Origin of the sequence: Trichocoleus sp. FACHB-90 (assembly GCF_014695505.1) — a bacterium.
Lineage (GTDB): Bacteria > Cyanobacteriota > Cyanobacteriia > Cyanobacteriales > FACHB-T130 > Funiculus > Funiculus sociatus.
In genome coordinates, this window is record NZ_JACJOK010000052.1 from 1 (window position 1) to 57,671 (window position 57,671).

Here is a 57,671-nt window from a genome sequence, read left to right on the forward strand (position 1 = left end):
GTTTCTGATTACTTTAGCCCGTCGTTTAGGCTGTCGCACTGTTCCCGATTGTATCCGCGATCTTGCCAATCAGGTTCACCAGGTTTTTCTCTGGCTAACATGAAACCACCCTGCAACCCCCCGAATTCCGGGGGGCTTTTTTATTAGATTTGGCAAGCCCACTTTATTTTTAGAGAGTGTCTGGATCAATATTTAACTCTCTGAGTTTAGCGGCTAATCGCTGGGCTTTTTCCTCTGCTTGCTGTCGTGCATCTTCTGCTTGCTGTCGTGCATCTTCTGCTTGTTGTCGTGCATCTTCTGCTTGTTGTCGTGCATCTTCTGCTTGCTGTCGTGCTGCTGCTTCCTCATTATGGGTAAGGAGTTTTTTATCTGTTGCTGGCTCGTAAAAGTGTAGTTCTCCAGATTCCAGCCGCAACTCCAGCTTCAAAACTTCACTGGTTAACGACACTGTTCCATCCGGTAAAGTTGTTGTTGCTACTGGCAAATAATTACCTTCAACTAAGCGTAAACCCTGGATTTGGGGATTGAGATAATCCCCTGTAGGATCGTATTGATAATACTCACTTACTCCCAAAAAAGCGTAAATTCCTTTTTTTGCACCTTGATCTTTGGCGCGGGTAGTTTTTGAAGTTATCTCCAACACGAAATCAGGCGTTTTATTGTTTTCTTCCCAAGTTTTGAAAGTACGGCGTTCCTTGTTTTCTACTCCAAAGACGACAAATGTGTCCGGTGCAACAACTGACTCCGGATTACCTTTTTCATAGTAAATAAATAAATTGCCAGCGACGTATACATCAGGACGATTTTGAAAATAAATTCGCAGCGCACTCCGAGCATAAATTAAGTAATTACACTGCACATCACCTTCCGCCATCGGCTTACCGTCCTCATCTGGATACTCAATCTGGATTGGGATATATTCTTCCAGCGAGACTGTTGTTGTCATCTCTATCCCTCAACTAAGGCTATCTCCAATTTATATCAACTTGTCTGAGCGTGCAGTATTTCTCCATAGAACGTTGCAAACCAATAAAAAGCATGATCTTTTTTAAATCTTATTTTTTAGTTATAGAGGTAGGTTATGAAAAATATTCTTGAAACGAAAAGATTAATTTTACGTCAGTTTAATGAAAATGATGCTGGCAATTTATTTGAATTAAATAGCAATCCTGAAGTTATACGCTTCATTAATGGATGAAATTGCACTTGGTAATCGGTTGCTTAAATCTACTTGGGGTAAAGGCTACGCAACTGAAGTATCTCAAGAATTGGTGTTAAATGGTTTTGCCCAATGGTGGTCAACAGAGTGGCTGCTTGAGCATTAGCAGATAATAAAACATCCATAAAAGTCATGGAAAAGGTTGGTTTAAAGTTTGAAAAAGACTTTATTTTTAAAGAAAGTCAACTTCCAAATATAAAAACATCGGAGCAAAAAGTGGTTATGTATGCTCTGAATAAAGAAGAATATCAAGTAGGTTTAAGTGAGGTAATAAAATAAACCGAAAACCAACCTACTTATCTGATTGCCTTTCTTACCACGGGCTACCAACTATTGTAAAAGCTGCCCAATAGTAGGGATGCGATAAATTTTGATTCCCAAGTCCTGCCAGTTCTGGCGGTAGAGATATATTTCCTCTCGGAGAGTGCAACTGACCATTTTCTATGCGTACCTGCCCTTTCAACATTGCTATCTGGGCTTGCCGCAACGCTTCTGCTTTAATAGGCGCAGTAGTCAGATGCCGATAAAACTCTGTCATCAGTCCCAAAGTTCCTTCATCTGATACATACCACAGACTAGCTAAAGCTGATTTTACGCCGCTGTTAACCGCTAACCCCGCAAAGCCTAACTCTGCATCTTTATCACCTAAAGCTGTTCTACAGGCACTTAACACCAACAGTTCTACTGGTGGGTTGTTCCAGCTTAAGTGCTTCATTTGATTCAACCGCAGTTTTTCGTTCCAAAACTGAACGTAGGAGTTGCTGGGAACTCCCGGTAGGAAGTCAGCATGAGTCGCTAGGTGAATAATTTTAAAAGGCTGCAAAGCGCGTTGCGACTGCAAATTATTCAGAGTAAATTTTTGGTTGAGAAAGGATTTACCCCGCCGCAGCTTTTGTGTAATAGCAGATAACTCCACTGGCACAGCAGGTAATGGTTCTTGTTCCTTAAATATTGACGCACCCATTGCCAAAACTGGGGAATTTTTGATATCAGCGTATCTGGTATCTGTCAGTTTGAAAGCAGGGATGCGTCCAATGCTATATTTTTCTATGAGAAACTTTTGCCCATCATGAAATGCTGCCAATGGCATAGTGCGTAAGCCAACACCCATGCAAAAAATTAAGCTGTCTATGTTATTAGTTTCTAAGTCTGCTTCCAGTGGCGCAATAATCCACTGATGAAGCCGCCGGGCTGCTGGAAAATAGTCTTTACTACCTTGGATTGAGTGATTGACAATATTCTTTCGGAAGTCTTTAACTGTTTTCAGTAAAACTTCGCGCTTAGCTGCTAGAATTCGCTTGTGAATTGGTTTACCTTTTGGAGTAATCAACACGAGTTCTAGTTGTTGTTCGCGGGGAAATACGTAAATCAGGGCAGTGTTTTCCCCGGTTTGCTTGCTGATTCGGTCTAAAGTATTGGCGACATCCTTAGCTGTTATTGACTTGTCGGGGAAAGCTACCCGAAAATAATCCTCATATTGCTTTTCCCAAGTTGTCTCGATTTGCGGCACCGCCTCAGTTAAGTTGCTTTCGTCAAGGGCGATTTCTACTTTTGAGGGTTTAGCAGCTTGGGCTATGGAGATGGGGTTAGGAGTGGAAGCGATCGCAACTTCCAGTATGGGTTCTCTGCTGACGCTTCCTATGATGTATAATCCTGCCAAGCTAACGCCAATGCTACTTACTACTGATTTCATAAACACCTCACTGATGTTGAGTTACATAGAAGTTGCTCTACTAGGCGATGCCGTTCATTGATGGTGTTAGCTTGAATATCAGCTTGTTTTGGGGATATTGCCAACCCTCTTGAGAGGTATCTTCTGTCTAGAAAGGGGAGAAAGGTTTTAAAGCAAAGTACGCAGAGGTTCTTGTTTTGAGTGGATCGGGTAGTGCGGAACTTAAAAAATCTGTAACCTGTCAAAAGTTTTATATTCAAGAACTAGCCTTTAGTTTTCTCTTCTGGAATGAAAGGCTGCATTATTGTTTTACAAAAAAGTAACCCCTTATCTTTTTGGAAAGAATGGCTATAAAGACTGCATGGGTATTTCCAGGTCAGGGTTCCCAAAGGATAGGGATGGGGCTGGATTTAGTAAAGATACCTGCTGCTAAAGCCAAGTTTAAGCTGGCAGAGGAAATTTTAGGCTGGTCGGTTTTGGAAGTCTGCCAAAGCAACGAAACAATGCTATCGCGGACTTTCTACACCCAACCTTGCATTTATGTTGTGTCGAGTATTCTTGCTGACTTGATGAAGGAGCAGGGACACCAACCCGATTTTGTGGCAGGCTACAGTATGGGCGAGTACATCGCGCTGTATGCTGCGGGAGTGTATGATTTTGAATCGGGGTTACGCCTGATTAAGCGCCGCGCCGAGTTGATGGATAAGGCTCCGAGTGGGATGATGGCTGTGTTGATCGGATGCGATCGCATTCTTCTGGAACAACAAATCCAGCAAACTCCTAATGTAGAACTAGCTAGTGATAATTTAGACCAATTGGTAATCTCTGGATCTCCAGCAGCTGTAGCCTTGGTGTTATCCCAGGTAGAGGCGAAGCGTGTAGTTCCCCTGAAGCTTTCTGGTGCTTTTCATTCTGCGTTCATGGCGACAGCTGCCTTCGCGTTCCAGCAAGCGTTAGATTCTATTGAGTTTCAGACAGCCGAAATTCCTGTTTTATCGAATGTAGAACCCTTGCCAGCAGTTGATGCCACAGTTTTGAAAGAACGTCTGGGTCGGCAAATGACTGGTGCGGTTCGCTGGCGAGAAATCACCCTGCAATTAGCAGCAGAAGGTGTAAAACGGGTGGTGGAAATTGGTTCAACCCAAGTATTGACAAATTTGATTAAGCGTGCAGAATTACATGATAATGTTTCTGCTCGCCTCGGCTTTGCATTGGCCAATGTTACTAGCGAAAGCGAATTATATAGTTTCGGCTGTCAGCGCGTTCATAAGCCGCTGGTGTGTTTCTAGAGAGGATTTGGGTCAATATTTAATTCTCTAAGTTTAGCGGCTACTCGTTGCGATCGCTCTTTTACTCTCACCCGACCAAAAAATAGCCAACTGGCAAGAACTAGAAGCCCAATAAAAAAAAGACAGGCATTATGCCTGTCCTACACGCAATTATTCAGCACAGAAACTAGAAATTCATTTCTGCGGCTTGCACTTTTTCTACTTGCTTCTTCTTCAGCACTAGCATGACTTGAGACAGCATGATGGCGAAGATGAATGCCATCAACCACTTGACGCGGGTGGGGCTTTGCAAGACGATTTCGGTGTCTACTTGACCAAATCCACCGACGTTAGGATTGTTAGTTAAAGCTTCGCCTGCTTTGACTTCTTGCCCTTCGGAAACGGCTAGATCGGGGCCTGCGGGAATTGTCTCAACAACGGCATTGCCTTCTGCTGGCTGAATCGTGACTTGGGAGCCGCCTTCTTCTGCTTGGGCAATAGAGGTGATTCTACCAGCTACAGAAGCGTTATAGACGGCGTTGTTGCTCTTTTCACCAGTCGGGTAAACTTGTCCCCGTCCCCGGTTTCCGCCGACATGAATGGAGTATTTACCGAAGTAAACTCCTTTTTCGGTTTCTGGGTTGGGAGAAAGAACTGGGAAGACAATTTCCTGGTATTGATCGCCGGAGATAGGGCCAACGATAACGATGTTTTCTTTGTCTTCGTTGTAGGATTGGAAGTAAAGTTCCCCGACTTTTTCCTTCATTTCTTCGGGAATTCTGTCTTCTGGGGCAATCTTAAAGCCTTCGGGCAACATCAATACGGCACCCACGTTCAGGGGGCCTTTGCTGCCATCACCTTGCACTTGCTGTATGTTGGTGTCGTAGGGGATTTTGACTACGGCTTCAAATACGGTGTCTGGCAGAACTGATTGAGGAACTTCAACTTTGGTGGATTTCGCACCAAGGTGACAGTTGGCGCAGACGATCCGCCCGGTGGGTTCGCGGGGGGTTTCCGGATAGGTTTGCTGCGCCCAGAAGGGGTAGGCGCTAGCTGACTGGGGAAGGACGCGATCGCTTGCGAAGAATAATGATAGGGTGGCGATCGCCACCAGGATGCTTTTAGCAATTACCCGCTTGCCTAATTTACACATCGCCGCAAAAGAAGCTTTTCTCATCTATTAAGGAGGGGTAGGAAGTGTCAATTTCAAACAATTTTGGATGCGTGGATGGGTGGATTTTAGATTGAGTCTGAAATCTAAAATCTAAAATCCCTATGTCCACCACGGGTTTTCGCCAGTACGGAAGTCCGTTTCCGTCCAGGGTGTTAAAGTAACTTTGTCTTCAACGACTGCGGCGTGAACCAGTCCCAAGGACAGAGGTGCTGGGCCCCGGACTACTTTGCCAGTGTTGTCATACTGGGAACCATGACAGGGACAAATAAACCTGTTTTCGCCGGAGTTCCAGGGAACTACGCAGCCTAAGTGGGTGCAGACAGCGTTTAAACCGTAATTCTCGATTTGTTTGTCTTCTGTCACCACAATGTAGGTGGGGTCGCCTCTGAAGCCCTGAACTAAGCTGCGATCGCCCGGATTGTGATTCGCCAAAAAGTCGCTCACAATGATGTCGTTGCCGATGGCATCCTTAGCAGTTAGACCACCGCCTCCTGTACCGCTCGACGGCGGGATAAAATACTTGACAACCGGATATAGTGCGCCCAGTGCTGTTCCTGTAATGGCACCAAAAGTTAACAAGTTCATAAATTGGCGACGTCCCATATCGGGAACGTCTGCTGATCCAGAAATTTGAGCCATGATTTCGTCTTCAGTGTATAGCTATGTAAACAATTTGGGGAAATATCCCCGAATTTGTTAAACCCTGACTAATAAATGTATATCAAACAACCACTACTCAGGGCCGCCACAAACCCTTTTGTGGAAAGGTTTACAGCCTTGCTTAGGGTATTATTACATTCTTTTGCACCGTATCATAATTTTAAGAACCGCTTCCTTTATGACGATATGTGAATAAAATTTATAACAATAAAAAATTATGACAGGACAAGACCTTCAGCAACTGCTGCTTTCCAAGTGGGGACGCTCATACGATATCCAGATTAGGCGGGTTCAGAACAAGATTTTTGTTCAGGTGATGTGGAAATATTTAGAGCAGGTGTCTTTTCCGCTTTCAGAGGCGGAGTACATAGCGCACCTGGAGACTGTCGCTGGTTATCTCCATGCTTGGGGTGGAGCATCAACGGTGCAGGAGTATATTGAACAGACACGCGATCGCCCTCGTCTAGGCAAAGCGGTAAGCATTCCCCTAGATTTGGGCGATCGCGCTTCCGAATGGATACTCTGAGAAACTGGGAACGAGAAAATATCTTAGCGCCCTAACAGCTTTACCAAACCGATACCGCCGAAGTAAAGACCCAGCACCGCACCAGCGAGAAGACTTTGGGTAAGCGGGTCGGTGGAAGGTGTCAGCACCGCACCCAATACAGTTGCTCCCAGAATCACCAGCCGCCAGCCAGAAAACATTTGCGCTGAAGTGACAATTCCCAAAAAGCCCAACAATAGCTGGATTATGGGAATTTGAAACGCCAAGCCAGTGCTAAACATCAACAGCAGCACAAACTCAAAATACTTGTCAATTGACCATAGTTGTTCTACGACATCTGCACCGTAGCTGATGAAAAAATTCAACGCCGCTGGAATAAGTGCTACATAAGCGAAAAACAGACCAGTCGCAAACAGAAAGCTTGACCCCAAGACAACTGGCCCTATTAAGCGACTTTCGCGGCGAGTTAGCCCTGGTAGAACAAACTGGATAATCTGGTAGAGGATAAAAGGACTGGCGACTAGCAAGCCACTGTAACCAGCGACTTTGATAGAGACAAAAAAGTATTCTCCTGGTGCAAGTTGGAGAAACTTAACTCCCTGCGCCGGGATTTCCAATAAGCGGACGATTTGCTTGACAAACAGGAAACAACCTGCAACACCAACAACAACAGCAATCAGCGCATAGAAAATCCGCCGCCGCAACTCTTCCAGATGGTCAAACAGGGACATTTCGACGTCAGCAGGGAGTTCATCGAGATATTCATCTTCGGGTGAAGTTGCCAATTCTAAGTCTGGCGGGAGTGCGGTATCGACTTCGGAAGGAAGCGTCATCGGTCAAGGGGTTGGTTTCAGTATTTGTTGACTATTTTATCTATGTCTTGCTGTCTGGGTGATTAAAAAATGGGGAAAACCGTGATTGAGAAGATGCTAACCCAGTCCCGATTTTTTATTTTTTTAGCGCGGTTGGCTGACCATCGGCGTATTTTGCTACTTGGTTGGAAACTTCTGGATTGTACAGGCGCAGGTAGTTCCAGTAGTTGCCAAACACGTTTTTGACGTAGCCTTGGGTTTCTTCAAAGGGGATATTTTCCACAAATTCGTCTGGATCGCTGAAACTTCTTTCGCCCAGCCACTTCGATATATTAGTGGAACCAGCATTGTAACTAGCGATCGCGTAGAGGGAATTATTCTTGTAGCGATCGTGCATTTCATCCAAAGCCCAGGTGCCTAATTTGATATTGTCTTTGGGGTTGTCAAGTTTATATTGCTTAACTCCCATTTTTTCGGCAACCGATTTACCTGTTACTGGTATTATCTGCATCAAGCCCATCGCACCAGCAGAAGAACGAATTTTTGGCTCAAACCTTGACTCTTGGCGGATCACAGAGAGGACGAGCAGAGGATTGAGTTGATGCTTGGAAGACCAAGTTTCAATAGTTTCGATATAAGGCAAGGGATAGAGAGCTTGCCAGTAAGCCTTCTGTTGCCGTAAAGTTTCGTACTGGGCTTGTTCTTCAGGTGTTTCGCGGTCTTCCAGACTAGATATTTTAGAGATTCCTTGAAGGCGATCGCCTTTGGCGAGTCTAATTAAACCATCGGTAAATTGTTCTGCCACACTTGGCTTGACCCGGTTTTTGTATTCCGCTTGCCAGAGTGTCCAAGCATCTTTGTCTTGACCCAGCTGGTAGAGTTCTTGTAAAGTCGCAGAACCTACAGGTAGAACTGGTCGCTTGGTAGGCCAATTTACTTTAGGATCTAGCTTGCGTACTGTGGAAAAATCTCCCGCATCCCAGCCCAGATGCACAGCAGACCGCCACGCATAGTAAGACTGGGGGTACTTAGTTACCACCTGCTCAAAAGCCTGTTTCGCCTCCTGCTGTTTTCCTAGCTTTTTAGCCCATTTACCTGACCAAAAGGTGGCTTGACGACCTAACTCGCTATCAGAATTTTCGGCGGCAATTTGTTTTGCCCATTTCCAGGCGCTTTGGTAATCTTTAGCTCTTGCCCTACTTTGAGCCATTTTCCAGCGATATTGGGCGGCTGCATCGGAATCGCCATATTTGGTTAGTAAGGTTTGACGAGCTTCGGCGGCTCCCTCGGAACTTTTGAGACTATCCAAAACGGAAGCTTCTAATACCAGTGCTTCGCCAGCTCGATCGGGGAACTGATTAATAACTTGGTCGAGATAAGGTACCGCTTCTATCGTGGGGCCCATTTTGGCAATTTGGATCAGAGCTGTTGCGGTTTCTTCGGCTTTGGGGAAGTCCTGCACCATTTGTTTATAGGCGCGGACTGCTTGTGGTTTCTTCTCGGCTAGCTGGAGTCCCCTAGCGGCGAGGTAGGCGTTCTTGGGTGTGCGAGGCGCATTAGCATAAGCGGCGCTGGCTTGACCGTATTTCCGGTTTCCCCAGTAGGCTAGAGCGATCGCTTCCCAGTCTTCCGGCTTGATCGCGTCCGGATAACCAACTAACCTGTCTAGCACGGAGGTAATTGAGGGTGTGTCAAAGGCGTATCTTGCCAGCAACAGCATCAATTCCGGCTGATTGGGATTTTCTTTGAGCAAAGACCGTGCTATTTCCAGGGTGCGAGGATGGCTCTCGAATTTCTCAATTGCTTGCTGCCAATATTCTTGATCCGTCTTTCCTAGTACATATAAAGCTTCAGCTGCCACGGGTTCTTTAGAAGAGCGTGCCAACTCTTCCCAAGTTTGTTTGGCTTTACCTTTGTCGCCAGTAAGTTCGTAAGCTTGCGCTCGTTTGAGGAGAATATGTCCGGATAAAACCGGATATTGACGCTCTAGGGCTTTTAAGTGGGAGAGTGCCTTTTCACCTTGCTTTGCAGCAATCGCATCGCTAGCCAACAGATAACGGGCGCGACTGCGGTCGAGAGATAATTTTCCGTTAGCGATCGCTTCTAGTTGCGATGTCCGCTCTTTTGCTGGTAGCGATACTAAGCTGGCAACAGCTGAGTTGTCATTTTCCCGCATTAACAAGCTGTTCTGCACCTGGAAAGGAACCCAAGTAACCAACCCCTCCAGCCAGCCGCTATACTTCTTGGGTAACATGGTTGTGCCAATCACCAAGGCACTTAATCCCGCAACGGCAGCCAGGACGACTTGATTTTTCCTTTTTGATTGGTTGGCTCGCGAAAAAACCAGACGCGAGTTTTTCCGGGCAAAAATAGGACGTGACCTTCTCATATAACCTCCGTGCGACGGACATCCATCTCTCTTTTTTGGGATTCGGTGGTTGTTAGTGCTATCCCTTTGTCAAGCTTTGAACCAGGCCTCTTACCTCCAAGGTGAGCTTTTTTGCGATTATGCGATCGCTGACTAACACTCACAAATATCCTTGATTAACAAAACGCTGAAATTTAACGCGACTGCTCCGCCGCGTTTGATTTTTCTGGGGAGATACCCTAGCAATTGGATTGTAAAAAAAGGCGGTAGAATTGACCGGAAATGTGACACAGCTGCCTGAAAACCTCAGTAGTACCTTGCAGGAACTGATTCCAGAAACTAAATTTAAAGCCCAACAAGTCCGCAATGCCATAATGCGGCTGGGTGTCGATAGCCCTATTCGCAAAATCATCCTGTGGATTGGAAAAACCTCAGACTCTGAATAAGAATAGCTTGTACTTGTTTAGCAGCTTTTTATGCACAATCAGCCAAAAAACACAAGTGCAGAACGCTATAAATTAGCTGGCAAATGTGAATTAATGACCTCTGTGCTACGGCTGCTGGCACATAGCCGAAGGCATGGAACACTCTTTAAACCAGGATAATCGATTTAAGTGAGAAACCGATTACAAAACATTGCATTAAACTGACATAGGCAAAATTTTGGTAACAAGCCTCTGTCAAAAGTGGTGTCATCCTAAATTTCTTGTTAAAAAAAATTAAGAATAACAGCTTTTGCCAGAATCGATAAATTACCACAGATTAAAGTCTATGGTTACGTGATGTGTGACTTTTAAGAAAGTGTCATGCTGTAGGCAAACAATACTGTACGGTTAAGCGCTGATCCCTCTAGCTTCGCGATGGACGCACCTGTACTCTAGGAAAATGAGGGTGACACTCCTAAAAGCCCCTTTTTAAACCTTATTGGGGGAGCTTGGAGCTTCACAGGACTAACCGAAAAATAGGGACATGGTATTACCGTGTCCCTACATTCGCCCTTGAATTTTTAATCTTTAATTGTTTAGCGCAGTATCTGAACGCCTGAGTGTTTTTCTACTAACTTAGAAACTTCTGGATTATACAACCTCAGATAATTCCAATAGTTACCAAAAACTTGTCTGACATAACCCTTTGTTTCATCAAAAGGTATTTCTTCCACAAATTCATCTGGATCGATAGACCCTTTTTGCTTGAGCCATTTCGAGACATTACCAGGGCCTGCATTGTAACTAGCAACGGCTAACATGGAGTTGTTGTTATATTCCTTGTGGGTAAAGTCAAGAAACCAAGTTCCCAATTTTACGTTATCGTTGGGATTTTCCGTATTAAATTGCTTAATTCCAATTTTTTCGGCAACCCACTTACCTGTTCCTGGCATCACTTGCATTAAACCAACGGCACCAGCAACAGAACGGATTTTACTTTCAAACCGTGACTCCTGACGAATTAAAGCTGTTACGAGTAGAGGATTGAGCTGACGCTGTTGCGACCAGCTTTCGATAATTTCCAGATATGGGAAAGGATAGAGACTGTGCCAGTAAACGGATTGTTTCCTGAAAGCTTTGTATTCCTCTAGTTCTGCGGGCGTTTCGCGGTCTTCGAGAGTAGAAACATAAGAGATGCCCTTCAGGTAGTTGCCTAATCCTAGCTGCATGATGCCTTCGGTAAATTGTTCGGCAACGGTGGGCTGCATCCGGTTTTGGAATTCGGCTTGCCAAAGCATCCAAGCATCCCGGTGTTGACCTAGCTGGTACAATTCTTTTAACTTTTCGGAGCCAGCAGGTAGGACTGGGTGTTCGATGGGTCGCACCACTTCCGGGGACAACTGACGCACGGTGGTAAAGTCTCCCACATCCCAGCCTAATAAGACGGCAGAACGCCACGCATAGTACGATTGGGGATACTTAGCTAGTACGTGTTCAAAAGCTGCTTTCGCTTCCTGCTGTCGCCCCAACTTAGTTGCCCATTTGCCGACCCAAAAGCCAGCTCTGGGAGCCAAAATGTTATCGGGATTGTTGATTGTGATGGGTTGCGCCCATTTCCAGGCTTCCCGGAAATCTCCTAGCTGTGCCTGTTGTTGAGCTACTTTCCACCGATATTCTGCTGATATATCAGAACTGGCATATTTAGTTAGCATCAATTGCCTCGCGTCGGAGGCTGATTGAGAGCTTCCCAGTTCTTCGAGGATTTTGGACTTGGCCAGGAGTGCTTCACCTGCTTCGTCGGGAAAGTTGCTGATAACGCGATCTAGGTAGGGTAATGCTTCTAGGGGTTTGACTAATTCTGCCAAACGCCGTAAGCCGAGTCCAGTTTCTTCGGCATCGGGGAATTTAGAGATTAAGGATGAGTAGGCAATTCTGGCTTCTGGTGTTTTGCCGGAAAGTTGTAGTCCTCTGGCGGTGCGATAAGCGTTACGGGCAGTTTGGGGTGCGCGAGCATAGGCGATGCTGGCTTTTTCATAACTGCGGTTTTCCCAGTAGTTAAATGCGATCGCTTCCCAATCTTCGGGTTTTAGCAGGGTTGTGCCTTGTTTCTTGGCAGCAGCATCCAGACTAACTAGCCGATCTTGTACGGCAAAAATTCCCGGCTCCTTCCCAGCGTATTTTACTAGCATTAAGAGCAACTGCGGCTGATTGGGATTTTTGCTCAACCTAGTACGCACAATTTCCAGGGTGCGGGGATGGCTGGGGAAGGATGCGATCGCACTGTCCCAATATTTCGGATTCTTTTTACCCAACACATACAGCGCTTCGGCTGCTGCTGGTGAGTCGGGATACTGTTTGACTAAATTCTGCCTAGTCGTCTGCGCTTGAGTGTCACCAGCAACTTCGTAAGCTTGAGCGCGTTTTAGGGCAATATAGGGTGCCATAACTGGATAGTCTAACTCTAATCCTTCCAGCAGCTTGAGCGCCTTTTTCCCTTGCTTAGAGTCAATCAAATCGCTAGCCAAAAGATAACGAGCGCGGTTACGCTCGATGGATTGATTGCTGGAGGCGATCGCTTCGAGTTGTGCTTCCCGCTGCGCCGCCGGGAGCGACGCTAATGGCAAAACCGAAGGAGCAGATTGGCTCCCCTGATTCTGGCTTGACTGCTCCTGAGGCTGAATATTAACCATCAATTTCCCTAACAAACTGGTCAATTGTGGTACTGACAGAGTTGCCCCAGCTACCAAGGCAAGTAACCCTGCCCCTACAGCCAGAGAAATTTGGGTTTTCCGCTGCTTCAACATCGCTTCTTTTCCGCCACGTCTGAATCAAATTCCCTGAGACTCTAGCATTTTAATCAAAGTTTCCGAGTTAGCTGATACTCTGGGGAAAAATTAGCTGACTTGGGGCAACCTTGTAAGGCAACGTTACAAAAACCTGGCTTTTGATTTTGATCGATACTGGTATCTAATACAGGTAAACAATCAGCAGAACACAGGAATGGAATTTCGATCGACTGATACGCCACGTTTGGACTGGTCTGGGGATGCCCTCGCTGTTGGGCTATTTGAGGACGGATTAGAGATAACGGGCGATTTGGCGGCGCTGGACGAAAAACTCGCCGGGACTATCAAGGAATTGATTGAAGAGACGGAATTTAAGGGAAAAGAAGGCAGTAGCGCTGTAACTCGCGTTGGTGCAAATAGCCCTATCCGCAAAATCATGTTGGTGGGATTGGGTAAACCAGAGGCTTTAAAGCTGGAAAGTTGGCGGCGGGCTGGTGCTGTTGTTGCCCGGTTAGCGAGAAAGGAAAAGTGCAAAACTCTGGGGGTTAGTCTGCCACTGTGGAATGAGGATGCAGAGGCGAGTGCGAGTGCGATCGCGCAAGGCATTCTCCTAGCTCTACATAAGGATAATCGGTTTAAGTCTGAGCCGGAAGACAAAGATGTGCAGATAGAACGTGTTGATTTACTCTCGTTGCCCGGTCAAGAGTCGGCAATTAATCGCGCTAAAGCGATCGCTGATGGCGTGATTCTGGCGCGGGAACTGGTAGCAGCACCAGCGAATGAGTGTACGCCGATAACTATGGCCGAAACTGCACAAGCGATCGCAGCAGAACACGGTCTACAATTAGAAATTTTGGAACAACAAGAGTGCGAACAGCTTGGCATGGGGGCATTTTTAGCTGTTGCGAAAGCTTCTGATATGCCCCCCAAGTTCATCCACCTTACCTACAAACCAGAAGGAACGCCCCGCCGGAAATTGGCAATTGTCGGCAAAGGTCTTACCTTCGATTCTGGTGGTCTTAACATTAAAGGTGCTGGAAGCGGCATCGAGACTATGAAGATGGATATGGGTGGTGGTGCCGCCACGCTTGGCGCTGCTAAGGCTATCGGTCAACTGAAGCCAGATGTGGAAGTCCACTTTATCTCAGCTGTGACTGAGAATATGATTAGCGGTCACGCTATGCACCCAGGCGATGTCCTCAAAGCTTCCAACGGCAAAACGATTGAAGTTAACAATACCGATGCCGAAGGTCGATTAACTTTGGCGGATGCACTGGTATTTACGGAAAAGTTGGGCGTTGACGCTATTGTTGACTTAGCTACACTTACAGGTGCTTGCGTAATTGCACTGGGCGACGATATTGCTGGGTTGTGGAGTCCCGACGATGCAGTTGCCAACGAGTTGCTGAAGGCTTCGGAAATGGCTGGGGAAAAGCTGTGGCGGATGCCTATGGAAGAGAAATACTTTGAAGGACTCAAGTCGCAGATTGCCGATATGAAGAATACTGGCCCTCGTCCAGGTGGTTCGATTACTGCGGCTTTATTCCTGAAGGAGTTCGTCAAGGAAACTGCTTGGGCGCACTTGGACATTGCCGGCCCGGTTTGGGCGGATAAGGAAAACGGCGTTAACAATGCTGGTGCTACGGGTTACGGCGTTCGTACTTTGGTGAACTGGGTACTGAATTAGGGATTGGGGATTGGGGATTGGGGACTAAAAAGGAAAAAGTAAACAATTCATTTTTTGCATTTTTCCTTCTTTAGCTCCCTTCCCTACAAAACTAAATGGGTAGTGGTATAGAAGTAGTGATAAATCCACTTTCACCTCCTACCGTACAAGGCTTTGAGCATTGAATATCACTACCGCTAAATGCGATTGCCTTTGGGGATGATTTTTATTTTGTATGTTTTTATACTCCATAAAGTCTTGGCTTTGTTTCTAGAGAACCAAGTTAGCTTCATCTAAATTTTATAATCTCAGTAGCAAAAAGAAGACATTACAAAGATTCAGTAAAAAGTGAGGCAAAATTGCCAGTTAGTGATTTTAATTAAGTTTTGCTTTCGGTAGTTTGCGTACAAACTCTGAGATGATACTATAATTACTTAATTCCCTGATTTAACTGGCAGCTACAAAAAGGGTGTTCCGCACATTCGCAGTTGCTCGGCGTTCACAACGTAAGTAATATAAGGGAAAATACTTAGTGTGATGCTACAGTAAAGGCAAGCTAAAAAATATTCTTTAGAAACACCACTGTAGAGAAAAATCTTACACAGCGTCGGTTTGGAAATTAGGTTTACCAGAACATCAAACCGTACACAAACCATCCCTAATCTCAAGAACAAATCATGGTTAACTTTACAGTAGCCATCCCAACGTACAACGGTGGAGATCGTTTACCTGAAGTTCTGCATCTACTGCAAGAACAGCTCAATACAGAACAATTTTCCTGGGAAATCATCGTTATCGATAACAACAGCACCGACCATACAGCGAAGGTTGTTCAAGAGTATCAATCCAACTGGCAAGCAAGCATTCCCTTAAAGTATTATTTAGAAACCGAGCAAGGGGCAGCCTTTGCGCGACAACGGGCTGTGGAAGAAGCTCAAGGAGAATTCATTGGCTTTCTTGATGATGATAACTTGCCGGACTTCAACTGGGTTGCCGCAGCTTATGCGTTTGGTCAAGCACACCCAGAGGCGGGAGCCTACGGTAGCCAAGTCCAAGGCTTCTTTGAAGTAGAGCCGCCAGAGAATTTTCAGAAAATCGCTTGTTTTTTCGCATTAGTGGAGCGAGGATCTTCATCAAATCGCTACGAACCTGACAAAAAGCTTTTACCGCCTGGTGCTGGCTTAGTTGTCCGCAGAAAAGCTTGGCTTGCTAACGTTCCCAAGCACCTAGTTCTCAATCACAAAGGTCGAGAAGCTAAGTTAGCCAGCGAAGATTTAGAAGCCGTACTGCATATCCAGCTAGCAGGTTGGGAAATCTGGTACAACCCCGAAATGCACGTACAGCATAAAATTCCTAGGTGGCGTTTAGAAAAAGATTATCTACTTTCTTTAATTCGCTGCATAGGTTTGAGTCGGTATCACATTCGGCTGCTCGGTTTGAAGAATTGGCAGCGACCTTTGGCGGTTCCCGTTTACCTGCTAAATGACCTCCGTAGGTTGATAATTCATTTGATTAAACACAAAGGCAAAGACACAATTAACAGCGATATAATTGTGGCTTGCGAACGCGAGTTCCTGTTATCTAGCTTGATTAGTCCTTTTTTCCTTTTGAAAAATAGATATTTAAAAATTGGACAAGCTAAAATATTGGAGTTTAAAGAAACTATGAATTTCTTGCCCTCACTGTCAGATGATATGGTCCCCCCTCATCATTCACATCATTAAAATAAACAATGACTTTTACCATACGGCGATCTTCTATATCTATATGCCATTGCCTAGTACCTACCTGCTCTCCGTCTAGCATATCTCTACGAACAGATACACCATGATAAGCAACCGGAACGCCAATATAATTTTCGACAATGTTAAGGAATCTTTCTTCAAGCTCCCAGAGAAAAATATCTGGGTGGTTCATAATTTGATTTGGACTAGCAAGCGCGTATTTTCTATCTTTTTTATAGGAAGATGTTGGTAGTTCTGGCACTAGATTTTCTGCTGCCTTCAGAAGTCTTGATGTATTGGAACTGAAGAGAGCATCTAAAAAGGTGACACAAGTTCCTTGCTACCTGAGAGTATCGACAATTGCCATATACTGGGCTGAAAGTGGCGGTAGATTGCCACTAATGTTTTACAAGTTCTACTCGGTAAACCAGTTCGGCAGGGGCTCGATTAAATTTATCTAAACTTTTGGCAAGCATAAGCTTTATTCTTCTCAACTGCTATTTATTCGGTTATAACATTAGAAGGTTGTACAAGGTATTTAACAGGGTACACGCAACATAAGCAAAAAATTATGGTTGACTTCACAGTAGCCATCCCTACATACAACGGGGAAAGCCGTTTAACCAAGGTAATAGAGCAACTGCGCGAACAAATCAACACCGCACACTTCTCCTGGGAAATTATCGTTGTTGATAATAACAGTAATGACAATACAAAAGAAGTTGTTCAAGATTATCAAGCTAACTGGCATCATCAACCCTATCCGCTGAGGTATTGTTTTGAGGCGCAACAAGGGCTATCCTTCGCCAGACAACGGGCAGTTGAGGAAGCTAAAGGCACCTTCGTTGGTTTTTTAGATGATGACACGTTACCCGCCTCTGACTGGGTAGCAGCAGCTTATTTATTTGGGCAAGAACATCCAAAAGCAGGTGCTTATGGCGGGCAAATTCACGGTAATTTTGAAGTCAGTCCACCTAAAAACTTTGAGAGAATTCAATCTTTTTTAGCAATTAAGGAACGGGGAGCTAAACCTAATCTATATGAGCCAGAAACTTTAAGCTTGCCACCAGGAGCAGGATTAGTTATTCGCAAACAGGCATGGCTTGAAAATGTTCCTACTCGCCTGATTCGTCAGGGTAGAGGAGGTAATGATTTTGAAATATCGCTGCACTTGCATAGAGGAGGTTGGGAAATTTGGTATAACCCCACGATGCACATTTATCATCTGATACCAAAATCGCGGTTAGAAAAAGATTATCTCCTTTCCTTAATTCGTACAACTGGTTTTTCTATCTGTCAACTGCGGATGATTAATACTAACAATTGGCAAAAACCAATTGTTATAGCAAGGATTATGCTGGGCAACCTACGCCGAGCTACTCTGCATTTAATCAAGTATCGATGGCAGGTAAAAAATGATCTAGTTGCTGCCTGCGAAATGGCTTTTTTCTTAAGTAGCTTACTCAGTCCTTTTTACTTTTTAAAAGCTAGATTTGAGAGGGAACGCAGAAGGTAAGCTATATATCAAGAATTAAGTAATTTTAAAAGACATTTAAGGTTGCTTAAATCAACGCTAACAAACACGTGATCGCAGAGGAGTACGTAATGGTGAATTGGCACCCAAAAACACCAGTTGCTATTTTCATCTTCAAGCGCCCCGATACCACCGAAAAGGTATTTGAAGCAATCCGTCAAGCAAAACCACCCAAGCTGTTAGTAATCTCTAATATTCCCCCAGCTAACAAACCAGACCAAGCTGAACTAAATGCAGCTGCTCGTGCAATTATTGAAGGTGTTGATTGGGACTGCGAAGTTCTAAAAAATTACTCTGATACTTTTCTTAGCGCTAAAGATCGCATTTACAGTGGCTTAAACTGGATATTCGAGAATGTAGAAGAGGCAATTATCTTAGAAGATGACTGCGTACCTCATCCCAGTTTCTTTCGGTTCTGTGAAGAAATTCTCGAATATTACCGATATGAGCCGAAAATTATGGGAATTAGCGGCAGTAATTTCCTTAAGGGAAGCGCTCGGACAGATTACAGCTACTATTATTCTCGCTACCCTAATTTGTGGGGATGGGCATCTTGGCGACGAGCATGGCAACATATGGATTTGGAAATGAAGCTCTGGCCAGAAGTCCGAGATCAGGGATGGTTGATGGATATATTATCAGATTCTCGTGCTGTAAATTGGTGGAGTAACGTATTTCAATCTGTCCACGAAAACCGTAAAGATACTTGGGATTATCAATGGGTACTTTCCTGCTGGTTGCAACAGGCATTGTATGTTGTGCCTAATGTTAATCTAGTTTCTAATATTGGCTTTGGTTTAACATCAACGCATACCAGAGATATTTATGATTGGCGGGCTAATATGTCTGTTGAAGCCATGTCATTTCCGCTCAAACATCCCAATTTTATTTTGCGGGATTCCCAATCTGATAGCCTTGTTTTAGAAAGATATTATTACGGCAGTACAACTCCAAGTTTAATGCAACGTGTGGGCCGAGAAGCAAGACGAGCTAGAAGCCTGATAAAAAAGAAAATTTTTGCCCAAAAATAGTTCAAAACTAGCTATTTCAACCATTGTGCTACTCATTAGTAAGCGCGGCGTACCTATGAAGGTACTACTAATTACTTTTGGTTATGCTATAGCAGTCCTAAATGATTTGTGAAGGCGAGATAGCCGACTTCTTTAAGAAGTCGGCTATCTGAAGGGCTGGGTCACATTTCTCCCTTAATAAGGGTAGCGAAGGGGGATTTGTATCTAGCTTCTCAAAAATAAAGCCTATAACTTGTACGCAGCAAAAATGTGCTTAAAAACGCTTCAGTACACTTAAGTAAATATCGATACTTCAAGACCAATGATGCTTAGTTCGCTCTCAAGGGTTTCTTTAGAATGAGAGATTATACTTACAAGTACAACTATATTATTCAGGAAAATATCAGGGTATTTACAAAAACTTTTTCAAGTCTTCACATTTATACGTAGGTAGTTTACGTTATTTTTACAGTCATTTATAGAGTTTCCACTAGAATTGTGACATGGAAAACTAACCTCACACCTTACTCAGACAATTGGGGGGCTAGTGTATCTATCGAAAGTCAGAGATAACCCTGAGAAATATGAGGTGATACATGAAAGCAGTGATACTAGCTGGAGGACTTGGTACTCGTTTAAGTGAAGAAACCACTATTAAACCAAAACCTATGGTTGAAATCGGTGGTAGACCCATACTGTGGCATATTATGAAGACATACGCTGCCTATGGGATTAATGACTTCATCATCTGCTGCGGTTATAAAGGTTACATAATCAAGGAGTATTTTGCCAACTACTTCTTGCATATGTCCGATGTCACTTTTGATATGCGGTTTAACCAAATGAATGTTCATAGTGGATATGCTGAACCTTGGCGAGTCACATTGGTAGATACGGGTGAAAACTCCATGACTGGTGGACGGCTGAAGCGAGTAAGAGAGCATATTGGCAATGAAACCTTCTGCTTCACTTATGGAGATGGTGTCAGCAGTGTAAATATTAAAGAATTAGTTGAGTTTCACAAAGAACAAAAGACTTTAGGAACATTGACCGCAACCCGTCCGGCTGGACGCTTTGGAGCGCTTTCTCTGGGAGAAGAACAAGATAAAATCATCAGCTTCAGAGAAAAGCAAGATGGAGAGGGAGCCTGGATAAATGGTGGTTATTTTGTTCTGGAGCCAGAAGTAATTGACTACATTGCAGGCGACTCCACAGTTTGGGAAAAAGAGCCATTAGAAAAACTAGCTGACTCTGGACAACTCGCTGCTTACAAACATCCTGGTTTTTGGCAGCCGATGGATACTTTACGCGATAAAACCTATCTTGAAGAACTTTGGAAAAGTGATAAAGCACCTTGGAAGGTGTGGTAGAAAGATAGTTAGGGGTGAGGAGTTGGAAGTTAAGAGCGCTCAAGGTATTTGTGACTCATACCTGAAACTTTATAACTTCTTAAATAGTTCTAAATCATTTTAGTTTCAGGTGCAAAATACCATGTATGACTTTGCAATCATCGGGGGGGGAATTGTTGGTCTTTCGACTGGCATGGCATTGGGCAAACGCTATCCAAACGCCCGCATTGTAGTGCTGGAAAAAGAAAGCAAATGGGCATATCACCAGACTGGCAATAACAGCGGTGTTATCCACTCTGGCATTTACTACAAGCCAGGGAGTTTCAAAGCTAAGTTTTGCCGAGATGGTTGTCGCTCAATGGTGGAATTCTGCCAAGAGCATGACATTGCTCATGAAATTTGCGGCAAGGTAATCGTTGCGACAGAAGAAAAGGAACTGCCGCGGTTAGAGAATCTTTACAAACGCGGCTTAGAAAACGGACTGAAAGTTACTAAGATTAGCGCTTCAGAAGTCAAAGAAATTGAACCTCATGTCAACTGTGTGGCGGGAATTCGAGTTTATACAACTGGAATTGCCGACTATAAGCAGGTGGCTCAGAAATACGCTGAGTTGATCGAGTTGCAGGGTGGAGAGCTTCGTCTAAATACCAAAGTTGAAAAAATTATTGGAAAAGGCGATACTCAGGTAATTGAAACCAACAATGGTATCTATGAGACGCGCTGCACGATAAACTGTGCTGGACTGCATAGCGATCGCATTGCCAAACTTTCCCAAGTCGATCCCCAAGCCAAAATCGTCCCCTTCCGAGGGGAATACTACGAACTGGTTCCAGAAAAACGCTATCTTGTCAAAACCCTAATTTATCCAGTTCCCAACCCAGACTTCCCCTTCCTGGGCGTCCACTTCACAAAAATGATTGATGGCAGTGTCCACGCAGGGCCAAACGCGGTCTTGAGCCTCAAACGCGAAGGCTACAAAAAAACCGACTTTGACCTACGAGACTTTGCTGAAGTCATGACCTACCCCGGCTTCTGGAAACTAGCAGCCAAACACGCCGACGAAGGCATCCAAGAAATAATTCGCTCCTTCAGCAAAGCCGCCTTTGTCCGCAGTTTGCAAAAGCTAATTCCTGAAGTCCAAGCGGCCGATCTTGTTCCCACCCACGCCGGAGTTCGCGCTCAAGCTTTAATGAACGATGGCAAGCTAGTAGACGACTTTTTGATAGTCAAAGGTAACAACTCCGTCCACGTTTGCAACGCTCCTTCCCCAGCTGCGACTTCTTCAATTGAAATCGGCAAAGCAATTGTCGAACAACTTCCCCAACCGCAGCATCTACAATCAGCAATCAGCGTATAGGATTAGCAGCAATGAAAATATTTGTCACTGGAACCGAAGGCTATCTTGGCTCATTATTAGCCCCTCTCTTGATGCAACGCGGACATGAAGTTATCGGCTTAGATACAGGCTTCTACAAAGTAGGCTGGCTCTATAACGCCACCGACCTAACTGCCAAAACCCTGAACAAAGATTTGCGGCAGATTACCGAAGAAGATTTACAGGGTGTAGAGGCAATTGTTCACATGGCTGAACTCTCTAACGACCCCGCCGGACAACTCTCACCTAACATCACCTACGACATTAACCACAAAGGTTCAGTTCGCCTTGCTAATTTAGCTAAATCAGCAGGCGTGCGTCGCTTCGTTTATATGTCATCTTGCAGTGTTTATGGCGTTGCTACTGAAGGCGATGTCACCGAAGAATCTCCCGTCAATCCTCAAACAGCCTATGCAGAATGTAAAACATTCGTAGAACGGGATGTCCAACCCCTAGCTGATGATGATTTTTCCCCCACCTTTATGCGGAATGCCACCGCTTTTGGTGCCTCTCCCAGAATGCGTTTTGATATTGTTTTAAATAACCTTGCAGGACTGGCTTGGACAACTAAAGAAATCAAGATGACCAGCGACGGGACACCTTGGCGACCGTTGGTTCACGCCCTTGACATCTGCAAGGCAATTGTTTGCACCCTGGAATCTCCACGAGACATTGTTCACAACCAAATCTTCAACGTAGGCGACACTGCTCAAAATTATCGAGTGAAACAAATTGCAGAAATTATCGCTGATGTCTTTGAAGGATGCAAATTAAGCTTTGGAGAAAGCGGTTCAGATAATCGCAGTTATCGCGTTTCTTTTGAGAAAATTAATACTACCCTACCCGGATTCAAATGTGAATGGAATGCCGAACTCGGAGCCAAGCAGTTATACGATTTGTTCAAGCAAATTGATATGACAGAAGACATTTTCTTATTTAGAGGCTTCACTCGGTTAAAACAGCTCGAATATCTGATTCGCACTCAGCAAATAGATCGAGATTTCTTCTGGAAAAAGTAAGCAAGGCTTTTTTCACTAAAATTATGCCAAATTTTTATTGGCATCTACCACCAAGTATTCCAAGATTTGAATTGTAAGTTCAAAACAAAATGGGGTTTAAGTTTTAGGCAAAGGAAAGAATTATAACTACTTTTGCCTAAAATATATCCTAGTTAAGCGATGCTCGGTCGTCCGTAAACACTTGATTTAGTTGGATTGTATACGATGAAATTTACAGAAACGAAGCTCAAAGGTGCATTCATTATTGACTTAGAGCAACGCCCCGATGATCGAGGGTTTTTCGCTCGTACTTTCTGCATGGAAGAATTTCAAGAACACGGGTTAAAGCCAACTGTGGCTCAATGCAACTTGTCTTTTAACCACAAGAAAGGAACGCTGCGGGGTATGCACTATCAAATCGCTCCCGCGACTGAAACCAAATTGATTCGCTGTACTCAGGGAGCAATTTATGATGTGATAGTGGATATGCGTCCTAATTCCCCTACATATCTTTTACATATTGGTGTAGAATTGACTGCCGAAAATCGTCGGGCTTTGTACGTACCAGAAATGTTTGCTCACGGCTATCAAACGCTTACAGATGCAGCTGAAGTGACGTATCAAGTGGGTGAGTTTTATACTCCAGGTTATGAGCGGGGTCTACACTATGATGATCCTGTTTTGGGAATTGAATGGCCTTTACCTGTGAGCGAAATTTCTGTCAAAGATGCAGCTTGGCCCTTACTACAATCGATTCCTCTAGGAGTTTAGCGATGAGTGGCGAGTAGCGATCGCAGGTTAAGTTTCTACTAGGCTGCATAGGGTTTTACACCTCTTTTGCTGTAACCAAAGTCAGAAATCGTATCAAAAGGTTAACCGTCGTTTCGCTCAAGCCAGATAAACCGTCTGAGGGTAACGCCCTTCTTTCTTACATTCTTGAACGCTTCCGCGACTTAAAACCTGGTAAGCCTGTCCCAACACACATTAATTATTGGCAGTGTATGCAGATAGCGAGAACTTTTTTATAACTCGGCTATTGCATGGATGTTATCAGCTTTTTCAATCATGTCTTTGTTCCTAAAAAAGGCTACGACATTTGGAAAGGCTGAGACTATTTATCAACAAAAATTGTGTGGAGATTATGCTTATCGATTAATGTTGTATGAGATTTCTATCAGAATTAAGTAAGAAAAATAGTTAACTTCTAATTAACTTGATAAATATTATTCAATTGGAGTTTATGAGTTAAAATTACCAAAGGCTGAATATTGAATGGCTGCTAAGTGTAAATAAAATTATAGACAAAGATGCAGCTTGAAACAAACGAGAAGAAATAAAAGTAGGAGTTGGAAATGATTATTGTCGATAAGGCATTGCAAGCACGCGCCGAAGCTGGAAATCCGATAAAAGTGGGCATGATTGGTGCTGGCTTTATGGGTCGAGGAATTGCTAATCAAATTATTAATTCTGTGCCGGGGATGGAGTTAGTAGCAATCTCTAACCGTAGCTTGGATAACGCTAAACGGGCATATAATGAGGCGGGAATTGAAGATTTGCAAGTTGTCAAGAGTGTATCTGAATTGGAGGATGCGATCGCTCGCGGCAAATATGCAATCACCGATGATGCCATGTTGCTGTGCAAAGCCGAAGGCATTGACGCGCTAGTGGAAGTGACAGGCGCGATCGAATTTGGCGCTCATGTGGCAATGGAAGCGATCGCTAACCGCAAGCATATCATCCTCATGGATGCCGAACTCGACGGCACAATCGGCCCCATTTTAAAAGTTTATGCAGACAAGGCTGGTGTAATCATCACCGCTAGCGATGGCGACCAACCAGGCGTGCAAATGAACCTGTATCGCTTCGTTAAAAGTATTGGCTTGACCCCCCTGCTGTGCGGCAATATCAAAGGCTTACAAGATCCCTACCGTAACCCAATTACCCAAGAATCTTTCGCCAAGCAGTGGGGACAAAAACCCCACATGGTGACAAGCTTTGCCGATGGTACCAAAATATCCTTCGAGCAAGCGATCGTTGCCAATGGTACAGGCATGAAAGTCATTAAGCGCGGTATGTTGGGATACGACTACAGGGGTCATATTGATGAACTGACCACTAAATACGACATTGACCAGCTTAAAGAATTGGGCGGTATTGTTGATTACGTCGTCGGCGCCAAACCAGGGCCGGGTGTATTTGTGTTTGGAACTCACGACGACCCCAAGCAACGCCACTACCTGAATTTGTATAAATTAGGTGAAGGCCCCCTTTACAGCTTCTACACTCCCTACCATTTGTGTCACTTTGAAGTACCTTTATCGGTGGCGCGGGTTGTCCTGTTCAATGATGAGATATTGGTTCCCTTAGGTGGCCCTTTAGTCGATGTGGTAGCTACTGCGAAAATCGACCTCAAAGCTGGGGAAACTATTGATGGCATTGGCTACTTTATGACCTATGGACAATGCGAAAATTCTGATGTCACCCAGGGGGAAAACTTGTTACCAATTGGTTTAGCTGAAGGGTGTCGCCTGAAGCGTGATATTCCCAAGGATCAAGTCCTCACCTACGATGATGTGGAATTGCCTGAAGGCAGACTTTGTGACAAGTTGCGGGCTGAGCAAAATGCTTACTTTGCCCCAGCAAAAGTTCCGGCTACAGTTGGGTAGTTTGCCGGGCTGTTTCATCCTCTGAAAGCTGTAATCTGCCAGGGGTTGAAACCCCTGTCTCATAGCTAAAGTCGTCTAAAGACGAATGGCACTGACTTAAGCCCTGAACTAAAGTTCGGGCTAAGAACTTTAGTCAGTTGAAACTGACTAAAATGCCTATGTGTTCAAGCTTTGAATCTGTTTTAACAGATTTTAGCTTTAAGCCTGAGATTAATCTCAAGGCTCTTAAGTCAGTACCATTCGTCTTTAGACGACTTGGGCTAAAAGCCCGTGGACTTAAGTCTCTAGGCGGGGTTCAGGAGAATGAAATAGCTCTGGGGTAGTTTGTTAGTTTCAATCAGCACCAGTTAGAGCTAAAAACCCGAAAGTGAATGTAAGGAATGAAAGCCACCCCGTCTGCTGTGTTAAAAGTGCCCTTGGTGCGTGGCATTTGAGGCAACAAAACCTTGGGGTAAGGAACGAAAATCCCCTCTCAAAAAATGTCGAGAGAGTAAAATGCAAAAGCGCTTGTACAATCTCAGTAGAAATCGCGTTTTTTACATATCAGGCTTAATATCATTATCTGTTCTTTTAGCTTTTCCCGTTCAGGAATATGCGAAGAAGTTCTTCCGGAAGGAAGTTATTTTATCGAATTCCCAAATTAAACCTCAGACTATTCAATTAGATTTGCCCGCAGAAGATAAGCGCATTGGTGGTTTGATAGCGGCGGATGTTAATAATGACGGAAAGAAAGATTTTATTATTACTAAGCCAGGTCACATCGCGGTTTATAGTAATTCTGGAGAAAAGCTCTGGACTAAGCAAATTGATATCCAAGTCAGCGGACAAGCAGAAAAGCAAGGACTACCAGGTTGGCATGGATCGGGGGTACAAGCAGCTGATGTAGATGGCGATCGCTTGACGGAAGTTTTATTCTTAACCAAGGACAAAAATCTTCATATTGTTCAAGGTGCAGACGGGAAGACCAAGCGGAGTATCAAACTAGAACCGCCAAAGGGTGCAAGCAGTTGGGAGCATTTAGTCGTTGCGAATTTTCGTGGTAAAGGCGAACGCGATTTACTCCTTCAAGCTACCAATGCTAAAGGTTATCGCAAGGGGCGTTATTTAGCAGCTTATGCCATAGATGACTTACTCAAACAAGAAAACCCTAAACCTCTATGGACGCAAGATAAGTTTTTAGGTGGTGTACACGCTGGTGCAAGGGTTGCAGACTTAGATGGAGACGGTAAGCACGAAGTTTTAGGCGGAACGATCGTAGGAAGTGATGGAAAAATTCTCTTTCAAGTTCCGATGGAAAATACCACCAAACAACATCCTCACATTGATGCGATTTTTGTCGCTGATGTGCGCCCAGACATTCCAGGGTTAGAGGTGGTAGCGTTGGAAGAGGGAGGAAGCGATCGCTTAAAAGAGGGCGGTAGAGGTATCCGCAAGCGCTTTGCCGAGATGTACAACAACATCGCTGGCGGCGGTAATCGCATTTTCCTCTATAACAAAGAGCGCTTAATTTGGGAAACCCATTTTAAACACCAGGAACCTCAAAATGCAGCTGTTGGTGACTTTGACCTTCAGCGACCAGGTTTAGAAATTTGGTGTCGCAGCCGTTACAACACTAACCAGAAACCTTTTGTGTTTGACGCGCAAGGTAAACTGATTGCTGATTATCAAATCGAAGATGTCGCTCCTAAAGGCTGGTCAGATAAAGGCGTGGAGGTTATTTTCACTATTGACTGGACAGGTGATTCTCGCCAGCTAGCTGCCGCCAAGGAGCGTCACCAGGCTGGGGATGTCGCGATTTTTGACCCGTTCAACGGGCAATTTCTCCATCGCTTCGATGAGATGTCCGATCGGCTTTATGTAGCCGACGTGTCAGGGGATTGGCGTGAAGAATTAATTGTCCTGAACGGTAATCAACTTCGTATCTACCAAAACCAGGAGCCGAACCCCAACCCCAACCGTCCGCGACTCTGGACGCAAGACCACTACCGTCTTAGCAAGATGACTTGGAACTATTACAATCCTTAAGTTTTCTTGTCCAGGCTACACCTGGGAACGATGTTGAAGAGGCGTTCCCAGGTATAACTTGTGAATGAGAAAATCAACCAAAACGTCCGCTGACGTATTCTTGGGTGGATTTCTCCTGCGGACTTTGGAAGATAACTTCGGTGCGGTCGTACTCCACCAAGTAACCCATTCTGCCGCCCTTTTCCGTCGCTTCCACATTGAAAAATGCCGTCATATCGGCTATACGCGAGGCTTGCTGCATATTGTGGGTAACGATGACGATGGTGTAATCCTCCTTGAGTTGCTGGATCAGTTCTTCAACTCGCAGCGTTGAGATGGGGTCAAGTGCAGAGGCGGGTTCATCCATAAGAATGACATCTGGCTGGACTGCGATCGCTCTAGCAATACACAACCTTTGCTGTTGTCCGCCTGATATAGAAAGACCACTTTGCTTAAGTTTGTCTTTGACTTCATCCCAGAGTGCGGCTTGTCTGAGACTTCTTTCTACCAACTCATCCATATCACCCCGATAGCCGTTCAGCCGCGCCCCAAAAGCGATATTGTCATAAATCGACTTGGGGAAGGGGTTTGGTCTTTGGAACACCATGCCAATCCGCCGCCGTACCTCTACTGGGTCAATATCCGGAGCGTAGAGGTCTTGATTGTTGTAATAAACTTTGCCTTCGGCTCGAAAAATTTTAATTAAATCGTTGAGGCGATTGTAGCACCGGAGCAACGTACTTTTGCCACAACCTGAAGGCCCAATAAATGCTGTAACTCGGTTTTTGGGAATATCTAGACTGATTTCCTTCAGCGCTAAAAAATTCCCGTAGTATACATTCAGTTTTTCCGTCTTTAAAACCGTATCTGTTTGATTTTTTGTTTGGGGATTGGACAACATAAAAACTCTTAGGTTTTGGGTTTAACAGAAGCGCAAAAACTTATGGTTTATGGCAATAAAAAAATTTCACTCAATATCGCCCAGCATACTGTTAAACCTGGCATTGTATCCATTGTTATCTTTTTTGCTAAATTTAACAGTATCATAGCGACACATTTCTCAATACTCGTCGATCAATAGACGCGGCGAGCCGTTGCCAGACGGGAGATAATGCTGGTAAGCAGAACCATCATCACCAGGATGAAAGAAGCCGCCCATGCGAATTCTTGCTGATTTTTAAAGGGAGTCGTAGCGAAGTTGTAAACTAAAACTGCCAGCGAGGCTGTGGGCTCAAGTAAGCGATTATTCCAGTTAGGCCAAAACTGGGTAAATAAAGCGGTAAATAACAGTGGTGCAGTTTCCCCAGCAGCACGCGCGATCGCTAGAGTTGTTCCGGTGACAATTGCAGGTAAAGCAGCTGGCAACACCACCCGCGAAACCGCTTGAAAATTACTTGCTCCCAATCCTACCGCCGCTTGTCTAACTTCTTGCGGCACCAGTCTCAGCGCTTCTTCTGTTGCCCGCACTACAATCGGCAACATCAAAATTGATAAAGCAAATCCTCCCGCCCATGCAGAATATGTTCCAGTAGTCAAGACGACAGTAACATAAGCAAAAACGCCCACAATAATCGAGGGAACACCGCTAAGGACGTTGGTAGCAAAACGAATCCAATAGGCAATTTTGCCACCGCTAAATTCTGACAAATAAATTGCCGCCATCACGCCAAAGGGAATGCTGATTAATGCACCAATTCCCACCATAATTAAGGTTCCCAGGATGGCATTACCAAAGCCGCCGCCCTCTACTAATGGAGGCGGTGGTAGTTCTGTAAACGCATTGGTATTAAGTTGGCTAATACCTTGAACGATTACATAGCCAAGGACAGCCACTAAAGGCACAATGGCAAGCACTGCACAAAGGAACGTTAACCCCGTCATCACGATTCCGAACAGCGTCCGGGGTGAGGTAGGCGATCGCTTTAAGGTTCTGCTAGGAAATCCGGAAACAGGTTTATCCTCTAATTTAGACATAATGGGGGCTGGGGATTGGGGACTGGGGATTGGGAACTTTATCAGGGTATTGACACAATCATGAAATCATTAAATTCGCTGCACCCGACTCACCAGTAACTGAGCCAAAACATTCACTAAAAGGGTCAGTATAAACAGCAGTAAAGCTGCATACATTAGAGCTGAAACTTGCAGACCGCTTGCCTCAGCAAATTGGTTAGCTAATAGGGAAGCAATTGTATTAGAGGGAGCCAAAACTGAAGGACTGATATTATTAGAATTTCCAATCAACATGGTGACAGCCATAGTTTCTCCCAAAGCTCTACCCAGTGCCAGCATGACTGCACCCACAATTCCAGAAACGGCTGATGGTAGTAACACCTTGAGAATTGTTTCCCAGCGCGTCGCTCCTAGTCCCACTGCCGCCTGACGCAAATCGCTGTGTAAAGATATCAAGGCATCGCGGGAAAGAGCTGCTATCGTTGGTAAAACCATGATTGATAAGACGATTGATGCTGGTAGCAGTCCTGGCCCGCGCAGCGGCGTACTAAAAATTGGCAGCCAGCCCAAGTTAGCATTGAGCGCCTCTCCCAGTGGTTTCAACAGCGGAATCAAAACGAAAATTCCCCATAAACCGTACACTACACTGGGAATCGCCGCTAGCAGTTCTACCAAGAAAACTAATATCATCTGAATCCGTGGCGGTAAATAATCTTCGCTCAAAAAGATCGCCACGCCAAGACCCACCGGTACAGCAATGAGCAGCGCAATCAGAGAGCTAAATACTGTCCCGACAAGTTGCGGAAGCGCTCCGTACTCATTGCGAACGGGGTCCCAAGTGGTGGAGAATATAAAGCCTAGCCCGTATTGTCTTATTGCAGGGAGTGCCTGAATTGCAACTTGGATTGTTATCCAAATCAAGGTGCCAGCAACTGCGATCGCAAAAATTCGAGTCAGCCAAATAAACCCCAGATCCAGTTTTCGCTCTGCGTTAGAGCGCGGTTTAACGATTACCTGCGGATGGTCTGTCACAGAAGCCACGATATTGTTTTCCTCTGGTAACTGTAGTAAATGTAATATTTAACGGCCGGATTTTATTCAGCCATCTTGCTGAACAATTTAGTTCAACTTCTGCTTTGGCACGGGCATTTTCCTTGTAGCCTATCGCTTAATTGTAAAGATTAGGTTAAGATAGCTTGCTTGTTTTCTGCAACTAGAGTGATAAAATGCCAAAGTTTCAGTAGATGCGATCAAAAGGGGCAGAACGTGGTTCAAGCACCAGTGTCGAACGCGGATATTCAGAGCCAGGAACAGGAGTCACTGCGGCAATGGCTGCACAACCTGAGTGTTGCGATTATTGCAGGAAAGAGAATTGGGAAAGAGGAAGCGATCGCACTCACCCAAATTGAAGGTCAAGAAAATATTTTGCTACTCTGCGAAGCCGCAGATAAAGTACGTCAAGCTTGTTGCGGCAACACAGTAGATTTGTGCAGTATTGTCAATATAAAATCTGGCAGTTGTTCGGAAAATTGCGGTTTCTGCGCCCAGTCTGCTCATCACCCAGGTAAAGATTCACCTATTTATGGTCTGAAATCTACTGAGGAGATTCTGGCTCAAGCTAAGTCAGCCGAAGCAGCAGGAGCAAAGCGATTTTGCTTAGTTTCCCAAGGGCGAGGTATAAAATACAACAGTCCGAAATCGGCAGAATTTGAAGAAATTTTGGAAACGGTACGCCGAATTATCGCCGAAACCAATATAAAACCGTGCTGTGCTTTGGGCGAAGTGACACCAGAACAAGCTCAAGAGTTAAAAGAGGCAGGTGTAACGCGATACAACCATAACTTAGAAGCATCGGAAAAGTTTTTCCCAGAGATAGTGACGACGCACACATGGCGCGATCGCGTTGAAACTATTAAAAATATCAAAGCCGCCGGGATTCAAGCCTGCACAGGCGGGATAATGGGATTAGGCGAATCTTGGGAAGACAGAGTAGATTTGGCTTTGGCGTTGCGGGAATTGGAAGTAGAATCAGTGCCATTGAACTTGCTCACTCCAAGACCAGGAACACCTTTAGACGATCGCCCGAAACTAGATGTTTATGAAGCATTGAAAGCGATCGCTATCTTCCGCCTCATCTTGCCCCAGCAAATTCTGCGCTACGCTGGAGGGCGCGAAGCAGTAATGGGAGAACTCCAAGCCTTGGGCTTCCAAGCTGGAATGAACGCCATGCTGATTGGACACTACCTCACCACCCTCGGACAACCGCCAGAGCAAGACCATGCTATGCTCGAATCTTTGGGACTAGCTGGCGGCGAAGCGCCCATCCCCGGCGAATATAGCACTCAGTGCTGAGTATCTGAGTGCAGAAGAACAAGAGAAAGTATCTTCTAACTAAGTCCTCAATTTCTCACTTCAAAATCACGCGATATTTTGGGAAGAATCAATCTCCCCAAAAATCGCTTCAAAATCCAAAATCGTTGCGTGTTTGCACCCACTGAACTACTTTGGGCCTTAATTGGCTTACTTCTAACAATTGGTGGCACCTTTCTGGAAGCGTATATCACCAACGTTCCCTGGAATTGGACTCAGCAAGGAGTTCAAGCTCAGTCGCTGGGCATAACCTATCAGATTGGTGCAGTTCTGTTGGTAGGCTGTATGGGAGGTAAGAATGCTGGTGCTATTTCCCAAATTGCCTACCTAGCCTTGGGCTTAACCCCCTGGTTTCCCATCTTTTCCCAAGGCGGCGGTATCGACTACCTGACACAGCCTACCTTTGGCTACTTACTAGGCTTTATTCCTGGTGCTTGGGTTTGTGGCTTGTTAGCTTTTAAAGCACCGCAACGATTGGAGTCTTTGGCATTTAGCTGTATCTGCGGCTTACTGGTTATCCATATCACAGGTTTGACCTACCTTATTCTCACCCACTCGTTGAGCTTGGGGGCAGGATCGCTCCCCTTATGGAAAGAAGCTTTGATGTACTCTGTCTATCCCGTACCAGCACAAATGGTGATTGTCTGTGCAGTTACAGTCTTGGCTTTTTTCTTACGTCAGCTGATGCTTTATTAAAAAAGCTGTTAATTTGTTGTCAGTTGTCAGTTGCTAATGGTTAAACAATTAGCCAGTCTGACGTTAGCCATTAACACTAGAATTGCCATGCCTTTTAAAAATTACCTATTTTGGCTTGCTGGACTCGTCAGTCTGATTCTGGATCGGTTGACTAAGTATTGGGTAGTGCAAAATTTTGAGTATAGGGAAACCTGGGCTTTGTTGCCTAATGTGTTCCACTTCACGTATGTTACGAACACTGGGGCAGCTTTTAGCTTGTTTCAGGGGGGAGTTTGGTTGCGCTGGCTATCTTTGGCGGTGAGTTTAGGCTTGATGGCGTTCGCTTTGTTTGGCCCAAATCGCGACACCTTAGAGCAATTCGGCTATGGTTTTATCTTGGGAGGAGCGTTGGGTAATGGCATTGACCGATTTGTATCTGGTAGTGTGGTAGATTTTCTGGATTTCCGGTTGATTCACTTCCCAGTATTTAATCTGGCAGATGTATTTATTAATATAGGCATTGTATGTTTGTTAATTGCCAGTTTCCGTCCGGAATCAGATTCATCGGGCAGAAGTCGGTAAACTCATTTGCACCTTGTCTCGATGACTAGAAGTGGCGGCTACAAAAATAAAGTCCGCCTACCTTGGCTAACCCAAAATCAAGAGTTTTTAGGCTGAGTTTGTGGAGCATCAAGGCTTCCAGTTTGTGGACGACGAGGTATTTATTTCTTTTGCATGAGAGCCTTTGGTCTTTTCAAAACGCTACCTTGAGCTTGCGAGTAGAATGTTCAATAAAAGCCTCTCGCTGACAATTGCTTGACTGACATGACCTCACCCCAACAGCCGCCTAAAACCATTCTGGGACAAGTTACCCAGGCTATACAGACAATTCAAGCCAAAGTTAATTTTAATGCCCTGGCGCTGAAGCCGAATGCCAAAGTGCCGGAACTTTGGGTACAGGATGCAGGTGCTGCGAAGGCCGAAATTTATCCAATGTTGGGCGATCGCTATCTTCTAGGACGCAGTTCTAAATCTTGCGATATTGTCATCCGCAACCCAGTCGTCAGTCAAGTTCATTTGTCTGTCTCCAGAGATCCCAAGCACCAGAAATCCTTCATCATCAAAGATGAAAACTCCACCAATGGCATCTATCGGGGTAGGCGGCGACTCCAATCTCTAGAACTCCGTCACGGCGATATCCTCACCCTTGGCCCCCCAGAATTGGCTGATGCAGTCAGGCTTCAGTATCACAATCCCCCGCCTTTGTACGTTCTGGCATTTCGCTACGGCCTTTACGGTGCAGGGGCGCTGGTCAGTTTAATCGCCTTGTTGATACTCTATGAGTGGCGAAATATCCCAGTTCGACCTTTGCCAGTAGCCGTTCAGGGGCCAGTAATAGTTAATTCTGATGAGGGGACACCGTTACAGCGTCCCCGGACTGAGGCTCACAGGGAACTGCGACGATTATCTGACTTTTCCAAATATTTGCCCGCTGCGGTGCTGGCATCGGAAGACAGCCGCTATCATTGGCACTTTGGGGTCGATCCGATTGGGACATTGCGGGCTGTGGTGACGAATGTTAAGGGAGGCGGAATTCGACAAGGCGGAAGTACGCTGACGCAGCAGTTGGCGCGGAGTTTGTATCGCGACTATGTGGGAACGGAAGACAGCGCGGGGCGGAAAATCCGGGAAGCGATAGTTGCCCTAAAGTTAGAAACTTTCTACAGTAAGGACGAAATCTTACGCAATTACATGAACCGCATCTATCTGGGCATAGGTGCTTCAGGTTTTGAAGATGCGGCGCAGTTCTACTTTGACAAATCTGCTAGAGATTTAGATATTTCCGAAGCGGCGACGCTAGTGGCGATTTTGCCAGCACCAAATAGTTACAATCCGATTCGGGATTATAAGACGGCGGTGGGACTGCGCGATCGCATTATTACCCGCATGGTTTCCCAAGGTCGAATTAGTGCAGAGGAAGGACAACGGGCAAGGCGATCGCGTATTGAAGTTAGTCCGGAAGCTAGAGAAGCTTTGGCAAACATTAAGGCACCTTATTTCTACAGCTACGTTTTTACTGAACTCCGCACTTTGTTGGGCGAACAGTTGGCCAAGGAAGGCAACTTTATTGTCGAAACTAATCTGGATCTGGAAACTCAGCAGAAGGCAGAAACCTCCCTCCGCAATTCAGTTAACACCAGCGGTTCCAGCTACGGCTTCTCTCAAGGAGCAATTGTTACCCTTGACTCCAGCACCGGAGCAATTCGCGCTTTGGTCGGTGGCACAGATTACGAAAAAAGTCAATTCAATCGCGCTACTCAGGCAAAGCGCCAACCTGGTTCGACTTTCAAAGTTTTTGCCTACGCCTCAGCACTGGAACAAGGTAACTCGCCGGGAAAATTTTATTCCTGCGCCCCGCTAGTCTGGCAGAATCAACGCTTTCGGGCGTGCGAAAGAGTTGGGGGTAGCGGGACGGATATGTATACGGGAATGGCCCAATCGGAGAATGTGGTCGCTCTGCGAGTTGCCCAGGATGTCGGTTTAAATAGAGTTGTAGAGATGGCGCAACGTCTCGGCATCACCACACCCCTGAATCCCGTCCCTGGCTTGGTTCTCGGACAAAGCGAAACCACACTCTTAGAAATGACCGGGGCTTTCGCCGCTATAGAAAATAACGGTGTCTGGAACCGCGCCCACGCGATTAAGCGGATTCTCGACAGCAGTGATTGTACCGATTTCAAAAATCCGCAAACCTGCCGAGTAATTTACTCTTTCGAGGAGGAAACCGGGGCAACTAAGCGAGTGCTACCACAGGGAATTGCAGATACTATGAATGTTATGCTGCGGAGCGTGGTACGAAGCGGTACGGGACGCGCTGCGTCTATCGGACTGGGAAATGAAGCGGGGAAGACGGGGACAACTAACAGCGGCGTTGATTTGTTGTTTATCGGCTACGTTCCCAGTCGCGATTTAGTCACGGGTGTCTGGCTGGGAAATGACGACAACTCGCCAACGCGGGGAAGTAGCGGACAAGCTGCCCAAGCTTGGGCAAATTATATGCGGCAAGTTGTGCGTTAACTAACCTGTGGCGATTGGCAAGATACTGTTGGAAGGTTAAGGTCTAGATTTTAGATCAAAATTGCAGCGCGTTTATTAAATCTGAGGCTGGGATTCTACTATTTTCTAGCAACTCTTCTAGGTTGAGTGCATCGCTTTCTTTAGTCAACAAGGAGAGGACTTGTTTTTTCAGTGCGGATAAGCGATCGCACTGTTGCTGTAAAATATCTTTCAACCGATTTGTCGCATACCGTTAATAAACTCAGTCCTCGCTGCCAAAATATCAGGGATTTGCACGCAGCGCACTAGCAAAGCAATATCTAAATCTGGCAAAAATTCACTTCTGGAAGTTTGCTCATAATTATGTTCGCGCAGTCGATAAAGCACAAGCTGATTATTTTCCCAAAACCAGACTTCAGCAATTTTCAACCGCTTATACTTTTCTAGTTTATCTATGCCGCCGCTGGTAATAGTGACTTCAATTGCCAAATCTGGATGTTCTTTTTTCTCCCCTAAATAGTAAGATTCATCCGGCTCAAATGAGACATTTTTGCTCTTGTCCCGGCGAGTTGCATTGCCAACTGGAACAAATTTAATACCCTGTTCAAAGAAGTAAGCTTCTAGCAGAATAGCTAGCATTTTTTTGAAAATCTCATGCGGTTCACCAGTTGTCATAAACTCCACACAGCCATCTAAATAAGTAATTCGCAAACCAGGCGCATCTGCGATTAATGATTCTATCGCCTCAAATTGCTCCCAACTATAATAACCTGGTAAAGTAAATCGCTGTTCTTTAACAGTTGTTATTGCTTCTGAAACTTGTAATGTCATGGGAGTAATGCTCCACTAAAAATGAGTAGCCTTTCTCTAGTATAAAGATAGACAGGGACTACCGAGCAAAGTTAATTTGACGGTTCAGTATTCTTGGGATAATTCTTTGCGATCGCATATTGCTTCAGTACAGGTGGAAGAGTGTAAAAACTTCCTTGTTGTTCTATCAAGCAGCGCCGAGATAAAGATTGCAGTGCGTTTATTAAATCTGATGATGGAGTTTTACTATTCTCTAGCAATTTTGCCATTTGGTAATAACTTAACCGCCCATCCTCCCAAGATGATCTGCGATCGCATATCTGAAAAAACGAGCGATCGCACTCTGAGATTGAGGAGAATGCGATCGCTCCACTTACTCCCTTTCCTGTTAACCTTATTTCTCGCTACAACATATTTAACAACAGATGTTAAATAGGGTGTTGCTTTTCTCTCCACTTTGTTAACTTGTTAGCAAGGAAGGATTGCTTCAATATTCTTTTGTACCTGCTCAAGTTCCTGACGCTTCTTAGAGAGAAAAGCTTTTTCAGCTTGAGGTTGTTCCAGTGTTTCTGTATGAGCTTTCTCCTGCTGCCCTAACAAATTTTCAGATAAGGAGATTGCTTGCTCAATTACTTCTGTTGCTGCTTCTGAACGTTCGTATAAAACTGAGGCAATGTATTCGCTAACCTTGCCAAAAACTTCCTGCACCGATTCATTGAATTTGTCAAAACCTTGTTCATAAACTTCTTGCTTTATTTGCTGTTCAAGTTCTTCTTCATCTTCACCGAATAACCACCCGGCAACAGCTGCCGCCCCTCCAGCTATGGCTATTGGAACAAGACCAAGACCTGTAAATGCCAGTAACGCCCCAGCTACTGCCCCACCTGTACCTAAACTGCCAAATAAACCAATTCCCTTTGTATCATCATCCAAGTTACTTGATGAAGCAAGGTTCATCTTGACTCCAGCAGCGGAAAGCGAGAGGTCAAACTGGTCACTTAGGTTAGAGCCAATTTTTAAATCAAAGCTTTGGATACTTTCGTGAATTGCTTCTATCTGTTTACGTATTTCCGTGTTCAATACTTCTATGTGCGATGGTAAAATAGAAGCTTTTATACTCTCATCTACCCAAGTTTTAAATTCCTTGGATATATCTGCGGAGAACTGCTTGGCATAGTCCTGAAACAGTTTCTTTTTCTGATTATGGTTAGAAGTCCAGCCTTCACTGTTCTCAGCCATGATATCACCTAATTCTTCACACCATTCATTATAAGAATCAATAGCTTCATCAGTTGCTTCCTCTACCAATTGAGCTGCTAAAAGCTGAATTTTGACATCACGACCGCTAGATTCACCCATTTGTTCTAAAAGTTTTTGCTTATCTTCTTCAAAAATTTTTAATTTCCCATTTAAAATTTCCTCAAATTGATTTATCTCATCGCAGCAAGAGTGAATAATCCGATTAAGCCCGGTTGTCGATTGCTGAAGTTTTATCAATCCACGCTCAGTTGTTAAAAACTTCTCGATAGACCCGGTAAAATTCTGAAACGCTTTCAGATAATCATCCTCAGTTCCCGCAAAAATTGCATCTAGCGTCGCTTGAGCCGAAATGAAATGAACGCGGTTTTCACCTGCTACGATAGGATTTTGACCCTGAACAAACCTTTCAATCCGCTGTCGAACTTGCTGCCGACCATTTTCACTACGCAACAGATCCATAAAATTCACAACTACAAACAGATTGTTGGCAGCCTCATCTGCCTTCCCACCGTTCAGTTGAGTCTTCAAATCTTGGATCAAGTCGCGTTCTCCTTGAGTTAGAGGACGTGAGGCATTGATTAGGAAAATCGCGGCATCTGTATCTTTGAGTAGTTGTTGAGTAATCGCAGTTCGGTCAGGATGTTCATTTAATCCTGGAGAATCCACTATTTCGACACCACTTCGGCATAACTCTAAATCGGGATGTTCAAAAATAATCTCTTCAATATCAGAACGAGCTAATTCATCACTGACACAATCCAATGCGGCTTCTTCTGAAATTGCTGCCTTTATTTTGTACTGTTCAAATGGAATTTCTTCCTCTCGTTTATCTTTGTAACGACAAATTACTCGTTTTTGCTCTCCATATCTGAGAACTGTCACCGTGCCGCTACAGGGAATCTCTCTCACTGGTTGAATTTCTTCACCTAGTAGAGCATTCAACAATGTTGATTTTCCTTGGCTAAACTCTCCTACAACTGCCACTCGGAAGCGCTGAGAACTCAATTTCTGAGACGCTTGCTCTACTTGTTCTACTAGATTGTTAGGCAGTACACCCTGATTCGTGCCTTCTTGGATAATCTCGGCAAGTTGCTTAGAAGCAGTTTCTAACTGTTTCCGATACCCTTGAAACCGCTGTAGCTCCTCATAGGACAAGTTTAGGCGCTGTTGTTGCTTGGCTTGCTGTTTAGGTTTAGCAGGTAGAACCGCTAACAGATCACTAGCAGCCTTGATAAATACTGCATCAAGCGCATGGAAGCGAGCGGGATCGAGTAAAGACTGCACCTCCTCCAAAGCTGCTGGTTCCACAGTGCCTTGATGACTGAATCCAGCTTCTAAAACCGCCAAGTGTTGTGGGTTAATTTCTAACCGATTGGCAATTACTTCTAAATACTTCTTCTCACGGGCGTCCATATCCCCATCTGCTGCTGACATTTCATAGCCAAAGCCAATCAACAACAGTCTTTCTGATTCTGAAAACGGAGCCGTTAGGATTAGCAACTCATTCAGTTTTTTATAAACTTGATTCTGTCGGACTCCCTTACTCATCAGTTGTGATAACTGACGCGCATCCTCGGAGGGAATAAAACGATTGATGGTTTGCTGCCAGCGCCGCTTTTCCTCATCTGTGACTGCGCCATCTAAAAGCATCACTCCCAACAGAACGGTTATCAAGGCTGCCAAAAATATCACCGGAGGAGTCAGATCCTGTTTACGCAGCTTTTGCCCAGTAATCCGCGACAACAGATCAACCGCCTCAGAGCTAACCAGTGAAATATCCATAAAGTCTGTGAGCCTATAGCGTATTTGTACTCTAGTATTCCCAGATTCAGCAGAAACTAACTCCGTGGAAATACGGTTATCTTCGCTGAGTAAGACAAGCTAGGCTCGAAAACATTAACTAATAACAACGTAGAAATATGTATTTTCAATTTGCTCCTGCAATTCAGGCTGCTATTGAGGCTGGTAAATATGTGCCAGTCTTTACATCAGCAGGAGTCCCAATAAGCATGGCTAGAGATGCAGCTACTGGGCAATTTGTCGCTCATGCCATCGGTGCTGTAGCCCAAAATAGTCCTCTATCGACGCTTGTAAGCCCTTTACAGTTGGTTACAAGTGGGGCGCAGATGTATCAAACACACATGGGATTTCAAGCTGTCCAAGCTGGACTGCAAAGTATCCAGACAAGCTTAGGAGTGCTGCAAGCAACTACAGCCTTTATTGGGGTTGGAACTGTAGCTGTGGGGGCATTGGCAGCAGTGAACCTGCACCAGACAATGAAACTGAGAAAAGAAGTAGGGCAGCTAAGGCTGGAAGTCAAAGAAGGTTTTATTGACTTAAAACAAGCTTTAAAAGACCAAGGTGCAGAAATTAAAGAATTGATTGAGCAGGTTGCTCAGGATGTTGAATTCAGGAACCATCGCACAATTTTAATTCGAGCTTACGGCCTATTTACTCAGGCGATTCAGCGTCTTCGCTCTGCAATGCAAATACAAGACGCGAACCGCAGAAATGCTGAAATTGATGGTGCTAGGGGAATGTTATTTCAGGCTTTAGCTGATTATGACAACCGTGAGCTGTTGGAAGCAACGTGTTCCGCTGGACAGCTCCGCAGGATGGAATGTGCTTGGGCAATTGAACAGGCAATTATTACAACTTATCAAGTGCAGAATGAGCCTTCTGCTGTAAGAGATCGCCTATCTCACCTCCAAGACAAAATCCGTCAAGATTCTCTGAATGTTATTAATAACTGTGAAACAGAGGATGAGCTTGATTTTCTCTTTCCTGAAATCACCCGCCTTCACGATCACGATCTGGCTGTACTAGAATCTTGGCAAAATCAAGTTGATTGGATGCAAAGCCTCCCACCTTCAGAACTAAAATTACTCCAAAGTGCTGATTTTAGCAATTCACAAGTCATAGTTAGTACAGATACAACTGCTTTGGCAGTACCTCCAGAAGAATTACTCTATGAAAATTTAAAGCAAAAGTCTCATCCTCAATCTCTACGCAATCAGCTTCAATTTATGATGCAGCCTGAACTACGTCGAGAGCCAGAATCTTATATTAGTCAGCAAGCTGCGATCGCAGGTTATAAAACTTTAGTCAGCTCAAATTTACAGAAAGCCTCAAATTTAGCTGTTGCTAACCTTTACTGGTATTTCAAAGTCAGAGATGAAGCTGAAGACGAGGCAGTAACGGCGTAAAAGTTAAATATAGGAAGATGCGATCGCATAATTACGGGAGGAGGCGATCGCGTAATTATGCGATTTGAAGTCGAAGATTATTCCAAATTGACTGCCCCTAACCCTTTTAACGTGTCTTTTTGAGCTTCAGTTAAACCAGTGACACCACTAATGTTCAAACCCTCATAAGGTCTTTCACTTCTAAACGTTTTTATACACTCTCCAGTCTCGACATCCCAAAGCTTGATCGTTTCATCGTGACCACCACTTGCCAAGTTATTGCCTTGAGGACTGAAAATAACAGACCAAACGCGATCGCTATGTCCTTGGCATATTTTCAGGCATTCACCTGTACTGACATCCCACAATCTGACTGTGTAGTCATCACTGGCGCTTGCTAGAATTTGACCATCCGGGCTAAAGGCAACTGACCAAACCCCATTGGTATGTCCCTGTAAAGTTTTCAGGCACTCACCTGTACTTACATCCCACAATTTCACGGTATAGTCATCACTGCCACTAGCTAGAATTTGACCATCCGGGGTAAAGGCAACTGACCAAACTCCATTACTATGCCCCTGCAAAGTTTTCCAGCATTGTCCTGTATGGATATCCCATAACCTCACGGTATAGTCACCACTACCACTCGCCAAGATCCCTCCTAACCCGCTTTGGGAAGGGGCGATCGGACTCAAGGCGACCGACCAAACCCAGTTGGTATGCCCCTGAAATATTTTCAGACACTTCCCGGTACTGACATCCCATAACCTGACAGTGCGATCACCACTACCACTAGCTAAAGTATTACCTTGAGAATCGAAAGCGACTGACCAAACCCAGTTAGTATGCCCCTGAAATGTTTTCAGGCACTGCCCCGTACTGACATCCCATAACCTGATTGTTTCGCTGCCAACAGCTAAAGTTCGATCATCTGGGCTATAAGCAACTGACATTACAAAACAAGTGTTACCATGCAATGTTTTTATGCAGCGACCTGTTGCGACATCCCACAATCTCACACTACAGTCACCACTTCCACTAGCCAGGGTCTTACCTTGAGAATCAAATGTCAGCGATCGCACTCGATTTGTGTATCCCCGTAAGGTTCTCAAGCATTGCCCAGTAGCAGCATCCCATAGTTTTACAGTACGGTCACCACTCCCACTAGCTAGAGTCTTACCTTCAGGACTAAAAGCAACTGACCAAACCTGACTCGCGTGACCTTGCAAAGTTCTGACGCAGCGACCCGTACTGACATCCCACAACTTCACTGTTTGATCGTAACTGCTACTGGCTATGCTGTAACCATCCGGACTAAAAGCAATGGACACTACAAAATAAGTATGTCCTTGCAAAGTTAAAAGAAGCTGACCCGTACTAATATCCCACAACTTTACCGTGCAGTCATAACTACCACTGGCTATGCTGTGACCATCCGGACTGAAAGCAATTGATTCTATCAAATCACTATGTCCCTGCAAGGTCTTGAGATGACCCGTACTGACATCCCATAACTTTATCGTGCAGTCGTTACTGCCACTGGCAAGCGTCTTACCATCCGGACTGAAAGCAACTGACATTACTTGACCAGTGTGTCCTTGCAAAGTCCTCAAAACTTGACCTGTCTGGACATCCCATAACTTCACCGTCCGGTCATCGCTGACACCCGCTAAGATTCGACCATCCGGGCTATAAGCGATTGAGTATACCCAACTGGTAGACCCCTGAAAAGTTTTCAGGCAGTTACCATCACGGACATCCCATAGCTTTACGCTTCGGTCGTCACTACTACTAGCAAGCGTCGTACCATCGGGACTGAAAGCGATTGACAGTACCCAACGGATGTGTCTTTTAAAGGTCATTATTGGTGTCATCTCGGCAACTTGCCACAAGCGAATCTCGCCTCCATCACCTGCTGTAGCTAAAAGTTTTCCGTCGGGGCTAAATGCTACTGACAAAATACTGCCGAAGGTTTCAGTAAAAACCGATTTAGCTAGATCGGCATTCTGGAAATTAACATGACGTAAATTTACATTTCTGAGATAAGCTTGCCAAACAGTTAGATTGGAAAAATCATAACCACTTAAATCTGTCTGTAGTTGACAAAGCAGATTGAGAAGATTTCCCCCTACATAGCCTGGTTCTATAGGCAAATTATCTCGCAGTGTGAATAAAATTTTAGATAAACAATCTCTAATCTTGTTTTCGTACCGAAAGATAGCCGTCAACCTATCTAGCAGTGGTTGAACTATAAAGCGTAACTGAGCTTCTCTAATGTAGTCTTTGGTCTGAGCCTTAATGAGAGCATAGCTGTTGAATAACTTTATTTTTTGGTTTGTAATTTCTTCGCAGACCTGCTCAATTAAACGGTTGATCGTATATTCCATGACCGCAGGCTGTTGCGTAAAACTTGCTCTGATTTTCTCAATGAGCGATCGCTCATTTAAGGACTCTAGTGCTGCTAATAGTTGCCGCTGCGATACAGGTGGTACAATGTCTTCTCGCAGTTCTGGCAGTGAAACCCACTCGCGATTGATTGCTAGCCAGTACATGATCTGCTTTTCTAAAGCAGACAAGCGTTCAAATTGTTGATCAAGTAAATCCCAAATATCACCAAAAACAACCGTGCCTTGTTCTAAAAACTGAGTAATATTTCCTTCAAATAATTCTTGAATACTTGTAGCAACTATTTTTAATGCTAATGGATTGCCTCGATAGTGTTCGATTAGTAATTTACATTGTTCTTCTGACCCAGATAAACCTTTTGTCTGAAATATTTTTTGTCCATCTACCTCTTGTAAACCAGGTAATTGCAAAGCTCTAACTGGCAATGTTTTGCCTTCTTTGGATGCTATTCCTTTGGGTTTTTCCCGACTGGTTAGCGCTAAGCAGCTTTGATGAGGTGTTTCTGCCAGACACCTTAGCAGTTGCCCATAACCTTCGTATCCCTCTCGGTAATGTCCGGCGCGATCGCCCTCACGCAAAATCGACTCAACATTATCCAGTACCAGCAGACAGCGCGATGAGCGTAAATACTCAATCAGCCGTGATACTTTACCATCTACTGTTTCTGGTAGATCGGTTTCTTGTTGGTTGGATAGGAATTTGATGAAGTCTGCCAGAATGTCTTGAACGGGTGGCGCATTGCGGAGACTTCGCCAAATCAGATAATCAAACTCATTCTGAATTTGTTCTGCCAGCTTCACAGATAGAGAGGTTTTGCCAATTCCCCCCATACCCAGCAACGCCACCAGGCGACAGCGATCGCTCACGATCCACTGTTCTAGTGTGGCGAGTTCTTCTGTGCGTCCATAGAAAAGCGATACGTCAACCGCCTCTCCCCAATCTTGACGTTTGTGAGCGATCGCTACTGAAGGAACAATCGGATTAGACACCACTTCTGGCATCTGCTGCAACTTTGATAAGACGCAGCGCGAATACCGCTTCAAGACTAACTGAAAATTATTTTTTGTCACTCTCTCTCCAAATGCCTCTGAGAGTAACTTCCACAATTTAGAACCAGCATCTCTTACATAACCAGGGTCATAAGTAAAGCTTTTTGCAATCTCATCATAAGGTTGTCCTTCCCAAGATTGCCGAAACACAATTTCTTGAACTTTGTTTAAGCGTCCTTGAGCTAGAACGCTCTCTACAACTTCTAGCGCTTCTTCAACAGTCATTTATTAAAACTTGCCTCAGAAGTAAATTTGAGCGATTTTAATCCGACAAACAGCGGGTAGTAGTTGCATTGCCCGATTGAGATAGCTAAGTATCTGACTTCAAACACCCGCTCAATGATTACGTGCAAAAGCTTGAAATTTTCTCTGAAAAGTCTATTGTGGCTTTTTGTCAGCGAATTGTCAGTATTTATCCTGTCCTCTTTATGACATTTATCTGACATTGAGCTGACAAATTTTATGACATTTTCCGACTGTCAAGCCTAGTACAGAAAGCTTAACTTGGGCTTATGCACAAACAAAAACCTTAGTCAAACAAGATGATACAGAACGAAACTTTAGGAGCTAAGCCACTTAATCTTTCTTAAATTTTCTCCGATTGATTTTGTCCGGGTGGAGTAGCAAATGACAGTAAAACTACGTAATTCGCTGGACATAAGCCTTTAGACGTAGGCAAATATGCTTACAAGTTTACGCAGGCTCTAATAGAAACGGTTCAGGTTAGGCAGAAACAATGCGATCGCGCTTCACTGCTTCCCCCGAAGACGCAGCACAACTCTTACCCTGACGGCACATAACCAGCTTCAAACGCATGGTGCTGTCGTCACCGAAAACGACCGCAAGTATTGACTGGCTACACAAGTTACAGCAATTAGGAAAAAATCATGGCTCAACATCCTCACGGCGCTTGGATTTGGAATTTATCTAAAATCCGTCCAGATTACATAGCACGCCTCAAGCAACAGAATTGCCAGCGCGTTTACCTGAAAGTTTTTGATGGTAGAAGTCGCCCCATGTTCTGGGCGCATCAATGCTCAAAGGCAGTGATTGAAAAGTTTCACCAAGCAAAAATTGAAGTTTATGGCTGGGGTTATCACTACGGAACGCCGAATATTGAGGCGCAGGTTAGTGCCGTGCGTAAAGCTTTAGACTGCGGCATTGATGGCTACATTCTCGATTTAGAAGAAGAAGTTAAAAATCGGAATACGCACGATGACGTTAAAAGGCTGATTCAAGCCCTTCGCCCCTACGTTCAACCGGGTACATTAGGCTACACCAGCTTCGGTCATCCAGGTGTCCATCCAGAGATTCCTTGGAGACTGCTAGACGACCTTTGCGACTTGGCATTGCCCCAAATGTATTTTGAAAAATGGGGGTTTGGTAGCGATGAAGCGGAGGTCAAAGTAGCATCTGATGCTCACAAAAAATTGGGTCTAAAAAAACCAATATTGCCTATTTGGGGTTCTGAATCAGACTCGGAAAGACCTACCACTGCTGCAACTCTACAAAAGTTCTTAGATCGCTATCCTGGCTCTTCTGTATGGCGACTACCCGACATAGGCGAACGGGGAGAAGCTTGGAAGCTAAATTATGGTGGGGAAACTTTGCCTACACCTCTAAATCCTCCAAGCACTACCGAAAAGCCGACAAAAGCACTTTTCAGAATGCAGCTAGAAGACACCACAGGTTTAGTGGTGGGTCATCTATTTCTGTTTGATGCCAACAACAAACAAATCTTTGATGCAGTAGCGACGAGTGGATTGCCGGGTTATCAAAGTGCAGATGATTTGTGGAAACGCGCTCAAGGACCTATTCCAGATTTAGCAGGAATTGAACTTTCTACTGAAGGCACAACTATTGAATCGAGGGAAGTCAACGGGTTATTTTTTCCAGTTTTGCCTTACATATTTGAAAACCCCAGCACTGGAGACACTCGCGGCGGTTTTGGTGTATACAACGATGCTGGCAATCCCGGAACGGGTGGGGGAATTGGCATCATTAACCCCAACACTTACGATCGCTTCTGTGCCTTGATGGAAAACGCTCGTAAAGCAGGCGTTTCTAAGATGCCGTTGAAGGTAGAGTATGGGGGACGCAGCCGCGCACCTGTTAAACCAGCCAGAGCTTTATTTAAAATGCAGCTTGCCAATACCTCTCGGATGGTGACGGGTCACATCTTTTTGTTTGATGCAAATGGCAAGCAAATTTTTGATGCTGTGGCTACTAGCGGATTGCCAGGAACTCAAGGTGCAGACGATCTTTGGAAACCCGGTCGAGGACCTATCCCGAAGGTCAACGGATTTACCATCAACACCGCAGGTATTTATATGCCAAAAAAACCCGGTGTTAACGGCTGGTTTTTCCCCATTGCGCCTTTTATGGTTACAGGTCCCAATGGAGTTAAACGTGGCGATTTTGGCGTTCATTTCGATGCTAATGTGCCGGGAAGCCAAGGCTGCATTGTCATTCAAAACAAGCGTAGCTTCGATCGCTTCCGCGACGTTATGGTAGCGGTTCGCAGTGCGGGGGTCAAGCAGATTCCGTTAGAAATTCAGTATCCTGGCACGCGCAGGGCACCTGCTCTCGGAAGATCGCGAAATCATCAACCAAAAGGTGTTTCCATTCACATTGGCATCAATCGCGTTGACGAACATCACTATCAAGGATGGTCTGGGCAACTGAATGCTGCTGAGAATGATGCGAGAGCAATGCAAACGATCGCAGACCAACAAGGATTTGCCTCTCAACTACTCTTAACCGAGCAAGCAACTTGCACCCGCGTTAGAGATGCGATCGCTCAGGCGGGAAGAGAACTGGAGTCAGGAGATATCCTGTTGCTGACTTATGCTGGTCACGGAGGACAGATACCTGATTTCAATAACGATGAGGTAGACAAGCTGGATGAAACCTGGGTGTTATACAATCGCGAATTGCTTGACGATGAATTAAACGCCTTATTTGCACAGTTCAAGCCAGGAGTTCGCATTTTAGTCATTTCTGATAGTTGTTATAGCGGTTCCGTGACAAGAACGCCCCACAAAGCTTTATTCTCAACTGACTCTATCACCGGGTTTAGTCCAGAATGGTCGGGCACAATGAGGACAACTGAACTGTCTAAAGTCCGGGCGATGCCACAGGAGCTTAAGTACAAGACGTACTATGCCAATCACGGGCTTTACCGCACGATACAAAAATCGAGTCGTGCAGGCGATCGCGATGCAATTGGAGCTAGTGTAATTCTCCTCTCTGCTTGCCAAGAAAACCAGGAAGCACAAGAGAATCTCGAACATGGAGATTTTACTCAAGCACTACTTAAAGTGTGGAACCAAGGGCCCTTTACAGACAGCTACTTTGAGTTTTATCGAGCAATTGTGAGGCTCATGCAGAGTTCGCAAAGTCCAGATTATCGCTATACACCAGGTACTTTAGACGTAAACTTCGATCGCCAAATTCCATTCGCAATCAATTTTGGCGATAGCGACGCTAGTGAAGAGGCAAATTGGGGCGATTTTCCTGAAACTGATTGGGACAACACTCCTGAACTTGGCAGTACCAATGGTTGCGGTGCTGAAGAAAACCTAGATTTAAGCGAGGACTTTGTTCAACTTGAAGCCTAGTAATCTTCCTGCACAACTGGTCTGTGTCGTTATGAGTTAGCAGAAACATTAGGATTGAGTGCGATCGCCTCCCCCCTAACTTCGGGAACTGGCAAGAGCGATCGCATCCCTTACACAAACTTTACACAACAGGTAGCAGAGACGCGATCGCCTCATCGTATTTTAGGAGATTAAACAATGAAACTAGCAGGAAATTTTGCAGATACACTGCAAGGTAAGGCTATCGATGAAATTGTCAGGATTAGCAAAGAACGTCTGCGCGAGCAACCGCTAGTTCCACGCGGACAACACGCTAAACATCATGGTTGTCTGAGAGGAGAATTTATTGTTGAAGCTAACTTGCCAGAAGAAATGAGATTTGGCGTTTTTAAAGAGCCAGGTAAGCGTTTTACTGCTTGTATTCGCTTCTCCAATGCTTCAGGAGATGTCGAACAGCCTGATACTAAAGATGATGCTCGCGGTATGGCGATTAAACTCTTTGTGCCAGACGAAGAGCAAGAGAAGACTCAGGATTTTGTAACGATCAACCACCCGGTCTTCTTTATTCGGAACGCTATAGACTTTGCAGAGTTCTTTAAAGCTGTTGAACAGTCGCAAGGCAAGTCACCATTAAAGTTTTTCTTTCCCGGATTGAATCCGTTTCAATGGCGCTTGCATGAGTTTATGACTGCCAGAGCAATTCAAAGTCATAAGGTTGTTAGTCCGCTTGAGATTAAATATTGGAGTACGACTCCATACAAACTCGGTTCACAAGCAATCAAGTTTGCCGTTAAACCCTCTCCTAAAAATAAGTCAGGCAGGCCAGCCTCTAAGTCTCCGAACTATCTGCGGGAAGCGATGGTCGAGCATTTGAAGATGCAGAAAAAGCACGCTTCTTTTGATTTTTTAGTTCAGTTCCAAACTGACGCTGAGCGGATGCCAATCGAAGATCCAACTATCGAGTGGAAGTCGCCTTTTCATAAGGTTGCCACTATCGAGATTCCAGCTCAGTCTTTCGACTCCGATGAACAGATAAGATTTTGCGAGCATCTGTCCTACACTCCGTGGCATTCTCTGCCCGAACATGAGCCACTAGGTGGAATTAATCACGCTCGTCAGAAAGTTTACGAAGCGATTTCAGAGTTGCGTCACGAACGGAACGAAGTTCCCAAAAAAGAACCCACGGAAGAAGAGTTTTCTGAACTATTCCCTGAGTAAAAGCACTCAGGAAGTGTGCGATCGCATCCCCAAAAACGCAAGACGCGATCGCGCTAGCCGTCAACATAACACCAGACTTTTTGCATAAATCTCAAAGACAAGGGTGATAAGTCCTACAGAAACATAGCTTTAGTTAAATGGCGCTGACATAAGAGCCTTGAGATAAATCTCAGGCTTAAAGCTAAAACCTGTTAAAACAGGTTGAAAGCCTTTGCCCTCCCAGTATTTCAGTCAGTTTCAACTGACTTTAGCTCTTAGCCCAAACTTTAGTTCAGGGCTTAAGTCAGTGCCATTCAGCTTTAGTTGACTTTTTGCAAGAAGTCTACTGAATGGCAAGAACAGTGAGAGGGCAAACCCCTGTAACTTGACGTATTTTTAGCGTCTCCTGCGAGCAACGCACCCAATAAGATTTTTGACTGATTAAGTAGTTAATTCAAAAGTAGAGGAACACAAATGAAAGCTAACAAACCTTATCGCATCCTTGCGCTGGATGGCGGCGGTATCCGTGGTTTAGTATCCGCAATTTTGTTAGAGTGCTTGGAAAAAAAGCTACAAGAATGGGAACCAAACCGGAAGGTGCGACTAGGAGATTACTTCGATGCGATCGCGGGAACCTCCACTGGCAGTATCATCGCCTGCGGTGTAGCTAATGGAATTAGTGCTACTGAAATTAAAGATTTGTACCTGAATCGGGGGATTGAAATATTTCCTAAATTCTGGAACGTCATTAGAGGCATGGTAGGGCGCATTACTAATGGATTCAGCCAGCCGATTTATGACGGCACTGGATTGGAGACTGTTTTGAAAGACGTATTTAGGAACCAGTTTGGGGAACAGCTTCTTTTTGAAGACTTGCCGAAACCAACCATCATCACGAGTTATGACACCTACAATCGACAGGCTGTAGTGTTCAAAAATACTGAACCTCTACTAGGAAAAATACCTGTATGGGAGATTTGTAGATCCTCGGCTGCTGCACCCGTAGCCTTTCCTGCCTATGAAATGAAGAACAAGCACTTTCTGGAATATTACAAGGCAAAGGGTTATGAAATTCCCTCGCAGGGAGGCATTCCATTAATTGATGGCGGTGTGGTGGCTAACGATCCGGCGCTTTGCGCGATCGCTGAACGCTTGCACTGGAACCTCTATCCTCCAACTAATCCGAAGAAACGGATTCCTGAAGGATACGAGTGGGTTGAGATAAAAGATATTGTAGTTGCTTCCTTCGGCACGGGGCAGCCAATTGCTAGAAAAATTGGCATCGAACAAGCAAGAGGATGGGGTGCTGCTGAATGGGCAAGTCCATTTAAGGGTGTACCTATTATCGATATCCTTTTCGATGGTTCTACTGATGCAACTGATTACATTGCTCAACAAATCCTCTGGAAGGAAAACTATTTCCGTTTCCAACCCCTCCTCGACGAAGCTAGCAGTATCCCTGCTTTCAATGCTAATCCCGGTAAACTTGATGCGCTGAAAAATCGGGTGGAAATTTACTGCAAAGAAGTTGACGAGCAACTGAACGACCTGGTGAAAATCCTGACATCAGAAACAAATAAGCAAAGTGTCGTTGGAGAAGAAAATGTCACACCCCTTTCAGTTTATTCCTGCTGATAACTACGTGCAGGTATTTTTGCCCTTGCTGGCATTGACTCTACTTTTAGCAGCTGTGCTGTCGGCGATTCCCCTAAAACCCGACATCGTACAGTTTGAACTCAATGCTCTTAAGGTCATCAAATCTTGGAAAGAAACAGATAAAATGTGGGCTGCTTTTAGCCTGGGGTTAGACTTTCTCTTCCTGGTTGTTTATTCAACAACAATTGGCCTTGCCTGTGTCTGGCTAGCCAACGTACTGCAAGCTTATTCTTTACCTTTGGCAACAGTTGGAATTTGGTTGGCGTGGGGACAATGGGTGGCGGCGTTGCTGGATATGGTAGAAAATATTGCTCTCACGATTATCCTGGTTGGTTCCGTAAGGGCTACTTTGCCTCAACTTGCCAAATGGTCTGCTATTTTCAAGTTTGGCTTAATCATTTTGGGACTACTTTATGCAGCAGTTGGTGGCATTATTTGGGTGAAGTTAAGTTGGGTTTAAAGTTTAAAATATTAGACTTCTTACCCAAAGCAGCTCAAAGCTGTTGTCAAGAAACAGCCAGCTTAACAGTTTCAGGCACGAAAGGTCGGCAGTAAAACTACTTGTAGGAACGCGATCGCATCTCTTGTACGGTAGCAGAACAAGAGGAATGTGATCGCATCCCTTCTTTAAAACTTTTTGTATTCCACAAGGTAAAAAAAATGACGTTAGCAGACAATTCCGAAAATCTCAAGGTAGAGACAAACTCACCTGTTCAAAATAGCACAATAAATCCCCCTCAAAATAGGAGCGGATTTCGCCAATTTTTCTGGAAGACATTTAAGGGAAGACCGAATCAACAACCAACTCTTTTAGGACATTTTTTAATTACAAGCGGTTTGCTAACCCTAATTGGACTTGGTTACTTTTCGCTGGAATGGTATGCAGATAAAACAGCAAATAATTGGCTAAGTCCTCAAAAAGAACTTACCCCAGTTGATAATGGTTTAAAACCCGGCGCATCTGACAGAGCAAGACTAGCCGAACAACTTAATGAAATTCAGTCACGAATTAATCGATATTCGGCGATGATGGTCTTTTTCTACAAGCACTACTATATGTCAATTTCCCTGACATCAGCTTCTGCTTTAGTGGCTGGAATTTGTTTGTTTTTTATTAGTAAAGTGGGATGGGAGAAAGCTAATAATGCTTTAATAAATGTCTTCATTGTCACTTCCAGTGCTGTAATTTACTTCGGGGATTTGCCGGGAATTTTTAAGCATGATGAAAGTAGCGCAGCAAGTCGGGATTTATATTTGGAACATATCTCTTTAAGAAACGAGGTACGCAGCTACTTAGCTACTGGTGGAACTATTGGTGGCGATCCGGAAAAACCCGATGCGTTTAGTCCCACAGAAACGAGTCGCTTTATTCACTATGTAGACAAGAAAATGGCTGAATTAAATAAAATTCCCATTGCCTTTGATGCTACGCGCATTACTGGTATTGAACGTAATTTAGAGAGATTAACTGTTCCGGAAAAGGTTACATCTTCGCCTAAAGCTGTGCAAACTAAAAAGCTTATGGCTTCGCCTAAGCCTTCGCCAACTCAATAGTAAAACCCTTGCATCCTTAGAACGCGATCGCTCTCTAGTTATCTTCAATGCTACAGCGCGATCGCTTACTCAAACACTACTGTTCTATTACCGTACACCAACACTCGATTTTGCAAGTGCGATCGCTCTTTCCGCTATACGCTTCATTCTTTACTTAGAAGCTACTGTTGTTAATTATACGTTGAATGAATTGACGCGATCGCTATAACTTCATAATTGTGCTGGATTGGCGGCTTGATTGTGAAGTTTTCGTGAAGATGACCCGTCTTATTACTCCCATTACACGCAGATAACCTTCTCCTAATGTCTTGACCGTAGGCTTAGGTTGATAACAATCCGTAAATATACGGATTGTTACCGCTCAAGCTGAAAAACCCTCAGTAAAAACACTATGTATTGCTGAGTTTAGGGGTACGTCTTGATGAGGAGAAGCAATGGGGAAAGGCAATTGGGAGAGAGCGATCGCGCCTATCATAACTAGCTGCTTAGCAGCTCTGTGTGTATTATCGGACACACGGGCGGCTGCGGCAGTAAGTTTGGTGCGTCCAATAGTAGAAACGCCGGAAGTCCTAGACGAGATTGTAGACCCGCCTGGTGATGCAGATGACCCGGCTATTTGGCTGCACCCAACCGATCCATCGTTGAGTTTGGTTCTGGGAACTCTCAAAAATGCGGGACTGGGGGTATACGACTTAGACGGAAAGCTGTTGCAATCTATACTACCCGGCGATGTGCGATACAATAACGTCGATTTGTTGTATGGGTTCAATCTCGGCGGTCAGTCAGTTGACTTAGCGATCGCATCCGACCGGCTCAACGACACCCTCGCCATCTTCAAAATTGACCCGATAACTCGCCTTTTAGAAAACGTCGCTGCACCTGATCTGGGAACCATCTTTACCCCAATAGGAGAATCATCGAACGGTAGCACTACTGCTTACGGTCTAACCTCGTATGTAAGCCCATTTTCTAATAAAAATTACGTCTTTGTCTCCCAGAGAGAAACGGGTAATGTTGCTCAGCTAGAACTATTTGACAATGGCTCAGGTAAAGTGAGTGCTAAGAGCGTGCGATCGCTCACTCTTCCCATTCCCGAAGGGGGAGAATTAGAAGATGCCCAAGTAGAAGGTATGGTAGCAGATAATGGGTTGGGCTATCTCTACGTAGGTCAAGAAAATCGGGGCATTTGGAAGTTTTCAGCCGAACCATCCAGCAGCAGCAATGGCGTTTTAATCGATGCAGTTAAGCCAGAAGGTAGCAATTTAGAGGCGGATGTCGAGGGTTTAACTATATATTATGGCGGCGATGGTAAAGGTTATCTACTGGCTTCTAGCCAAGGCGATAATACCTTTGCTGTTTACAACCGTGCAGCCGGTAACGATTATCTGGGTAGCTTTGGTGTAGGGGCTTTTGGGGATATTGATGCAGTGCAAGAATCTGATGGTGCTGCTGTAATTAATGTACCTTTAGGGTCAAAGTTCCCCTTTGGTTTGTTCGTCACTCAAGATGGTTCTAACGATCCAGAAGTCTTGTTCTTTGATGAGGAAGACCAAGAATTTGAGAATGTCAGCAGTAACTTTAAGTTTGTGGGTTGGGAAAACATAGCAAATGCTTTCCCTAATCCTTTACTCATTGATACTACTAGCTTTAATCCGCGTCAAAACAGCTCGAAATCGGTTCCTGAACCAAGGAATAACGGTTTAACGCTATTGGCAATTTTTGGCATGGGATGTTTGTTGCAGCAAAGAGAAAAGAGAACAAATTTGAGTTAGTAGGCTGGGCTGAGGAAAGAAACCCAGCACGAAAAGTTGGGTGAGGTTCCTCAACCCAACCTACAAATTATTAGCAATTACCAATTTTGAGGGGTGTTTATGGATCATTTTGATTTTGAGCGCTTGCTATCAACCCGAAAGGGACGGCGAGGATTTATGATTGGTGCGGGTGGTCTGACTGGACTAGCGATCGCCACTCAATTTTCTAGCCGAGTAGTTGCCCAGCCGAGATTTTCCGGTTATCCTTTCAGCCTTGGTGTAGCTTCCGGCGATCCGCTTCCAGACAGCGTTGTGCTATGGACGCGGTTAGCTCCCGATCCGCTTAATGGAGGCGGGATGCCATCTGTGAATGTCCCGGTGCAGTGGCAAATTGCCACGGACGAGAACATGACTAAGGTGGTGTTGCGGGGAACGGCGATCGCTACTCCAGAACTCGGTCACTCGATTCGGGTGGTTATCGGTGGACTCCAACCTGCCCAATGGTACTGGTATCAGTTCAAAGCGGGTTCGGAAGTTAGTCAGATAGGACGGACTCGCACGGCTCCAGCTCTCGGTTCTCGCGTCGATCGATTCCGCTTTGCGTTCGCCTCGTGTCAGCTTTGGGAAGCTGGCTATTTCGCAGCCTATAAACACATGGCTCAAGAGGATCTCGACCTCGTTGTGCATCTGGGTGATTACATCTACGAGGGAGCAGCGAATCCGCAGGCAATCCGTTCTCACAATGGGCCGGAGCCGGTGACAGTAGAAGAGTACCGCAACCGCCATGCCCTTTACAAAACCGATCCAAACTTACAAGCCGCTCACGCTGCCTTTCCGTGGACTTTTACTTGGGACGATCACGAAGTAGATAACAACTGGGCAGACGAGATTCCGCAAGACCCTGAAAAACAGTCACGGCAAGCATTTCTGGCTCGACGCGCCAATGCTTTCAAGGTGTACTACGAACATATGCCACTGCGCCAATCTTCCATGCCTAAGGGGATTGATATGCAGCTGTACCGCCGTCTGAGCTTTGGGGATTTAGTCGAGTTCAATGTACTGGATACCCGTCAGTATCGCAGCAATCAGCCTTGTGGCGACGGCATCAAGCCGCGCTGTGCCGAAGCTTTCGATCCAAACGCCACAATGACAGGTCAAAAGCAAGAGCAGTGGCTGTTCCAGGGTTTGGATCGCTCGCGGTCGCGCTGGAATGTTCTTGCCCAGCAGGTCGTCTTTGCCCAGCACGACTGGACAGCAGGTGAGGAGGATGTTTTCAACGTCGATGCTTGGGACGGCTATGTGGCTCCCCGCAAGCGGATACTCAACTTCCTGCAACAACGCAAACCATCTAATCCTGTTGTTCTCACGGGTGACACCCACTCTAGCTGGGTTAACGACCTGAAAGCGGATTTCAATAATCCCAACTCTGCCACCGTGGGTACTGAATTCGTGGGTACCTCAATCACCTCTGGCTTCGGCGCTAGCGATCGCATTGAGGCGGCTCTGCCAGAAAGTCCGTGGGTCAAGTATTTCAACGGTCGGCAGCGTGGTTACGTTCGCTGCGACCTCAACCGCGAACGTTGGCGGACTGACTTCCGACTGCTGCCTGAGTCTGCGCCCGGTAGAACGACCGTACCTGACCCCAACACACCCATCAGCACAGCAGCTTCCTTCGAGTTACCGGATCGAGGAGTTGTAAAGCGCGTCTAGGTTCCACACTTCAGCGGTCGAGCATTGAGGTTGCATGAATCATTGTGTTTGTCAATAGTAGCGCGATTTATTTTGTCTGTACGTTGGTTGCTACTTAAGGACTGATAAAAAGCGATAGATGAATGGCACTGGTTTAAGCCCTGAACTAAAGTACCCTACCCTTCGGGAACCCCTACGGGGAACGGGAACGCTACGCGAACGGGCTAAAAGCTAAAACCCGTTAAAACGGGTTGAAAGGCTGATCTAGTAAGCTTTAGCTTACTTAAGCTTTGAGCCTGAAATTTATTTCAAGGCTCTTATCTGAGTGCCATTTGGCGATATATGCCTTTATGCAATTTTGAGTTTCCGTTCTCTAGCAAAAAAGTAGCAAAGGTATTCTATGGATGGCTTTGATTTCGAGCGTTTGTTATCAACTCGGTTGAGACGGCGGGGGTTGTTGGTTGGTGGTGGGGCATTGACGGGTCTAGCGATCGCTACTCAATTTTCAAGCCGAGTAGTTGCCCAGCCGAGGTTTTCCGGCTACCCGTTTACTCTTGGCGTAGCTTCCGGCGATCCGCTTCCAGACAGCGTTGTGCTGTGGACGCGGTTAGCTCCCGATCCGTTAAATGGAGGCGGGATGCCATCTGTGAATGTCCCGGTGCAGTGGCAAATTGCCACCGACGAGAACATGAGTAAGGTGGTGTTGCGGGGAACTGCGATCGCTACCCCCGAACTCGGTCACTCGATTCGCGTCGTCGTTGGGGGGTTGCAGCCGGATCGTTGGTATTGGTATCAGTTTAAAGCAGGTAACGAAGTCAGCCGCATTGGAAGGACTCGCACCGCACCCGCCTTCGGGACTCCCATCAACCAGCTAAACTTTGCCTTCGCCTCCTGTCAAGATTGGCAAAACGGCTACTACACAGCCTATAAACATTTAGCTGAGGAAAACCTGAACTTTGTTGTTCACCTGGGAGACTACATCTACGAATACGGGCCGCTACCCATTGGGCCACGTCAACATAATAGTCCGGAAATCGTCAGCCTTAGCGACTACCGCAACCGCCACGCACTGTATAAAACCGATCCAAACCTACAGGCGGCTCATGCGGCGTTTCCCTGGATTGTCACTTGGGACGACCACGAAGTTGAAAACGACTACGCTGACTTGATACCCGAAGACGGTCAAAGTCCACAGGCGTTTGTAAATCGTAGAGCCAACGCCTACAAAGCTTACTACGAGCATATGCCGCTACGTGCTGCTGCCCTACCAAAAGGTGCGGATATGCGGCTTTATCGGCGTTTGACCTTTGGGGATTTAGCCGAGTTCAATGTGCTGGATACCCGTCAGTACCGCAGCGATCAGCCGTGCGGCGACGGATTTAAACCCCGTTGCGCTGAAGCTTTCGCTGCTGATGCCACCATGACGGGTCGAGAGCAAGAGCAGTGGCTACTCCAAGGATTGTCCAAGTCGCAGACTCGCTGGAATGTCATCGCGCAGCAGGTGATGATGGCGGAATACGACTTTGTTGCCGGAACGCCTGAAATTTTCAACTTGGATGCTTGGGATGGCTACGTAGCTTCTCGCAACCGAATCCTTGGCTTTATCAAAGACCGCAAGCCGAATAACCCAGTCGTGCTGACCGGAGATATTCATTCGAGTTGGGTACACGACTTGAAGCCTGACTTCCAAAACCCAGCCTCGCCAACAGTCGCTACTGAGTTTGTGGGAACGTCCATCACCTCTGATTTCCCAACCGCAGCCATTGCCTCAGTTCGAGCAGCATTGCCTGAAAACCCCCATACTAAGTTCTTCGATGGGCAATACCGGGGTTATGTCCGTTGCAATCTTACGCGCAACGCTTGGCAGACCGATTTCCGCGTAGTCTCAACCATTCTCGACCCGAATGCTTCTATTAGCACCCTAGCTTCGTTTGTCGTTGAAAACGGGCGACCAGGCGCGATGCGTGTTTAGTCCGATCTGGCGCGTATTGCAAATACCAACATTTCACCAAATTTTTCTGACGTGAGGAAATACATAATGCTCAAAAACAAAAGCGCTATCAACTCCCATTTCTACACTAGACTCTCTGCTATTGGGATTGTCTCTTCTGTAGCATTTGCCTCTCCTACACTGGCAGGAACGGCAACGTTTGATGGTTTTTTAGAAGGGTTTTCAAATACAACGATTACGGACGATGAAGTTACTTTCTTTGACTTAGATACACGTCTTCCACTGGAGACATTT

The 57,671-nt window shown here is 45.2% G+C and carries 45 protein-coding genes (1 of these 45 running past the window's edge); 30 read left to right on the plus strand and 15 right to left on the minus strand.

Features of this window, described 5'->3' with window-relative positions:
• Positions 1 to 169: 169 nt before the first annotated feature.
• Complete coding sequence (locus H6F74_RS14555) at positions 170 to 946, minus strand: Uma2 family endonuclease (RefSeq protein ID WP_190442296.1); 777 nt, start codon at positions 944 to 946, stop codon at positions 170 to 172.
• A 244-nt stretch (positions 947 to 1,190) separates the two neighbouring features.
• Between H6F74_RS14555 and H6F74_RS30555 the strand changes: the two genes are divergently transcribed.
• Both H6F74_RS30555 and H6F74_RS29375 read left to right on the plus strand, forming a co-directional pair.
• Entirely contained in the window at positions 1,191 to 1,325 is a 135-nt protein-coding gene (locus H6F74_RS30555; protein WP_277875803.1) for a hypothetical protein, read from the plus strand.
• A gap of 26 nt (positions 1,326 to 1,351) precedes the next feature.
• Positions 1,352 to 1,498 carry a hypothetical protein gene (locus H6F74_RS29375; protein WP_199301240.1) on the plus strand — a complete coding sequence of 49 codons (147 nt, stop codon included), beginning with the start codon at positions 1,352 to 1,354 and terminating at the stop codon, positions 1,496 to 1,498.
• Positions 1,499 to 1,532: 34 nt separating this feature from the next.
• Here H6F74_RS29375 and H6F74_RS14565 read toward each other — a convergent pair whose 3' ends face one another.
• The gene (locus H6F74_RS14565) at positions 1,533 to 2,912 is read right to left on the minus strand and encodes a CHAT domain-containing protein (RefSeq protein ID WP_190442298.1); all 1,380 of its coding nucleotides are present in this window, start codon (positions 2,910 to 2,912) and stop codon (positions 1,533 to 1,535) included.
• Positions 2,913 to 3,235: 323 nt separating this feature from the next.
• Here H6F74_RS14565 and fabD point away from each other — a divergent pair, with 323 nt between their 5' ends.
• The gene (gene fabD / locus H6F74_RS14570) at positions 3,236 to 4,180 is read left to right on the plus strand and encodes an ACP S-malonyltransferase (protein ID WP_190442300.1); all 945 of its coding nucleotides are present in this window, start codon (positions 3,236 to 3,238) and stop codon (positions 4,178 to 4,180) included.
• A 166-nt stretch (positions 4,181 to 4,346) separates the two neighbouring features.
• Here fabD and petA read toward each other — a convergent pair whose 3' ends face one another.
• Together petA and petC are read right to left on the minus strand one after the other, a co-directional pair.
• Positions 4,347 to 5,336 (minus strand): cytochrome f, encoded by a 990-nt coding sequence (petA, locus tag H6F74_RS14575; protein ID WP_190442302.1) that lies wholly within the window; start codon positions 5,334 to 5,336, stop codon positions 4,347 to 4,349.
• Positions 5,337 to 5,432: 96 nt separating this feature from the next.
• On the minus strand, positions 5,433 to 5,972 hold the full coding sequence (petC, locus tag H6F74_RS14580) for a cytochrome b6-f complex iron-sulfur subunit (RefSeq protein WP_190442304.1): 540 nt from the start codon (positions 5,970 to 5,972) through the stop codon (positions 5,433 to 5,435).
• Positions 5,973 to 6,210: 238 nt separating this feature from the next.
• On the opposite strand from petC, the gene H6F74_RS14585 reads away from it, so the two are divergent.
• Positions 6,211 to 6,519, plus strand: coding sequence for a DUF3067 family protein (locus H6F74_RS14585; protein ID WP_190419498.1), 309 nt, complete (start codon positions 6,211 to 6,213; stop codon positions 6,517 to 6,519).
• 23 nt (positions 6,520 to 6,542) lie between these two features.
• Here H6F74_RS14585 and tatC read toward each other — a convergent pair whose 3' ends face one another.
• Positions 6,543 to 7,331, minus strand: a complete 789-nt coding sequence (gene tatC / locus H6F74_RS14590; RefSeq protein WP_190442306.1) for a twin-arginine translocase subunit TatC — start codon at positions 7,329 to 7,331, stop codon at positions 6,543 to 6,545.
• Between the two features lie 115 nt (positions 7,332 to 7,446).
• Entirely contained in the window at positions 7,447 to 9,699 is a 2,253-nt protein-coding gene (locus H6F74_RS14595; RefSeq protein WP_190442315.1) for a transglycosylase SLT domain-containing protein, read from the minus strand.
• Positions 9,700 to 9,962: 263 nt separating this feature from the next.
• On the opposite strand from H6F74_RS14595, the gene H6F74_RS14600 reads away from it, so the two are divergent.
• On the plus strand, positions 9,963 to 10,124 hold the full coding sequence (locus H6F74_RS14600) for a hypothetical protein (RefSeq protein ID WP_190442319.1): 162 nt from the start codon (positions 9,963 to 9,965) through the stop codon (positions 10,122 to 10,124).
• A gap of 575 nt (positions 10,125 to 10,699) precedes the next feature.
• Here the strand turns inward: H6F74_RS14600 and H6F74_RS14605 are convergent.
• Positions 10,700 to 12,907 carry a transglycosylase SLT domain-containing protein gene (locus tag H6F74_RS14605; RefSeq protein WP_190442327.1) on the minus strand — a complete coding sequence of 736 codons (2,208 nt, stop codon included), beginning with the start codon at positions 12,905 to 12,907 and terminating at the stop codon, positions 10,700 to 10,702.
• Positions 12,908 to 13,103: 196 nt separating this feature from the next.
• Here H6F74_RS14605 and H6F74_RS14610 point away from each other — a divergent pair, with 196 nt between their 5' ends.
• Together H6F74_RS14610 and hpsE (H6F74_RS14615) are read left to right on the plus strand one after the other, a co-directional pair.
• A complete protein-coding gene (locus tag H6F74_RS14610; protein ID WP_190442330.1) occupies positions 13,104 to 14,576 on the plus strand; it encodes a leucyl aminopeptidase in 1,473 nt (490 codons plus the stop codon).
• A gap of 656 nt (positions 14,577 to 15,232) precedes the next feature.
• The gene (gene hpsE, locus H6F74_RS14615) at positions 15,233 to 16,279 is read left to right on the plus strand and encodes a hormogonium polysaccharide biosynthesis glycosyltransferase HpsE (RefSeq protein WP_190442331.1); all 1,047 of its coding nucleotides are present in this window, start codon (positions 15,233 to 15,235) and stop codon (positions 16,277 to 16,279) included.
• On the opposite strand, the gene H6F74_RS14620 is transcribed toward hpsE (H6F74_RS14615), so the two are convergent.
• Positions 16,218 to 16,541: a hypothetical protein gene (locus H6F74_RS14620; protein ID WP_190442333.1), complete on the minus strand. Its 324-nt coding sequence runs from the start codon at positions 16,539 to 16,541 to the stop codon at positions 16,218 to 16,220. The genes hpsE (H6F74_RS14615) and H6F74_RS14620 overlap by 62 nt on opposite strands.
• Positions 16,542 to 16,850: 309 nt before the next feature.
• Here H6F74_RS14620 and hpsE (H6F74_RS14625) point away from each other — a divergent pair, with 309 nt between their 5' ends.
• The 8 genes from hpsE (H6F74_RS14625) to H6F74_RS14660 all read left to right on the plus strand — a co-directional run bounded on the left by hpsE (H6F74_RS14625) (position 16,851) and on the right by H6F74_RS14660 (position 27,236).
• On the plus strand, positions 16,851 to 17,795 hold the full coding sequence (gene hpsE, locus H6F74_RS14625) for a hormogonium polysaccharide biosynthesis glycosyltransferase HpsE (protein ID WP_190442335.1): 945 nt from the start codon (positions 16,851 to 16,853) through the stop codon (positions 17,793 to 17,795).
• 89 nt (positions 17,796 to 17,884) lie between these two features.
• A complete protein-coding gene (locus H6F74_RS14630) occupies positions 17,885 to 18,844 on the plus strand; it encodes a glycosyltransferase family 2 protein (RefSeq protein ID WP_190442336.1) in 960 nt (319 codons plus the stop codon).
• Positions 18,845 to 19,419: 575 nt separating this feature from the next.
• Positions 19,420 to 20,193, plus strand: a complete 774-nt coding sequence (gene rfbF, locus H6F74_RS14635) for a glucose-1-phosphate cytidylyltransferase (protein WP_190442337.1) — start codon at positions 19,420 to 19,422, stop codon at positions 20,191 to 20,193.
• A 121-nt stretch (positions 20,194 to 20,314) separates the two neighbouring features.
• Positions 20,315 to 21,529: an L-2-hydroxyglutarate oxidase gene (gene lhgO / locus H6F74_RS14640; RefSeq protein ID WP_190442339.1), complete on the plus strand. Its 1,215-nt coding sequence runs from the start codon at positions 20,315 to 20,317 to the stop codon at positions 21,527 to 21,529.
• A gap of 11 nt (positions 21,530 to 21,540) precedes the next feature.
• Positions 21,541 to 22,566, plus strand: coding sequence for an SDR family oxidoreductase (locus H6F74_RS14645; RefSeq protein ID WP_190419524.1), 1,026 nt, complete (start codon positions 21,541 to 21,543; stop codon positions 22,564 to 22,566).
• 204 nt (positions 22,567 to 22,770) lie between these two features.
• On the plus strand, positions 22,771 to 23,316 hold the full coding sequence (rfbC, locus tag H6F74_RS14650) for a dTDP-4-dehydrorhamnose 3,5-epimerase (RefSeq protein ID WP_190442341.1): 546 nt from the start codon (positions 22,771 to 22,773) through the stop codon (positions 23,314 to 23,316).
• Between the two features lie 581 nt (positions 23,317 to 23,897).
• The gene (locus H6F74_RS14655; RefSeq protein ID WP_190442343.1) at positions 23,898 to 25,211 is read left to right on the plus strand and encodes a Gfo/Idh/MocA family oxidoreductase; all 1,314 of its coding nucleotides are present in this window, start codon (positions 23,898 to 23,900) and stop codon (positions 25,209 to 25,211) included.
• Positions 25,212 to 25,706: 495 nt separating this feature from the next.
• Entirely contained in the window at positions 25,707 to 27,236 is a 1,530-nt protein-coding gene (locus H6F74_RS14660; RefSeq protein ID WP_190442345.1) for an FG-GAP-like repeat-containing protein, read from the plus strand.
• Between the two features lie 73 nt (positions 27,237 to 27,309).
• On the opposite strand, the gene pstB is transcribed toward H6F74_RS14660, so the two are convergent.
• The 3 genes from pstB to pstC form a co-directional block, all read right to left on the minus strand.
• Positions 27,310 to 28,116 (minus strand): phosphate ABC transporter ATP-binding protein PstB, encoded by an 807-nt coding sequence (gene pstB / locus H6F74_RS14665; protein WP_190419539.1) that lies wholly within the window; start codon positions 28,114 to 28,116, stop codon positions 27,310 to 27,312.
• Positions 28,117 to 28,289: 173 nt separating this feature from the next.
• Positions 28,290 to 29,189 carry a phosphate ABC transporter permease PstA gene (gene pstA, locus H6F74_RS14670; RefSeq protein WP_190442346.1) on the minus strand — a complete coding sequence of 300 codons (900 nt, stop codon included), beginning with the start codon at positions 29,187 to 29,189 and terminating at the stop codon, positions 28,290 to 28,292.
• A 69-nt stretch (positions 29,190 to 29,258) separates the two neighbouring features.
• Positions 29,259 to 30,209: a phosphate ABC transporter permease subunit PstC gene (gene pstC, locus H6F74_RS14675; RefSeq protein ID WP_190442348.1), complete on the minus strand. Its 951-nt coding sequence runs from the start codon at positions 30,207 to 30,209 to the stop codon at positions 29,259 to 29,261.
• 225 nt (positions 30,210 to 30,434) lie between these two features.
• Here pstC and bioB point away from each other — a divergent pair, with 225 nt between their 5' ends.
• The 4 genes from bioB (at position 30,435) to H6F74_RS14695 (ending at position 35,291) form a co-directional block, all read left to right on the plus strand.
• The gene (gene bioB, locus H6F74_RS14680) at positions 30,435 to 31,520 is read left to right on the plus strand and encodes a biotin synthase BioB (protein WP_190442349.1); all 1,086 of its coding nucleotides are present in this window, start codon (positions 30,435 to 30,437) and stop codon (positions 31,518 to 31,520) included.
• Positions 31,521 to 31,649: 129 nt separating this feature from the next.
• Positions 31,650 to 32,234, plus strand: a complete 585-nt coding sequence (locus H6F74_RS14685) for a biotin transporter BioY (protein ID WP_190442351.1) — start codon at positions 31,650 to 31,652, stop codon at positions 32,232 to 32,234.
• Positions 32,235 to 32,321: 87 nt separating this feature from the next.
• On the plus strand, positions 32,322 to 32,795 hold the full coding sequence (gene lspA, locus H6F74_RS14690) for a signal peptidase II (protein ID WP_190442463.1): 474 nt from the start codon (positions 32,322 to 32,324) through the stop codon (positions 32,793 to 32,795).
• A 243-nt stretch (positions 32,796 to 33,038) separates the two neighbouring features.
• Positions 33,039 to 35,291, plus strand: a complete 2,253-nt coding sequence (locus tag H6F74_RS14695; protein ID WP_190442359.1) for a transglycosylase domain-containing protein — start codon at positions 33,039 to 33,041, stop codon at positions 35,289 to 35,291.
• Positions 35,292 to 35,346: 55 nt separating this feature from the next.
• Here the strand turns inward: H6F74_RS14695 and H6F74_RS14700 are convergent, their stop codons facing one another.
• The gene (locus tag H6F74_RS14700; protein WP_190442361.1) at positions 35,347 to 35,505 is read right to left on the minus strand and encodes a hypothetical protein; all 159 of its coding nucleotides are present in this window, start codon (positions 35,503 to 35,505) and stop codon (positions 35,347 to 35,349) included.
• Positions 35,502 to 36,101: a Uma2 family endonuclease gene (locus H6F74_RS14705; protein WP_190442363.1), complete on the minus strand. Its 600-nt coding sequence runs from the start codon at positions 36,099 to 36,101 to the stop codon at positions 35,502 to 35,504. The genes H6F74_RS14700 and H6F74_RS14705 overlap by 4 nt, the downstream gene beginning before the upstream one ends.
• A 76-nt stretch (positions 36,102 to 36,177) precedes the next feature.
• On the opposite strand from H6F74_RS14705, the gene H6F74_RS14710 reads away from it, so the two are divergent.
• Complete coding sequence (locus tag H6F74_RS14710; protein ID WP_190442365.1) at positions 36,178 to 36,516, plus strand: hypothetical protein; 339 nt, start codon at positions 36,178 to 36,180, stop codon at positions 36,514 to 36,516.
• 32 nt (positions 36,517 to 36,548) lie between these two features.
• On the opposite strand, the gene H6F74_RS14715 is transcribed toward H6F74_RS14710, so the two are convergent.
• Positions 36,549 to 39,122, minus strand: coding sequence for a dynamin family protein (locus H6F74_RS14715; protein WP_190442366.1), 2,574 nt, complete (start codon positions 39,120 to 39,122; stop codon positions 36,549 to 36,551).
• 137 nt (positions 39,123 to 39,259) lie between these two features.
• Here H6F74_RS14715 and H6F74_RS14720 point away from each other — a divergent pair, with 137 nt between their 5' ends.
• Positions 39,260 to 40,546: a hypothetical protein gene (locus H6F74_RS14720; RefSeq protein WP_190442368.1), complete on the plus strand. Its 1,287-nt coding sequence runs from the start codon at positions 39,260 to 39,262 to the stop codon at positions 40,544 to 40,546.
• A gap of 77 nt (positions 40,547 to 40,623) precedes the next feature.
• Here H6F74_RS14720 and H6F74_RS14725 read toward each other — a convergent pair whose 3' ends face one another.
• Positions 40,624 to 44,205 (minus strand): NB-ARC domain-containing protein, encoded by a 3,582-nt coding sequence (locus H6F74_RS14725; RefSeq protein WP_190442371.1) that lies wholly within the window; start codon positions 44,203 to 44,205, stop codon positions 40,624 to 40,626.
• Positions 44,206 to 44,867: 662 nt separating this feature from the next.
• Between H6F74_RS14725 and H6F74_RS14730 the strand changes: the two genes are divergently transcribed.
• From H6F74_RS14730 to H6F74_RS14770, 9 genes are all read left to right on the plus strand, one after another.
• Positions 44,868 to 47,600 carry a caspase family protein gene (locus tag H6F74_RS14730; RefSeq protein WP_190442373.1) on the plus strand — a complete coding sequence of 911 codons (2,733 nt, stop codon included), beginning with the start codon at positions 44,868 to 44,870 and terminating at the stop codon, positions 47,598 to 47,600.
• A 177-nt stretch (positions 47,601 to 47,777) separates the two neighbouring features.
• Positions 47,778 to 48,797, plus strand: a complete 1,020-nt coding sequence (locus tag H6F74_RS14735) for a catalase family protein (protein ID WP_190442375.1) — start codon at positions 47,778 to 47,780, stop codon at positions 48,795 to 48,797.
• 453 nt (positions 48,798 to 49,250) lie between these two features.
• Entirely contained in the window at positions 49,251 to 50,411 is a 1,161-nt protein-coding gene (locus tag H6F74_RS14740; RefSeq protein WP_190442376.1) for a patatin-like phospholipase family protein, read from the plus strand.
• Positions 50,380 to 50,892, plus strand: coding sequence for a hypothetical protein (locus tag H6F74_RS14745; RefSeq protein WP_190442377.1), 513 nt, complete (start codon positions 50,380 to 50,382; stop codon positions 50,890 to 50,892). The genes H6F74_RS14740 and H6F74_RS14745 overlap by 32 nt, the downstream gene beginning before the upstream one ends.
• A gap of 200 nt (positions 50,893 to 51,092) precedes the next feature.
• Positions 51,093 to 51,986 carry a hypothetical protein gene (locus H6F74_RS14750; RefSeq protein ID WP_190442378.1) on the plus strand — a complete coding sequence of 298 codons (894 nt, stop codon included), beginning with the start codon at positions 51,093 to 51,095 and terminating at the stop codon, positions 51,984 to 51,986.
• A 434-nt stretch (positions 51,987 to 52,420) separates the two neighbouring features.
• The gene (locus H6F74_RS14755) at positions 52,421 to 53,758 is read left to right on the plus strand and encodes a phytase (RefSeq protein WP_190442379.1); all 1,338 of its coding nucleotides are present in this window, start codon (positions 52,421 to 52,423) and stop codon (positions 53,756 to 53,758) included.
• Between the two features lie 99 nt (positions 53,759 to 53,857).
• A complete protein-coding gene (locus tag H6F74_RS14760) occupies positions 53,858 to 55,447 on the plus strand; it encodes an alkaline phosphatase (protein ID WP_190442380.1) in 1,590 nt (529 codons plus the stop codon).
• 379 nt (positions 55,448 to 55,826) lie between these two features.
• On the plus strand, positions 55,827 to 57,398 hold the full coding sequence (locus tag H6F74_RS14765; protein WP_190442381.1) for an alkaline phosphatase: 1,572 nt from the start codon (positions 55,827 to 55,829) through the stop codon (positions 57,396 to 57,398).
• A gap of 66 nt (positions 57,399 to 57,464) precedes the next feature.
• Positions 57,465 to 57,671 carry the 5' end (the start) of a hypothetical protein gene (locus H6F74_RS14770; RefSeq protein WP_190442382.1) on the plus strand. The gene runs 504 nt beyond the window's last position, so 207 of the gene's 711 nt are visible here — the first part of the coding sequence; it begins with the start codon at positions 57,465 to 57,467; its stop codon lies off the right edge, out of view.

Bases quoted from the DNA above. Each gene is read 5' to 3' on its own strand.
- H6F74_RS14555 (WP_190442296.1), bottom strand. From the start codon at position 946: ATGACAACAACAGTCTCGCTGGAAGAATATATCCCAATCCAGATTGAG.
- H6F74_RS30555 (WP_277875803.1), top strand. From the start codon at position 1,191: ATGGATGAAATTGCACTTGGTAATCGGTTGCTTAAATCTACTTGGGGT.
- H6F74_RS29375 (WP_199301240.1), top strand. From the start codon at position 1,352: ATGGAAAAGGTTGGTTTAAAGTTTGAAAAAGACTTTATTTTTAAAGAA.
- H6F74_RS14565 (WP_190442298.1), bottom strand. From the start codon at position 2,912: ATGAAATCAGTAGTAAGTAGCATTGGCGTTAGCTTGGCAGGATTATAC.
- fabD (WP_190442300.1), top strand. From the start codon at position 3,236: ATGGCTATAAAGACTGCATGGGTATTTCCAGGTCAGGGTTCCCAAAGG.
- petA (WP_190442302.1), bottom strand. From the start codon at position 5,336: ATGAGAAAAGCTTCTTTTGCGGCGATGTGTAAATTAGGCAAGCGGGTA.
- petC (WP_190442304.1), bottom strand. From the start codon at position 5,972: ATGGCTCAAATTTCTGGATCAGCAGACGTTCCCGATATGGGACGTCGC.
- H6F74_RS14585 (WP_190419498.1), top strand. From the start codon at position 6,211: ATGACAGGACAAGACCTTCAGCAACTGCTGCTTTCCAAGTGGGGACGC.
- tatC (WP_190442306.1), bottom strand. From the start codon at position 7,331: ATGACGCTTCCTTCCGAAGTCGATACCGCACTCCCGCCAGACTTAGAA.
- H6F74_RS14595 (WP_190442315.1), bottom strand. From the start codon at position 9,699: ATGAGAAGGTCACGTCCTATTTTTGCCCGGAAAAACTCGCGTCTGGTT.
- H6F74_RS14605 (WP_190442327.1), bottom strand. From the start codon at position 12,907: ATGTTGAAGCAGCGGAAAACCCAAATTTCTCTGGCTGTAGGGGCAGGG.
- H6F74_RS14610 (WP_190442330.1), top strand. From the start codon at position 13,104: ATGGAATTTCGATCGACTGATACGCCACGTTTGGACTGGTCTGGGGAT.
- hpsE (WP_190442331.1), top strand. From the start codon at position 15,233: ATGGTTAACTTTACAGTAGCCATCCCAACGTACAACGGTGGAGATCGT.
- hpsE (WP_190442335.1), top strand. From the start codon at position 16,851: ATGGTTGACTTCACAGTAGCCATCCCTACATACAACGGGGAAAGCCGT.
- H6F74_RS14630 (WP_190442336.1), top strand. From the start codon at position 17,885: ATGGTGAATTGGCACCCAAAAACACCAGTTGCTATTTTCATCTTCAAG.
- rfbF (WP_190442337.1), top strand. From the start codon at position 19,420: ATGAAAGCAGTGATACTAGCTGGAGGACTTGGTACTCGTTTAAGTGAA.
- lhgO (WP_190442339.1), top strand. From the start codon at position 20,315: ATGTATGACTTTGCAATCATCGGGGGGGGAATTGTTGGTCTTTCGACT.
- H6F74_RS14645 (WP_190419524.1), top strand. From the start codon at position 21,541: ATGAAAATATTTGTCACTGGAACCGAAGGCTATCTTGGCTCATTATTA.
- rfbC (WP_190442341.1), top strand. From the start codon at position 22,771: ATGAAATTTACAGAAACGAAGCTCAAAGGTGCATTCATTATTGACTTA.
- H6F74_RS14655 (WP_190442343.1), top strand. From the start codon at position 23,898: ATGATTATTGTCGATAAGGCATTGCAAGCACGCGCCGAAGCTGGAAAT.
- H6F74_RS14660 (WP_190442345.1), top strand. From the start codon at position 25,707: ATGCAAAAGCGCTTGTACAATCTCAGTAGAAATCGCGTTTTTTACATA.
- pstB (WP_190419539.1), bottom strand. From the start codon at position 28,116: ATGTTGTCCAATCCCCAAACAAAAAATCAAACAGATACGGTTTTAAAG.
- pstA (WP_190442346.1), bottom strand. From the start codon at position 29,189: ATGTCTAAATTAGAGGATAAACCTGTTTCCGGATTTCCTAGCAGAACC.
- lspA (WP_190442463.1), top strand. From the start codon at position 32,322: ATGCCTTTTAAAAATTACCTATTTTGGCTTGCTGGACTCGTCAGTCTG.
- H6F74_RS14695 (WP_190442359.1), top strand. From the start codon at position 33,039: ATGACCTCACCCCAACAGCCGCCTAAAACCATTCTGGGACAAGTTACC.
- H6F74_RS14705 (WP_190442363.1), bottom strand. From the start codon at position 36,101: ATGACATTACAAGTTTCAGAAGCAATAACAACTGTTAAAGAACAGCGA.
- H6F74_RS14715 (WP_190442366.1), bottom strand. From the start codon at position 39,122: ATGGATATTTCACTGGTTAGCTCTGAGGCGGTTGATCTGTTGTCGCGG.
- H6F74_RS14720 (WP_190442368.1), top strand. From the start codon at position 39,260: ATGTATTTTCAATTTGCTCCTGCAATTCAGGCTGCTATTGAGGCTGGT.
- H6F74_RS14725 (WP_190442371.1), bottom strand. From the start codon at position 44,205: ATGACTGTTGAAGAAGCGCTAGAAGTTGTAGAGAGCGTTCTAGCTCAA.
- H6F74_RS14730 (WP_190442373.1), top strand. From the start codon at position 44,868: ATGGCTCAACATCCTCACGGCGCTTGGATTTGGAATTTATCTAAAATC.
- H6F74_RS14735 (WP_190442375.1), top strand. From the start codon at position 47,778: ATGAAACTAGCAGGAAATTTTGCAGATACACTGCAAGGTAAGGCTATC.
- H6F74_RS14740 (WP_190442376.1), top strand. From the start codon at position 49,251: ATGAAAGCTAACAAACCTTATCGCATCCTTGCGCTGGATGGCGGCGGT.
- H6F74_RS14745 (WP_190442377.1), top strand. From the start codon at position 50,380: ATGTCACACCCCTTTCAGTTTATTCCTGCTGATAACTACGTGCAGGTA.
- H6F74_RS14750 (WP_190442378.1), top strand. From the start codon at position 51,093: ATGACGTTAGCAGACAATTCCGAAAATCTCAAGGTAGAGACAAACTCA.
- H6F74_RS14755 (WP_190442379.1), top strand. From the start codon at position 52,421: ATGGGGAAAGGCAATTGGGAGAGAGCGATCGCGCCTATCATAACTAGC.
- H6F74_RS14760 (WP_190442380.1), top strand. From the start codon at position 53,858: ATGGATCATTTTGATTTTGAGCGCTTGCTATCAACCCGAAAGGGACGG.
- H6F74_RS14765 (WP_190442381.1), top strand. From the start codon at position 55,827: ATGGATGGCTTTGATTTCGAGCGTTTGTTATCAACTCGGTTGAGACGG.